At 56.8% G+C, this 43,312-nt stretch carries 43 protein-coding genes, 1 tRNA gene and 2 pseudogenes (1 of these 46 cut by a window edge); 22 read left to right on the top strand and 24 right to left on the bottom strand.

What is annotated here, in order from left to right; translation table 11 throughout:
- The 3 genes and pseudogenes from queE to ACTG2W_RS21945 form a co-directional block, all read right to left on the bottom strand.
- On the bottom strand, positions 1-604 hold a 604-nt coding region (gene queE, locus ACTG2W_RS21955), incomplete at its 3' end, for a 7-carboxy-7-deazaguanine synthase QueE (protein ID WP_440016533.1).
- A gap of 61 nt (positions 605-665) precedes the next feature.
- Positions 666-1,306 (bottom strand): annotated as a pseudogene (gene queC, locus ACTG2W_RS21950) (7-cyano-7-deazaguanine synthase QueC).
- 20 nt (positions 1,307-1,326) lie between these two features.
- Entirely contained in the window at positions 1,327-1,950 is a 624-nt protein-coding gene (locus ACTG2W_RS21945; protein WP_106844488.1) for a tRNA-uridine aminocarboxypropyltransferase, read from the bottom strand.
- Here ACTG2W_RS21945 and rrtA point away from each other — a divergent pair.
- Positions 1,949-2,542: a rhombosortase gene (gene rrtA, locus ACTG2W_RS21940; RefSeq protein WP_440015963.1), complete on the top strand. Its 594-nt coding sequence runs from the start codon at positions 1,949-1,951 to the stop codon at positions 2,540-2,542. The genes ACTG2W_RS21945 and rrtA overlap by 2 nt on opposite strands.
- On the opposite strand, the gene pyrF is transcribed toward rrtA, so the two are convergent.
- The 6 genes from pyrF to cmk form a co-directional block, all read right to left on the bottom strand.
- Positions 2,517-3,218: an orotidine-5'-phosphate decarboxylase gene (pyrF, locus tag ACTG2W_RS21935; protein WP_040069331.1), complete on the bottom strand. Its 702-nt coding sequence runs from the start codon at positions 3,216-3,218 to the stop codon at positions 2,517-2,519. The two genes, rrtA and pyrF, sit on opposite strands and share 26 nt — an antisense overlap.
- A gap of 18 nt (positions 3,219-3,236) precedes the next feature.
- Positions 3,237-4,403: a lipopolysaccharide assembly protein LapB gene (gene lapB / locus ACTG2W_RS21930; protein ID WP_005351163.1), complete on the bottom strand. Its 1,167-nt coding sequence runs from the start codon at positions 4,401-4,403 to the stop codon at positions 3,237-3,239.
- A 9-nt stretch (positions 4,404-4,412) separates the two neighbouring features.
- On the bottom strand, positions 4,413-4,697 hold the full coding sequence (locus tag ACTG2W_RS21925; RefSeq protein ID WP_005337143.1) for a LapA family protein: 285 nt from the start codon (positions 4,695-4,697) through the stop codon (positions 4,413-4,415).
- A 158-nt stretch (positions 4,698-4,855) separates the two neighbouring features.
- Positions 4,856-5,140, bottom strand: coding sequence for an integration host factor subunit beta (gene ihfB, locus ACTG2W_RS21920; RefSeq protein ID WP_005299934.1), 285 nt, complete (start codon positions 5,138-5,140; stop codon positions 4,856-4,858).
- A 92-nt stretch (positions 5,141-5,232) separates the two neighbouring features.
- Complete coding sequence (gene rpsA / locus ACTG2W_RS21915) at positions 5,233-6,903, bottom strand: 30S ribosomal protein S1 (RefSeq protein ID WP_005337148.1); 1,671 nt, start codon at positions 6,901-6,903, stop codon at positions 5,233-5,235.
- A gap of 94 nt (positions 6,904-6,997) precedes the next feature.
- Positions 6,998-7,690, bottom strand: a complete 693-nt coding sequence (gene cmk, locus ACTG2W_RS21910; RefSeq protein WP_019444698.1) for a (d)CMP kinase — start codon at positions 7,688-7,690, stop codon at positions 6,998-7,000.
- A 248-nt stretch (positions 7,691-7,938) separates the two neighbouring features.
- On the opposite strand from cmk, the gene ribA reads away from it, so the two are divergent.
- The gene (gene ribA / locus ACTG2W_RS21905; RefSeq protein WP_106844489.1) at positions 7,939-8,532 is read left to right on the top strand and encodes a GTP cyclohydrolase II; all 594 of its coding nucleotides are present in this window, start codon (positions 7,939-7,941) and stop codon (positions 8,530-8,532) included.
- 81 nt (positions 8,533-8,613) lie between these two features.
- Here ribA and ACTG2W_RS21900 read toward each other — a convergent pair whose 3' ends face one another.
- Both ACTG2W_RS21900 and ACTG2W_RS21895 read right to left on the bottom strand, forming a co-directional pair.
- A complete protein-coding gene (locus ACTG2W_RS21900; RefSeq protein WP_106844490.1) occupies positions 8,614-9,570 on the bottom strand; it encodes a LysR substrate-binding domain-containing protein in 957 nt (318 codons plus the stop codon).
- A gap of 63 nt (positions 9,571-9,633) precedes the next feature.
- Positions 9,634-10,508, bottom strand: a pseudogene (locus tag ACTG2W_RS21895) (LysR family transcriptional regulator).
- A gap of 95 nt (positions 10,509-10,603) precedes the next feature.
- On the opposite strand from ACTG2W_RS21895, the gene ACTG2W_RS21890 reads away from it, so the two are divergent.
- A complete protein-coding gene (locus ACTG2W_RS21890) occupies positions 10,604-11,827 on the top strand; it encodes an MFS transporter (protein WP_106844491.1) in 1,224 nt (407 codons plus the stop codon).
- A gap of 145 nt (positions 11,828-11,972) precedes the next feature.
- Here ACTG2W_RS21890 and ACTG2W_RS21885 read toward each other — a convergent pair whose 3' ends face one another.
- The 5 genes from ACTG2W_RS21885 to ACTG2W_RS21865 all read right to left on the bottom strand — a co-directional run bounded on the left by ACTG2W_RS21885 (position 11,973) and on the right by ACTG2W_RS21865 (position 17,851).
- Entirely contained in the window at positions 11,973-12,527 is a 555-nt protein-coding gene (locus ACTG2W_RS21885; protein ID WP_181281704.1) for a VOC family protein, read from the bottom strand.
- On the bottom strand, positions 12,521-13,285 hold the full coding sequence (locus tag ACTG2W_RS21880; protein ID WP_005337161.1) for a hypothetical protein: 765 nt from the start codon (positions 13,283-13,285) through the stop codon (positions 12,521-12,523). Before ACTG2W_RS21880 ends, ACTG2W_RS21885 begins: the two co-directional genes overlap by 7 nt.
- A 191-nt stretch (positions 13,286-13,476) precedes the next feature.
- Positions 13,477-14,118, bottom strand: coding sequence for an oxygen-insensitive NADPH nitroreductase (nfsA, locus tag ACTG2W_RS21875; RefSeq protein ID WP_429195653.1), 642 nt, complete (start codon positions 14,116-14,118; stop codon positions 13,477-13,479).
- Between the two features lie 71 nt (positions 14,119-14,189).
- Complete coding sequence (locus ACTG2W_RS21870; RefSeq protein ID WP_106844494.1) at positions 14,190-15,755, bottom strand: AbgT family transporter; 1,566 nt, start codon at positions 15,753-15,755, stop codon at positions 14,190-14,192.
- A gap of 143 nt (positions 15,756-15,898) precedes the next feature.
- A complete protein-coding gene (locus tag ACTG2W_RS21865; protein WP_013723827.1) occupies positions 15,899-17,851 on the bottom strand; it encodes a putative bifunctional diguanylate cyclase/phosphodiesterase in 1,953 nt (650 codons plus the stop codon).
- Between the two features lie 861 nt (positions 17,852-18,712).
- Between ACTG2W_RS21865 and ACTG2W_RS21860 the strand changes: the two genes are divergently transcribed.
- The 3 genes from ACTG2W_RS21860 to ACTG2W_RS21850 are packed head-to-tail and all read left to right on the top strand — an operon-like array spanning position 18,713 to position 21,168.
- A complete protein-coding gene (locus ACTG2W_RS21860; protein WP_047438361.1) occupies positions 18,713-19,651 on the top strand; it encodes a LysR family transcriptional regulator in 939 nt (312 codons plus the stop codon).
- A 54-nt stretch (positions 19,652-19,705) separates the two neighbouring features.
- Positions 19,706-20,728 (top strand): response regulator, encoded by a 1,023-nt coding sequence (locus ACTG2W_RS21855; protein ID WP_106844495.1) that lies wholly within the window; start codon positions 19,706-19,708, stop codon positions 20,726-20,728.
- Between the two features lie 8 nt (positions 20,729-20,736).
- On the top strand, positions 20,737-21,168 hold the full coding sequence (locus tag ACTG2W_RS21850; protein WP_005337175.1) for a PAS domain-containing protein: 432 nt from the start codon (positions 20,737-20,739) through the stop codon (positions 21,166-21,168).
- An 89-nt stretch (positions 21,169-21,257) separates the two neighbouring features.
- Here ACTG2W_RS21850 and ltaE read toward each other — a convergent pair whose 3' ends face one another.
- The 3 genes from ltaE to ACTG2W_RS21835 form a co-directional block, all read right to left on the bottom strand.
- A complete protein-coding gene (ltaE, locus tag ACTG2W_RS21845) occupies positions 21,258-22,277 on the bottom strand; it encodes a low-specificity L-threonine aldolase (RefSeq protein ID WP_106844496.1) in 1,020 nt (339 codons plus the stop codon).
- Positions 22,278-22,389: 112 nt separating this feature from the next.
- The gene (locus ACTG2W_RS21840) at positions 22,390-23,091 is read right to left on the bottom strand and encodes a short-chain dehydrogenase (protein ID WP_106844497.1); all 702 of its coding nucleotides are present in this window, start codon (positions 23,089-23,091) and stop codon (positions 22,390-22,392) included.
- 87 nt (positions 23,092-23,178) lie between these two features.
- Positions 23,179-23,586 (bottom strand): helix-turn-helix domain-containing protein, encoded by a 408-nt coding sequence (locus ACTG2W_RS21835; protein ID WP_005351138.1) that lies wholly within the window; start codon positions 23,584-23,586, stop codon positions 23,179-23,181.
- A 147-nt stretch (positions 23,587-23,733) separates the two neighbouring features.
- Between ACTG2W_RS21835 and ACTG2W_RS21830 the strand changes: the two genes are divergently transcribed.
- Positions 23,734-24,633 carry an aldo/keto reductase gene (locus ACTG2W_RS21830; protein ID WP_106844540.1) on the top strand — a complete coding sequence of 300 codons (900 nt, stop codon included), beginning with the start codon at positions 23,734-23,736 and terminating at the stop codon, positions 24,631-24,633.
- Between the two features lie 71 nt (positions 24,634-24,704).
- Here the strand turns inward: ACTG2W_RS21830 and ACTG2W_RS21825 are convergent, their stop codons facing one another.
- Both ACTG2W_RS21825 and ACTG2W_RS21820 read right to left on the bottom strand, forming a co-directional pair.
- Entirely contained in the window at positions 24,705-24,986 is a 282-nt protein-coding gene (locus ACTG2W_RS21825) for an RNA recognition motif domain-containing protein (RefSeq protein ID WP_005337180.1), read from the bottom strand.
- A gap of 216 nt (positions 24,987-25,202) precedes the next feature.
- Positions 25,203-25,745, bottom strand: coding sequence for a hypothetical protein (locus ACTG2W_RS21820; protein ID WP_106844498.1), 543 nt, complete (start codon positions 25,743-25,745; stop codon positions 25,203-25,205).
- 106 nt (positions 25,746-25,851) lie between these two features.
- On the opposite strand from ACTG2W_RS21820, the gene ACTG2W_RS21815 reads away from it, so the two are divergent.
- The 15 genes from ACTG2W_RS21815 (at position 25,852) to ACTG2W_RS21745 (ending at position 38,565) form a co-directional block, all read left to right on the top strand.
- Positions 25,852-26,622: an amino acid ABC transporter ATP-binding protein gene (locus ACTG2W_RS21815; RefSeq protein WP_075115892.1), complete on the top strand. Its 771-nt coding sequence runs from the start codon at positions 25,852-25,854 to the stop codon at positions 26,620-26,622.
- Positions 26,615-27,412, top strand: coding sequence for an amino acid ABC transporter permease (locus ACTG2W_RS21810; RefSeq protein WP_106844499.1), 798 nt, complete (start codon positions 26,615-26,617; stop codon positions 27,410-27,412). Before ACTG2W_RS21815 ends, ACTG2W_RS21810 begins: the two co-directional genes overlap by 8 nt.
- A 2-nt stretch (positions 27,413-27,414) precedes the next feature.
- Positions 27,415-28,236, top strand: a complete 822-nt coding sequence (locus tag ACTG2W_RS21805; protein WP_106844500.1) for a transporter substrate-binding domain-containing protein — start codon at positions 27,415-27,417, stop codon at positions 28,234-28,236.
- Entirely contained in the window at positions 28,236-28,952 is a 717-nt protein-coding gene (locus tag ACTG2W_RS21800) for an ABC transporter permease subunit (protein ID WP_440016532.1), read from the top strand. The genes ACTG2W_RS21805 and ACTG2W_RS21800 overlap by 1 nt, the downstream gene beginning before the upstream one ends.
- On the top strand, positions 28,949-29,140 hold the full coding sequence (locus ACTG2W_RS21795) for a hypothetical protein (RefSeq protein ID WP_440016531.1): 192 nt from the start codon (positions 28,949-28,951) through the stop codon (positions 29,138-29,140). The genes ACTG2W_RS21800 and ACTG2W_RS21795 overlap by 4 nt, the downstream gene beginning before the upstream one ends.
- Positions 29,134-29,871: a penicillin-insensitive murein endopeptidase gene (gene mepA / locus ACTG2W_RS21790; RefSeq protein ID WP_106844502.1), complete on the top strand. Its 738-nt coding sequence runs from the start codon at positions 29,134-29,136 to the stop codon at positions 29,869-29,871. Before ACTG2W_RS21795 ends, mepA begins: the two co-directional genes overlap by 7 nt.
- A gap of 85 nt (positions 29,872-29,956) precedes the next feature.
- A complete protein-coding gene (locus tag ACTG2W_RS21785; protein WP_005346564.1) occupies positions 29,957-30,547 on the top strand; it encodes a LemA family protein in 591 nt (196 codons plus the stop codon).
- Positions 30,544-31,269, top strand: a complete 726-nt coding sequence (locus ACTG2W_RS21780; RefSeq protein ID WP_005351128.1) for a TPM domain-containing protein — start codon at positions 30,544-30,546, stop codon at positions 31,267-31,269. The genes ACTG2W_RS21785 and ACTG2W_RS21780 overlap by 4 nt, the downstream gene beginning before the upstream one ends.
- A gap of 20 nt (positions 31,270-31,289) precedes the next feature.
- Positions 31,290-31,907, top strand: coding sequence for a TPM domain-containing protein (locus tag ACTG2W_RS21775; protein ID WP_005337196.1), 618 nt, complete (start codon positions 31,290-31,292; stop codon positions 31,905-31,907).
- Positions 31,908-32,052: 145 nt separating this feature from the next.
- Positions 32,053-32,140, top strand: a tRNA-Ser gene (locus tag ACTG2W_RS21770).
- Positions 32,141-32,223: 83 nt separating this feature from the next.
- Positions 32,224-33,531, top strand: a complete 1,308-nt coding sequence (locus tag ACTG2W_RS21765) for a tyrosine-type recombinase/integrase (RefSeq protein WP_223920732.1) — start codon at positions 32,224-32,226, stop codon at positions 33,529-33,531.
- A 711-nt stretch (positions 33,532-34,242) separates the two neighbouring features.
- Positions 34,243-35,439: a tyrosine-type recombinase/integrase gene (locus tag ACTG2W_RS21760; RefSeq protein ID WP_064340047.1), complete on the top strand. Its 1,197-nt coding sequence runs from the start codon at positions 34,243-34,245 to the stop codon at positions 35,437-35,439.
- A 137-nt stretch (positions 35,440-35,576) separates the two neighbouring features.
- Positions 35,577-36,539, top strand: coding sequence for a site-specific integrase (locus ACTG2W_RS21755; protein WP_106844505.1), 963 nt, complete (start codon positions 35,577-35,579; stop codon positions 36,537-36,539).
- Positions 36,540-37,076: 537 nt separating this feature from the next.
- Complete coding sequence (locus ACTG2W_RS21750) at positions 37,077-37,334, top strand: hypothetical protein (protein WP_016351021.1); 258 nt, start codon at positions 37,077-37,079, stop codon at positions 37,332-37,334.
- A 220-nt stretch (positions 37,335-37,554) separates the two neighbouring features.
- A complete protein-coding gene (locus ACTG2W_RS21745) occupies positions 37,555-38,565 on the top strand; it encodes an AAA family ATPase (protein ID WP_438375012.1) in 1,011 nt (336 codons plus the stop codon).
- Between the two features lie 641 nt (positions 38,566-39,206).
- Here the strand turns inward: ACTG2W_RS21745 and ACTG2W_RS21740 are convergent.
- The 3 genes in view from ACTG2W_RS21740 to ACTG2W_RS21730 are tightly spaced (at most 4 nt apart) and all read right to left on the bottom strand, a layout consistent with a single transcriptional unit that may run on beyond the window.
- Positions 39,207-39,998 carry a M48 family metallopeptidase gene (locus ACTG2W_RS21740; protein WP_042650479.1) on the bottom strand — a complete coding sequence of 264 codons (792 nt, stop codon included), beginning with the start codon at positions 39,996-39,998 and terminating at the stop codon, positions 39,207-39,209.
- A gap of 4 nt (positions 39,999-40,002) precedes the next feature.
- Entirely contained in the window at positions 40,003-43,281 is a 3,279-nt protein-coding gene (locus ACTG2W_RS21735) for a type I restriction endonuclease subunit R (RefSeq protein WP_440016530.1), read from the bottom strand.
- On the bottom strand, positions 43,278-43,312 hold the 3' portion of the coding sequence (locus ACTG2W_RS21730) for a VWA domain-containing protein (protein WP_440016529.1). 1,459 nt of this gene lie beyond the right edge of the window; the window shows 35 of its 1,494 coding nt (coding positions 1,460-1,494); its start codon lies beyond the right edge, outside the window — the gene reads right to left on this strand; the stop codon is at positions 43,278-43,280. The genes ACTG2W_RS21735 and ACTG2W_RS21730 overlap by 4 nt, the downstream gene beginning before the upstream one ends.

Here is a 43,312-nt window from a genome sequence, read left to right as displayed (position 1 = left end):
TCGCCAATTGGGTGGCCCTTGGCTTCTGGCTGATCGGCTGCAAGGCAATGACCACATCAGGGCGTAGAGTAGCAGTAGCGAGCAGCGTATCCAGCTCTTCAATATGGTGCTCGGTGGCCACCGGATGCTTGATCTCGTTGGCCCGCTCCAGCGCCGAGACCAGCACAGGCAGCCCCCCTTTCATGCCAATTTTGGGGGAGACGGTCACCCAGGTCTGCTCATGGGTCTTGATCTCGCTGGTGCCACTGGTTTCAATCTGCACCTGATAACCCGCCGCCAGCAGGGCAGACGAGAGTTCGTGCAGATCGTAGAGGCAGGGCTCGCCACCGGTGATCACCACATGGCTCGCCTGATAACCCAGGTCGGTAAAGCTCTTGATAATCTGCGCGGTGCTAAGTTGGCTCCAACAATCGGATTCGTTGGAGCGATCCAGCACCGCCGCCTTGCCCACTTCACGAGCCGGATCAACAACCCAAGTATGACGGGTATCGCACCAGGGGCAGCCCACCGGGCAACCCTGCAGGCGAACAAAGATGGCCGGCAGGCCGGTAAAGATGCCCTCCCCCTGGATGGTCTGGAAAATCTCGTTGATTGGGTAGTGCATCTCGATCACGGCTTGTTGCAAAAGTCGCGGATTATACCCCAAGCCACGACAAGACGCAGGCTCACTCTGCGCTTTTCTCGCCCAGCCCGGTTTTCTCAAACAGTCTGGCCATAATGCCCGCCTTGTCGGCTAGATAGTTGTTCAGGCCGGGGTCTGCTGGCGCACCGTGTCGAGGTGACCATAGTGATCCGCCAGTGCCCAGGTCTCGGCCTTGTCGAGCCACATCAAGGGAGTTTCAAAACGGATGCCGCGATCCAACCCCAGCGACACCGCCTGATTGAGGGCCTTGACGAACTCGTCACGGCAATCGGGATAGCCGGAGAAGTCGGTCTCGCAGACACCGGTGATCACAGCTTCGGCGCCCACCTGATAGGCATAGATGGAAGCCAGGGTCAGGAACAGGATATTGCGACCCGGCACGAAGGTGTTGGGCAGCCCGTTATCCTGCAGCTCGCAGCTGACCGGGATGTCGTCACGGGTCAGGGCAGAGACCGCCAGCTCATTGAGCAGCGTCACATCCATCACCTTGTGGGCGGCGATCCCCAGAGCACTGCCCAGACGACGCGCGGTGTCGATCTCTTCCCGATGGCGCTGGCCATAGTCGAAGGTGATGGCGTGCACTTCATCATACCGGGCCAATGCCTGTACCAGACAGGTGGTGCTGTCCTGACCGCCACTGAAAACCACGACTGCTTTTTTCATCTTGATAACTCCTTCAAATGTCACGCGCGGCGGCCTTCGGCAAAGTCCTGCCACTGGGTATTCAACCGGTTAAACAGGGTCAGCAAGGGCGTATAGTGCTCCGGCCTCCCCTCCCACAGGGACAAGAGGTGATAGCCCGCCTCTATGGTAGAGAGGGCATCGGGAAAGGGTTTCTTACGAATGGCATATTGACCGGCAATGGCACCAATGCCGATGCGGGGCAAGCGGGCCAGTGCCGGGTTGCTCTGCAACATGCGATAGGCTTTGCGCCAGGTGCCGTCAAGCAAGATAAAGGCGACGGATGCGGAGCCAGAGGATTCACTCTCCCACTGTTGGCGAAGATCGGTCAGCGAAATAGCATCCTCATCCGGCCAGAGTAGATAGCAGCGACGGGAAAGATCTGCAAGCAACCCATTGAGCCACTCATCGCGGGAAAAGTCCTCCCCCACATGGATCTCGCACTGTTGCAAAGAGGCCGCCAGCAGTGCCGCGGTCCCCTTGGGATGTGCCACCTCGTTGGGGTGCTGCAAGATGTAGAGGGGCGTGTGATTGTCAACCGGCACAATATAATCGCACAGGCAGGCTTTGAGGGCTCGGGTGCAACGTGTACAGTATCGACTGTTCTTGTCGTTGGACTGTTTCATGTTGTCAGACAAATCTGGATTGCTCTGGGTTATCACGCTCTCTCTCACCAGCTTGCTACTCTTCTTTACCGTTCCCAATCTTCAGCTCTCCTTCGATCGGCCCTTGATCGCCGGGGGCGAAGGGTGGCGGATCATAACAGGCAATCTGGCTCATACCAATCTGTGGCACCTGCTGCTCAATCTGGGCGGCCTCGCCATCCTCTATAGCCTGTTTCGCGACTATCTGGGTGGGGCTCGCCTGCCGCTGCTGATGTTGCTGCTCTGGCTGGCAGTGGGCTTGGGGATCTGGTGGTGGTGCCCGCAGACCCAGTGGTACATGGGACTATCCGGCTCGCTGCATGGTCTGTTTGTCTGGGGGGCAATGCAGGATATCCGCCACGGACGCCGCACGTCGGGCTGGCTACTGTTGGCAGGGATGGGGCTCAAGCTGGCGATGGACTTCTACAACGCAGGAGAGAGCCCGATATCCACCCTGATCAATGCCAAGGTACACATCGGCTCTCATCTTATCGGGGCAGGTGCAGGCCTGTTGCTCGACCTGCACCGTGTATCACTGAGTGAGCCTGTTACGCACCAACCAGCTCGGCATTGATGCTGGCCAGCATGGCGGCCGGATCGGCAGCCTGCGTAATGGGGCGACCGATAACCAGATAATCGGACCCCGCCTCGACCGCCGCTTTCGGTGTCATCACCCGGCGCTGATCCCCAGCCGCTGAACCGGTCGGGCGAATACCCGGGGTCACCAGCTTGAAATCTTCGCCCAGCAAGGCTTTCAACTCATGGGCCTCGTTGGCAGAGCAGACAACCCCATCCAAGCCGGATGCCTTGGTCAAGGTAGCCAGCCGGATCACCTGCTCGGCAGGGCTCACATCCAACCCGAGGGGGATCATGTCGGACTGCTCCATGCTGGTCAGCACGGTCACGCCGATAAGCAGGGGGGCCTTGTCGCCATAAGGCAGTAGCGCCTCTTTGGCGGCACGCATCATCCGCTCACCACCACTGGCATGCACGTTGACCATCCAGACACCGAGCTCGGCACTGGCTGCCACCGCTTTGGCAACGGTATTGGGAATATCGTGAAACTTCAGATCCAGAAAGACATCGAATCCCTTGGCCACCAGCTGGCGTACAAACTGCGGGCCAAACAGGGTAAACATCTCCTTGCCTACCTTGAGACGGCACTGGGCCGGAGAGATACGTTCAACGAACGCTAAGGCATCTGCCTCGTGCTGATAATCCAGCGCTACCAGTACTTTGGGATCTTGCATCTCACATCCTATTGCTTGTTATTCACCGTCCAGACCGCGGATCGGCTTGATGGAACCCCACTGGCGACAAGACGGGCACTGCCAGAACAACGAGTGAGTGGCAAAGCCGCACTGCCGACACTTGTGGGTTGACTTGATTTTTATCTGCTCGCCGACCAGCTGTTGCAGCAGTTCGAGGCTCTCCTTGGCAGGCCCCTCCTCCGCACTGGCCAGTTGAAAACCCACCAACTGGTAAAAACCTTTCATCGAGGGATGACGACGCAGCTGACGCAGCACCAGTGAACGGGCCTGGCTCAGGCCATCACGCTCTTCAACCAGCTTGGCAAGGGCCAGGGTCACGCTGACACCGGCGTGATCTTCCACTGCCTTCTCAAGCAGCGGGATCAACGCAGGCGTGCGCCCCAACTGCTGATAGCACTCGAGCAATTTGGGCATCGCCTCGGAGGCAAAGTCGATATCCTGCTCGAACACACGCAGCAGCTCCTTGCTGGCCTGCTCATACTCCCCTTCCGCCATGGCAAGCTCAGCGAGGCGCAAACTGGCCCGGGCACATGCCGGATTGATACTGAGCGCCCGTTTGAGCTTGGCCAGCCCCTCCCCTTTATTGCCCTCACGCAGCGCGATCTCGGCTTGTTCGCAATAGAAATGGGAGATGGGGTCGGCCAGCTTCTTGCCCTGGAATTTTTGCAGACGCACCGCCACATCGATGGCTTTATCCCAATCCCGCAACTGCTGATGGATGATCAACAGCTGTGCCAGCGCCGTCTCTTCAAAATCGCTGTCGTCACACAGCTCATTCCAAAGCGCTTCCGCCCGGTCCAGCAGACCAGCAGCCAAAAAGTCGCGCGCAAGCTCCTGCAGGGCAAGCTGGCGCTGCTCCCGGGTCAATTGGCGGGTTACCAGGTTCTGGTGGATCTTGATGGCACGATCGACCTCCCCACGCTGGCGAAACAGGTTGCCGAGGGAGAGGTGTGTTTCGATGGTTTCACTGTCCACCTCAAGCAGTTGGATAAAGAGATCCACCGCCTTGTCGGATTCATCGGACAGCAAATAGTTGAGGCCCGCCACATACTGGCGGGAAAACTGGTTACTCTGTTTTTGGGTGTCCTGGCGAACACTCCTGCGGCCCATGTACCAACCATAACCGGCGGCGATGGGCAACAGCAGGAAAAGCAGTTCAAGCATTGAGGAACATTATTCCTTACCCGGTGACCGGGCCAGCTCCAACTCGCGGGATTGACGACGCATGGTGCGGTTGAGGGTGCGGTTTTGCATTTTCAGGCGCAGGAACAGCAGGCCGAATACCAGCCAGCCCAGCAAAAAACCGCCAGCGAAGAAGAAGCCCAACAGCATGGCAAGTGAAAACTCACCCTGAGCGATCAGGTAATTGAACTGAACCAGCTGGCCATTTTGTGAGCCCAGCGCCAGGGTCAGAACAAACACCAGCACCAGCGGAATGAGGGCCAAAATACGCTTCATAAGAGCTCCCTGTCAGTATCTAATGAGAGGCTGATTATCCTTAAAATCGCAGGCAGACTCTAGAGTGAATGGGAAAAGAGTTTAAGAAACAAGACGATTGGCACAGGAATCGGTGCCAAAAAGAAAAAAGGCATACCCGAGGTATGCCCATTTCTGCATTATTCAATGATGTTGACGCGCTCGCGCAACTCTTTACCAGGTTTGAAGTGCGGGACATATTTCCCGGTCAGTTCAACCTTGTCCCCAGTCTTGGGGTTGCGGCCCACACGGGGCGCACGATAGTGCAGTGAAAAACTGCCAAATCCGCGGATTTCAATCCGGTCGCCGTTTTGCAAGGTCGACGCCATCTGCTCAAGGATCTCCTTGATGGCGGCTTCGACATCCTTGGCCGGCATATGCATGCGGCTGGCTGCCAGTTGTTCGATGAGATCTGATTTGGTCATAACGTTAAATCTCCTTCCCCGATCACATGCAATATTCATTTTGCCAGGATAAAAAAGGGCGGCGCAATGCCGCCCTTTTCTTGCATCAAGGATTACTCACCCTTGGCGGCTTTGAACGCTTCCATCATAGCATTGCTGAACACAACTTCTTCTTGCTGGTTCAGGTTATCGATAGCAACACGCTCATCAGCCTCGTCCTTAGCACGGACAGACAGGCTTACGGTGCGGTTCTTACGATCAACGCCCATGAATTTAGCTTCAACTTCGTCACCAACAGACAGCACCAGAGTGGCGTCTTCTACACGGTCACGAGCAGCGTCGGAGGCACGCAGGTAGCCTTCTACGCCATCAGCCAGTTCGATAACGGCACCTTTGGCATCAACCTCGGTAACCTTACCCTTCACGATAGCACCTTTCTTGTTGTCAGCCAGGTACTTGTTGAACGGGTCTTCTTCGATCTGCTTGACACCCAGGGAGATGCGCTCACGCTCCGGATCCACTTGCAGAACAACGGCTTCGATCTCGTCGCCTTTCTTGAATTCACGCACGGCTTCTTCGCCCTGGTTGTTCCAGGAGATGTCAGACAGGTGAACCAGGCCGTCGATGCCGCCATCCAGACCGATGAAGATACCGAAGTCAGTGATGGACTTGATCTTGCCGGAAACACGGTCGCCTTTGGCGTGAGTTTCGGCAAACAGCTGCCACGGGTTGGATTTGCACTGCTTCAGACCCAGGGAGATACGACGACGCTCTTCGTCGATGTCCAGAACCATCACGTCAACCACGTCGCCAACGTTAACAACTTTGGACGGGTGGATGTTCTTGTTGGTCCAATCCATCTCGGATACGTGTACCAGGCCTTCAACGCCTTCTTCGATTTCAACGAAGCAGCCGTAGTCGGTCAGGTTGGTCACGCGGCCAGACAGACGGGTGGTCTCCGGGTAACGCTTGGCGATAGCAACCCAGGGATCTTCGCCCAGCTGCTTCAGACCCAGGGATACACGGGTACGCTCGCGGTCGAACTTCAGAACCTTGACAGCGATCTCGTCGCCAACGTTGACGATTTCGGAAGGATGCTTAACGCGCTTCCACGCCATGTCGGTGATGTGCAGCAGGCCGTCAACACCGCCCAGATCTACGAATGCACCGTAGTCGGTCAGGTTCTTGACGATACCCTTAACTTCTTGACCTTCTTGCAGGTTAGCCAGCAGGCTTTCGCGCTCGGAGGTGTTCTCGGTCTCGATCACGGCACGACGAGAAACAACAACGTTGTTGCGCTTCTGGTCCAGCTTGATGACTTTGAACTCGAGTTCTTTGTTTTCCAGGTGAGCGGTGTCACGGATCGGACGCACGTCAACCAGAGAACCCGGCAGGAAGGCACGGATGCCGTTCAGTTCAACGGTGAAACCACCCTTGACCTTGCCGTTGATGATACCGATAACGGTAGCTTGCTCTTCGTAAGCCTTCTCAAGCTGCAGCCAGGCTTCGTGGCGCTTGGCTTTTTCGCGGGACAGCTTGGTTTCGCCGAAACCATCTTCGATAGAGTCCAGAGCCACGTCAACGGTGTCGCCGACGTTGATTTCCAGCTCGCCCATGGCGTTCTTGAATTCTTCAGCCGGGATAGCGGACTCGGATTTCAGACCGGCGTCAACCAGTACGAAACCGTTCTCGATAGCAACGACAGTACCCTTGACGATGGAACCTTGACGGGTTTCAACGGCGTTCAGGGACTCTTCAAAGAGTTGAGCAAAAGATTCGATCATTGTTTATGTCACAAATGAAACATCCACTTGCAATCCGGCACAAGCGGGGCTGTTTTAAATAATCTGCGCCTTCCTTGGTGCAGACGACCGGATGTCAGCTTGCGCTGGCATCACCAAGTTGTTGCTCTGCATAGGCGAGCACTGTTGCCAGCACTTCATCTATGGTCATGGCGGTAGAGTCTACCACCAGAGCATCTTCTGCCGGTTTCAGGGGGGCAGTAGCGCGATTTCTGTCGCGATCGTCACGTTCCCGAATCTCGGTTAAAAGACGCTCAAAGTTAACATCAAAGCCCTTATCTTGCAACTGCTTATAGCGACGCTGGGCCCGTTCTTCGGCACTGGCGTCGAGGAAAATCTTCACCTCGGCCTCGGGAAAAACCACGGTACCCATGTCACGACCATCGGCAATCAGACCCGGGGCCTGACGAAATGCCCGCTGACGGCGCAGCAAGGCTTCGCGCACCCGGGGGAAGGCGGCGATTTTACTGGCAGCATTACCCACTTCTTCGGTGCGGATGGTGCGGGAGACATCTTCCCCTTCCAGGATCACCTTGACCAGATCGCCCTCAACCTGAAATTGCACATCCAGATTGGCAGCCAGTGGCACCAGTGAGGCTTCACTGTCCAGCTCTACATCGTGATGCAGGGCGGCCAGGGACAACACCCGATAGATGGCGCCCGAGTCCAGCAAGTGCCAACCCAGCTTCTCAGCAAGCAGCTGACACAAGGTGCCTTTACCTGCACCACTGGGGCCATCAATTGTCATTACGGGGGCCATCTGAGGCATAACTTCTCTCCTGCACTGTGTTGCTCCCATCCCGAAGGGGTGGGTTAATGGGCGCCGATTATACCCGAATGTGGTGAGCCTGGCAGTCATCAATCCGCACAAAGGGCCAAAACCCCGCCGGACAGCTGTGCTTGTATCTCATTTGGAGATTTCATTAAGCAATGCAGGGACTTGTTCTTATGGTCGTTCCTGACAAGGCGCGCTAAACTGGCCCCCTTTTTTGAGCCGTTAGTAGTAAGGAGCAACCTATGAGCAGCGTTACCCTCGTGGCCAAATCCAACTTGCCAACCCCCTGGGGCACCTTCACGCTGGTAGGTTTTCAGGAAACCGGCACAGGCAAAGATCACGCCGCACTGGTGATGGGCGACATTACCGGTGAAGAGCCTGTGCTGGGCCGGATCCACTCAGAGTGCCTGACCGGCGACGCCCTGTTCAGCCTGCGTTGTGACTGCGGTTTCCAGTTGCAGGCGGCCATGGAAAATATCGCCAAAGCCGGTCGTGGCGTGTTGCTGTATGTGCGTCAAGAGGGCCGTGGCATCGGCTTGCTCAACAAGATCCGCGCCTATCACCTGCAGGATCAGGGGGCCGATACCGTGGAGGCCAACGTAGCCCTTGGTTTCGCCGCCGATATGCGCGACTACACCATCTGCGCCGATATGCTCAAGCAGCTTGAGGTCAAGTCTCTCAAACTGATGACCAACAACCCGCGCAAGATGAAAGCCATGGAATCCTTCGGTATTCCGGTGGCCGAACGGGTACCGTTGCAGGAAGGGCGCAATCCCCACAACGAGTTCTATCTGTCGACCAAGGCCAACAAGCTGGATCACATGCTCAAAAAATGAGCCTGCATTGACGAATGCCAGATAGTCAAACGCCTCCCAATCGGAGGCGTTTTTCTTGGAACGACCACACATCAACCCTGGCTATAGCTGTGGTACGGTCAGATTGGCCAGCAGAGCTTCAAGCTCTTCGCCAGTGCGGGCAGCACAGTATTGTTCGACCCGCTCGCGGGTCAATTGCGGCGCGAGACGTTCAATCAGATCGTAGAGATAGCCGCATAAAAATGCCCCTCTGCGCAACCCGATAGCGGCCACACAGCCTGGTAGCCAGGGCGCCGTTTTGAGCACCAGATCGCCATCGCGCTGGGGCTCCCAGGCAAAAGTTGCCATCACCCCGATGCCCATCCCTTGTCTGACATAGGTCTTGAGCACATCGCTGTCGCTCGCACAGCAGGCGATCCGGCTCTCGGCATGAGCGCAATCAGTGCCATGAGCTGTGGAGAGCGCCCTTCCATCGGTCACCAATGCAAACTCCACCAGCTCGGCCGAGGTCAGCGATGTTGCTTTGGCCAACGGATGATCCTTGGGTAGCACCAAGCCCCGTTGCCACTGAAAAGAGGGGAGCATGAGCAGATCGCTCCCCTCCTCCGGTTCATCCGCCAGCAGCAGATCGGCCGCGCCATCATGCACGGCTGCGCGGCACTGCGCCGCACTCCCTTGCATCACAGTTACGGCAACTTTGGGAAAGCGGGCCATGAAACCCTTGAGGATGGCGGGCAGAATATAACGGGCTTGCAGATGAGTGGCGGCAATGGTGAGGGTTCCCTGCTCCGGATGCACATGCTGCCTGGCCATGACCTTGATGGTGGCGACCTTGTCCAGCACCTCCGCGGCCACTTTGATCACATCACGACCTATGGGGGTGATTTGGGTCAAGTGTTTGCCGCTGCGCTCGAAGATCTGGATCCCCAGCTCATCCTCCAGCATCCGCACCTGTTTGCTGATCCCGGGCTGGGAGGTAAAGAGGCTCTCGGCGGTGGCCGACAGATTCAGCCTGTGGTTGGCCACCTCGACGATATAGCGCAATTGCTGCAATTTCATGGTGTAGCCCTCAAGCGAACCCACCGTTAATAGTAACAAACTTTCAGCAATGGCCCGCCGCCATCAGGCCGGGCGATCCTTAAGTAGAAAATCGCGCAAGGCACGGTTGGCCATGGAGAGCGGATCGCCACGCCGCCACGCCACGCAGAGATCGAGATAGATGGGCGGGTCGAAGGGCACGCCACTCAGATCTGGCTCCTCTTCCAACACCATCCGCAAGAAGGTGGTCACCGCAAAGCCTTGCCGCACCACCGCCTTGAGCAGAGGGATAAGATTGCTCTCGAAGGCGATATCGGGTTCAACGCCCAGGCTCTGGGCCAGCGCCTCCATATGCTCCCGGTGATAAAAGCCACGGCGAAACAGCGCCAGCTCCTGAGCGAAAAACTGCGAGAGGGTGACGGCCGATGCGCCACGCAAGGGGTGATCGTCCCCCACCACCATCAACATCTCTTCGCTCAGCAGATGTGCCCCCTCAATGGCGGGGGGAGATCACTGGTGATGAGAATGGCCAGATCGAGGGAGCCATCCACCATCCGGCTGAGCAGCTCACGGGTGCCGGCCTCTTCGACCCGGATCTTGAGGCCGGGATAGCGATGCTTGAAGGCCATCAGACGAGGGGGGAAATAGTAGGAGCCCATCATGTAGGGGATCCCGATCCGCACTTCCCCCCGCTCCAGCCCCTTGAGCTCGGCCATCTCGGCCTCGGCCTGATGCATCTGCAACAACAAGCGCTCGGCATGGCGACAGAGCACCTCTCCCTCCGGGGTGAGCCGTACCGCCCGATCCTGTCGATCAAACAGGCGCAATTCGAGCTGCTGCTCCAGCTTGGCGATGGCCATGCTGATGGCCGGTTGTGCCACATGCAGACTGTTAGCTGCCTTGGTAAATGAGCCGGCATCCCTGACCGCCAGCAGATAGGTGAGCTGTTTCAGATCCATGTATCAATTTATCTTATGAGATAGATAACTTAAATATATTATATTTATAACCGCAAGGGCTCTACCCTGACCAAAAGTAGTCAGGACAATACGCAATGATTGAAGTTGGAAGTCGCGAGTGGATACGTGCAACCCAGGCCCTCAGCCTGGGCTCTTTTCTGGTGTTTCTGAATCTCTACCAGACCCATCCCCTGTTACCCCTGATCGCCGAGGTCTTCTCGGTCAACTCCCTCTCGGCCAGCTGGACCCTGGCAGGATGCACTGCTGGCCTCGCCGCCTCCCTGCTGATCTGCGCCAGACTGGCGGATCGCCATGGCCGTCGGCAAGTCATGCTGGGTACCCTCACCCTGGCGATCCTGCTCTCACTGTTAATCCCGCTGGTTGAGCAGTTTGGCACCCTGCTGCTGCTACGCATCCTGCAGGGCGCGCTGCTGGCAGGACTGCCCGCGACCGCGATTGCCTATATGGGGGAAGAGTTCAGCAAACGGGCGCTGCTCTCGGCGGTGGGTGTCTATATTGCCGCCAACTCCCTCGGTGGCATTGCCGGTCGGGTGGTCGGCGGTCTGTTGGCGGGCTGGTTTGGCGACTGGCAGCATACCTTTCTGGGGATCGGTGTAATCAGCCTGTTACTGCTGCCGCTGGTCTTCTGGCTGCTGCCCCATCAGACCCGCTTTGTGGCGAGCGCCCCCGTTCGCGGCCAATTTGCTCGCGCCTTGCAACAACACCTGACCAATCCCTTGCTGGTAGGGGCCTATCTGATTGGCGGCCTCAACTTTATGGTGTTTCTGAACCAGTTCAGCTACCTCACCTTCTTGCTGGCCAAGCCCCCCTTCTCCCTGCCCACCCAATGGCTCGGCATGCTGTTTCTCACCTATCTCTCGGGGACTGTAGCCTCCTCACTGAGCGGCCGCTTTGCCAACCACTGGGGGGCACAACGCATGCTGCTAGTGGGGATCGCGCTGATGGCTATCGGCAGTCTGTGGCTGCTGCAAGCTAGCCTGCTCGGTATCCTGAGTGGCTTGCTGATCTCCAGCTTCGGCTTTTTCCTGGCACACGCCTGCGCCAGCGCCTGGGTCGGTCATCATGTCGAACACAACCGCGCCCTCGCCTCCTCCCTCTATCTGGTGGCCTACTATCTGGGAGCCAGTCTGGGTGGGCTTTACCTGCACCCGTTCTGGGAGCAAGGCGAGCTGGTCGGTCTGGTCATGGGAATTGAACTGGTCCTCATCCTGACGGCGGGCTTGAGCCTCTGGCTCGGCCGTCTCAAGCAGCGAAGCCAGTCGCCACTGCCCGCCCAGCAACCCCACCGACACGGGTAATTGGTTCAGCGCAAACAGGGTCACTCACGAGCAGATGGCGATCTCGCAACCCTGCACCGCCAGATAACAAAAGGGGTCACACCGGTGACCCCTTTTGCTGTGTTATTCAAGAGCCTGTCAGGCTCGCACCGCATTTAGAGCAGGATCACTCCTGATCGAAATAATCCGCAGGCACCGCGACCACTGCACCGGTCTCCACCTCTTCGGCGATCACCTCAGCCAGCGAGCGCAGATGAAACTTGATCTGTCCGGAGGGCAACATCAGGCCAATATCGGGGTTGCGGGTATCCTGCATGTTGCCGGTTTTGAATGGCAGCTCGGGATAGCACGCTACCAGATCTTGCAGTGAAGTGACCACCAGCTCGATATGTTCCAGCCCCGCCTGATGGGCGCGACCCGGTTTCGGCGCTGCCAGCTCGATACAGGGTACCTGTACCTCACCAGCCAACAGCGGCTGATGCAACTGATAAGTGGCGATGGGACGTCCGCCAATCATACCCTCCACCAGCAAGGTACCTGCCTCAGCCAGCACAGCACATAGCGCGCGGTACTCCTGCAGGGTAGCCGCCCGATAACAGAGGTGATCGACCGTTGGCTGTGAAATTGTGACGCCAGTGGCGGCCAGTTCGGCCAACAGCTGAGAAACAAATGGGGCCATTGGCCCCAGTGTGGAATCGAGTGGATGGGACATGCTTACCATTTCTTCTTGGGTTGAAACAAGACATCGAGCTCGTCGGCTTCCTTGTCCTTGATGTTTTGCAGATCCTGCGCGCTATTTTGCTGCTGCAGCTCTTCAAGCTCCTTGAGCCCCTGACGCATATCTTCTTCACGGGCCAGCAGATAGGGATCCTTGTCGCCCACGCTCGCCATGGCCGACAGACCCTTGGTATAGAGCTGGCGGCATGTACCATATTGGCCCTGAATGCGGGCATCCATCGCCCGCTTGACCAGATTGGAGATGTTGATCTTGAGCTGCATCAGCTCGAGGCGGCGCTCTTCCTGAGCAAATCCCTGAGGGTCAATCTTGCCCTTGTTGTGCTCGACCCGCAGCACGGCCCGCATCTTCTTGACCAGCTGCAGCATCTGGATCGCCTGACGATCGGACTCCGGGGTCTTGAACTGCCCCTCATCCTGCACGCTGTAGTTCTCCTGCACATTCTTGATCTGGGTCTGTACATCAACGATGCGCTGCTTGATCTGATTGTTCGGCATCACCTGGGCGATAGCGCGATAGGCATCGAGGATCCGGTGCTGCAACAGCAACACCATGTTCTTGGAGAAAGGCACCAGATTGACGTTCAGCAACACCTCTTCGGTCTCGTCAGCCACCGTCTTGTGTCTGGCAACGGCGTGACGCTTGTCCGCCTCTGCCTTCTGCTTATATTGCTGCACCACGTTATAGGCGATAACCAAAAACAGGAGTGCGCCAATAGACAGCAATACCAAAGTTAAAATCATAGGATGTCCAAACCCCTGTTCCTATCCAATTGCGTGATCCTACAACAGCTTACCCACTTAAGGTAGCCTGCAGATCCCCCCTTGCCCACGATTTGTCACCAAGCTGTGCCCCCGGTCTCAGGGAGAGATTGCAGGATCAGGGGATGATGACCATGACGGTCACCTCCCCATAGTATCGCCCATCAGCGCCATTACTTGAGGTTAAAGCCCCGCGATTGCAGGAATCCCAGCATGAAAGGGCGGGACTCCTTGCCCAGAATGGCGCGGATCTGGCCGCTCCAGGTCTGCTGCTTGTTGTTGCTGCTGCGGGCCTGATAGTAGTCCGCGATCTGCTGATCGTACCGGGCCAGCAGGTCGCGATCCAGCTCGTGCTGGTAGCGCTCCTGATGCACCACCAATCCCCTGGGCAGACGGGGTTTCTGCTCCGGCTGCTGGGCAGGATGACCAAGGCAGAGGCCAAACAGCGGGATCACCTGATGGGGCAAGCCGAGCAGTTCGCTCACCTCGGCCGGATGGTTGCGAATGCCGCCGATATAGACCCCGCCCAGCCCCAGCGACTGCGCCGCCAGCAAGGCGTTTTGCGCCATCAGGGCGCCGTCGATGGCACCGATCAGCAACTGCTCCGCATAGGGTTGATTGCCCGCCAGCATGGCCAACTGCTGACGCGCCTCGGGCTCGCAGACTCGCACAATACTGGTCACCTGCAAAAAGCTCGAGGTCGAGGCTGACTGGGCGGCGGCGAGTATGGCATCCAACTGCTGCGGTGCGATCGGCTCGGCAGTGAACTGACGAATGGAGCGATGGGAAAGGAGAAGATCGATGGTCTGATTCATGGCACCTCCAAAATGAGGTAACACCATAGCGAAAAAAACGAGGGAGCCCAAGGCTCCCTCGCACACCCAGCTTAAGGGGCCGGATAGACGTAAGGGGCTTGCAACCCGAGCGGGAAGCCGAGCGCCCAGTAGAGCAGCAGGAAAATCGTCCAGCTCACCAGGAAGGCCAGCGAGTAGGGCAGCATCATGGAGACCAGGGTACCGATCCCGGTGCTCTTCACATACTGCTGGCAATAGACCACCACCAGCGGGAAGAAGACCATCAGCGGGGTGATGATATTGGAAGCAGAATCCCCGACCCGATAGGCCGCCTGGGTCAGCTCGGGGGAGATCCCCACCGCCATCAACATGGGTACCAGGATCGGGCTGATCAGCGCCCACTTGGCGGAGGCCGAGCCGACTACCAAATTGACGGTGGCGGTGAGCAGGATCATCCCGACGATAGTCACCTCACCGGGCAGCGCCAGCGCATGGAGCACTTCGGCACCGGAGAGGGCCAGCAGGGTGCCCAGATTGGAGTCACCAAACGCCTTGATAAAGAGCGCGCAGAAGAAGGCCATCACCATGTAGGAGCCCATCTTGTTCATGGTGGCCGCCATGGCATCGATCACATCCTTGCCACTCTTGAAGCTGCCTGCGACAAAGCCGTAGACAATCCCGGGCAGGATAAAGAGCAGGAAGATGAGCGGCACTATGGACTTCATCACGGGTGCAGCGAAGGTGGTAAGAGAGCCATCAGCAGCACGCAGCGGTGAGTCGCTCGGGGAGAGCGCCAGCGCCAGCAGCACGATAGCCGCCAGCATGGCAAAACCGGCCCAGTTGAAGGCTCGGCTCTCTTGCGCGCTGTAGCGCCCCATCTCGTCGGCACTCTCCAGATCCTCGTTGAGCGCCACATGCTTGAGGCGCGGCTCCACCACCTTTTCGGTGATGAACCAGCCGACACAGATGATCAGCAGCGAAGAGGCACCGGTAAAGATGATGTTGCACAGGGTGTTGACCATGTAGTCAGGATCGAGCAACTGAGCGGCGGACTGGGTAAAGCCCTGCAGCAGCGCATCCCCGCCGGAGGGCAGGAAGTTGGCGGCAAAACCGCCGGAGACACCGGCAAAGGCAGCGGCGATCCCCGCCAGCGGATGGCGTCCGGCAGCGTGGAAGATGATGCCACCGATGGGGATCACCAGCACATAACCCGCATCTGCGGCGGTGTGGCTGACGATCGCTACCAGGATCAGCATGGGAGTGAGAAAACGGGCAGGCGTCACTTTCAGCAACTTTTTCAGACCGGTATTGATAAAACCGGACTGCTCGGCCACCCCGACCCCGAGCATGGCCACCAGCACGATCCCGAGCGGGGCAAAGCCGGTAAAGGTGGTCACCATGGTGGAGAGAAACTCGGCCAGACCGGCACCGGTCAGCAGGTTGTTGACCACTACCGCCTCCCCGGTACGGGGATTGACCAGATCAAACTGGAATTGTGACAACACCCAGGAGCCGACCCAGACGATCAGCAAGGCGTAGAGGAACAGCATGGCGGGGTCGGGTAATTTGTTCCCGGCTTTCTCGACGCCATTGAGGAAACGGTTCAGCCAACCTTTGGGAGGGCTGGCCGGACGGTCATTGACAGCAGCATGACTCATTATTGCGATACTCCTTTCCCTAGAAACGAGGTCGCATGCTAGCAATTCCAGCCAATCCGTCTCATGACCGATCGCAAAAGAATGATTAATTTTGATTAAATATTGCGGAATAAAATCCCAAGTTGTGGCCTAACGCACACTTGTTACTCTGCCATCACGGCATCTAGCAGTGGATAACGCCCGACCTGGCACTCCACCACAAAACCGCTCGCCTCGACTTGCGCCACCGTCAGCGGCTTGCTGAACAGATATCCCTGGAACACATGGCACCCCTGGGTCTGCAGGGCGGCCAGCTCGTGAGGCTCCTCCACCCCTTCCGCCATGATCCCCAACCCCAGATTGGTGGCCATGGCCGCAGTCGCCCGGATCACCGGCAAGTTGAGACCGACCACGAAGGAGCGATCCAGCTTGATGTTGTTGATCGGCAACCGGTTGAGATAGGCCAGCGAGGAGTAGCCGGTACCGAAATCATCGATGGCAATCTTGATCCCCTGCTCGCTCAAATCATCGAGAATGCCGAGGCACCCCTTCATATCGAGCATCAGCACGGTTTCGGTCAGCTCCAGCGTCAACAGGGAGGCATCCACCCCGTGCAGCTCCAGCTGCTGGCGAACTTGCCCGGGCAAGGCCGACGAGAGCTGGAAACCGGAGAGGTTGACGGAGACCGGCACCCGCTGATGGAAGCGCTTCTGCCAGCTGGCGACCTGTGCCAGCGCGGTGGAGAGCACCCAGCTGCCGATCTCGCGGATCAGCCCCATCTCTTCGGCCAGCGGGATAAACTCCACCGGCGACACATGGCCGAGCACCGGGTTGTACCAGCGCAGCAGCGCCTCGTAACCGATCAGACGCCGTTTGGCGGCATCGACCTGCGGCTGGTAACAGAGGCTCAGCTCCTGGCGGCCGATGGCCTTGGCCAGAAACTGTTTGAGATTGAGCTTGCGCTGCAGGGTCTGCTGCATGCTGGGGGTGAAACGCTGCCAGCGCAGCCGCCCCATCTGCTTGGCCTGATACATGGCCATATCGGCACGGGTGATGAGGTTGTCCCCGTCATCCGCATCATCGGGATAGATGGCGATACCGATACTGCCGCCGATGGTCACCTCCGGCAGCCCGCTCAGTTGCAGCGGCTTGGTCATCTGGGAGAGCATCTGATCGGCCACCTCTTGCGCCCGATCCCCCTGATTGCCCAGCGGCACCAGTGCTGTGAATTCATCGCCACCGAGGCGAGCCAGCTCCACATCCCGCGGGCAAATCTGTTTGAGGCGACCGGCGACCCGCTCCAGCAGGCGATCTCCCGCCTTGTGGCCGTAGTTGTCGTTGACCAGCTTGAAGTTGTCCAGATCCATGAACACCAGCGCGAAACGCTCCCCCAGCCCGCAATAGGCCTCAAGGGATTTCATCAAGCCATACCGATTGAGCAGGCCGGTCAGGGAGTCGTGCCAGGCGAGGTGGCGATGCTCCAGCTCCTCGAGCTTGCGATCGGTAATATCCCGCATGGTGAGCAGAATGCGGGCCCCCTGCTGGATATAGCGGAACTGATACTGGAACCAGCGCATCCCCTTGAGGGTACGGCACTCCCCCTCGGTCACCACTTCATCGAGACGGGAGAGCTTCTGGTAGAAGCTGTCATCATTGCCGGAGAAAACCTGGGAGAGCTTGGCGATCTGGTGGCCGAAACACATTTCGAAGTGATAGTTGCCACTCTCGAACACACCATGGCTATCGAACAGGCAGGCAAGGGTATCGCCGGTTGCCAGCGACGACTCCTGATAGAGGGTATCGGAGTCGAGCACCGCTTCGGTCATCATCATCAGCCTGCCAGCCAGTTGAATACCAGATAGGCGCAGATAGATCTGCTTCTTGACCCCCTTTGGGGAGAGGGTCCACCACTCGTTGTAACTGCGCCCCTGCTGAAAATCACCCAGATAGCGCTGCAGCAGCAGATCGATGGCGGTTGCCATATCGGCAGAGAAGTCGCGGGAGCAGAGTTCGTCTAGAGACGTCGCCTCCCACACGGAGAGCGCGGCGCTGTTTGCCCAGAAAATATGGTGATGCTCGATGTCATAAACCCAGATCGGGGTATGCAGAACATCCATCGTCTTCAGTAACCGTTCGTCAAGCGTATTCATCTGGTCAAGGTCATTCATGCTGGATGGTCACTGGTTAACCGGAAAACAGATCTGGCAAACCGCTAGCTGCAGAATGCAAGGTGCAAATACCTCTCGGCCATTATCCCTTTTCACATAGCCAAGAGCGGACAAAACTATTTCAGATATCAACAACAGGGCAGCCCGTACGGCAATACTACAAAGGACTCAGCCAAGGACCCTGTTAATCCAAGCAAATCATATAGTCGATTTTTAACTTTTTTCCCCAGTAAAAACAAGCACTAAGAGCTATCCACTCGAGACCTTGAAAGAGCAATTGCATATTTGCTGCGACAAATTTTTTATTAACATTTAAATCAATGGTGGAAATAGTCATCACTCTCTGTCACAAAGCTTCCATTAATTAACCAAGCGGATGGATAAACAGCCAAAAAAACGCCAAAACGGACAAAAATAGTTCACTAAGGCGGAATTGATATACCCCAAATTCATTTTTCAACAGGCAATGAGCAAAACCCGAATATATGATCTGCATCACATTGGCAGTGGATGGCAAACCACCCCGGCTGAGTACGCAGAGCAACCCGGTGCCCTTCCATCAGGTTGCAATATCGGCCTTCGCCTGCGGTTATAGCGGAACAAATCAGGGAATATGGCAAACATCACTGCCGCAGTACCATTTGGCATCGTGCCGGAATAATCACCAGCTCGGGGAAACTGAGATGACGGGCGGGTGGAGAACTGGTATCAACAGAAATCGAATCCAGATCAATTAAACGCTGAATTACCCTTGCCAACCCGGAACGCTCTTTTTATGGTTGCCCCCTTGTTACACCCAGAACAGCGTTTATGAAGCACATCGAAGAGTTCTACCTGTTCGTCAAGGTGGTGCAAGAGGGAGGATTCTCCCACGCTGCAGCCGCACTGGGCATGCCAACAGGCACCATCAGTCGACGCATTTCCCAGCTGGAAGAGCAACTGGGTTGCTCCCTGCTACATCGCTCTACCCGCAAGCTCCGCCTTACCGATGATGGCCTCAGATACTACGAACGTCTCTGCACGCCACTCGCACAAATCGAGCAGGCCACCAGCGAGATCCAGGGTCAAGAGGCCGACATCACCGGGCTTATCCGGGTAGCGGCGCCCATCGCGCTCTCCAACACCATCCTCATCGATATGCTGGCCGAATTCGGGCTGCACTATCCCGAGGTACAGTTCGATATCACCCAGACCAATGATCACCAGCACCTGTTCGACAATGATCGGGACCTGGTGTTCTTCAACGGTGAGCTGCCCCAGTCGCTGCCCAATGCGATCTGTCTCGGCCATATCGAGTACGGCCTGTTTGCCTCACCACTCTATTTGACCAAGAAGGGCACCCCCTCCCATCCCAACCAGCTGGAAGAGCATGATCTCATCTACTGCTGGCCTCACCAGCACTGGCAGCTGACCGACAAGGATGGCCAGAGCGTCTGCATCAAACGCAGCGCCAAACTGACCGTCAACCAGACCCAGGCCGCGGTACGCGCAGCCCGGCGTCATCTGGGGATCGTCAACGCCCCGCTGCACTATCTGAGCAGCTTCCTCCATGACGAGCAGCTGGTGCCGGTACTGACCGACTGGCAAACCGGCAATCGCCCCTTCTACATGTTGTGTTGCCAGCACCAGTTCGCTCCGTTGCGTGTTAAGATGTTCGTTGAATTTGTTGAAAAATACTCAGCACGCTATCGCAATCGGCAGTGGGACAACCAATTTTCACAAGGTGATAGCCTCACCCATTGCATCTGACCGTTAGCGGGCCACACTTATAGCATCCCTTGCCAACAGAGCCTGCCTAACGCCATGAATGTATTGATATGTGATGACTCCGGGTTCGCCCGCAAACAGCTGGCGCGGGCGCTCCCGGCCGACTGGAAAGTCGATTTGCACTACGCAGCCAATGGTCTCGAAGGGATCGAACAGGTGCTGATGGGTCATGGCGATCTCATCTTCCTCGATCTGACCATGCCGGAAATGGACGGTTACGGCGTGCTGGAGACCCTCCAACGGGAGGGTCTACGCAACAAGGTGATCGTGGTCTCCGGGGATATCCAGCCAGAGGCCTATCAACGGGTCATGGGGCTGGGGGCGCTCGATTTCATCAAGAAACCCGCCGCCCCAGAAACCCTGCTCGCCCTGCTCAAAAAGCATGATTTCTGGAGTGCCGCCCCAAGCGGTCAAGCAAGCGCCCCCGAGCTGCAGCCAAACGGCGTTGTAGCCGATGCAGGCGTCAAGATCACCCCCGAAATCCGCGATGTCTATCAGGAGCTGGCCAACGTCTCCATGGGTCAGGCCGCCGACTTGCTGGCTCGTCTGCTCAACGCCTTCGTGGTGCTGCCCATCCCCAACGTCAACGTGCTGGAAGTATCAGAGTTGCATATGGCCCTCTCGGCCGCTGCGGATTCAGATACCCTCTCCGCCGTCTGTCAGGGGTTTATCGGAGCGGGGATCGCCGGTGAAGCGCTGATCCTGTTCCATGACTCCAGCTTCAAAGATTTGGCCAAGCTGATGAACCATCAGGGGACGCTGGATCGCACCGCCGAACTGGAGCTGCTGATGGATACCTCCAACGTGCTGATCGGCGCCTTCCTGCGTGGCTACGCCAACCAGCTCGACACCCCCTTCAGTCAGGGACACCCGGTGGTGCTCGGCCAGCACAGACCCATCAACGAGCTGATCAACACCAACAAGAGTCGCTGGCGCCGCACGCTCGCCATCGAGATCAACTACCGGATCCAGGATTACGCGGTGCAGTGTGATCTGCTGCTGCTGTTTACCGAAGATTCCATCGCCACCATGAACAACAAAATCATGCACATGCTCTAGGAGTGACTATGGAAATCCGTGAATTTCATTGGCTGATGAACATAGTCCAGAACCTGGACGTAGGCTTGGTTGTGCTCGACAAGGAGTACAAGGTACAGGTGTGGAACGGCTTTATGGAGAGCCACAGCGGCCGACTGGCCAGTGACGTGCGCGATGGCGTACTGTTCGAGCTCTTCCCCGATGTGGACAGAGCCTGGTTCGAACGCAAGGCCAACATGGTCTTCAAACTCAACAACCGCGCCTTCAGCACCTGGGAGCAGAAGCCCTATCTGCTGCGTTTCTCCAACTACCGCCCCATTACCGGCTCGGCCCCCCACATGTTCCAGAACCTGACCCTGGTGCCACTGGCCGATTTCGGCGGTCAGGTGACCCACATCGCGGTGATGATCTACGATGCCACTGATGAGGCCATGCTGATGAGCGGCCAGCGGCAGGCTTGAGCTTGCAGCAAATAACAGAGGGCGCCGCGGCGCCCTCTGTTATTTCGGTATGAACAGGTCTTGGTATAACCTCTACCTCACCAGCCGTCTCAACGCGCCCCGAGATACTCGGTGAAGGCGTCGATCACCTCTTCAATATCGTCATCGTTGATTTGCAGATGGGTCACCAGCCGCAGCTCGCCGTAACCGGAGAAGAGGATCCCCCGCTCCTTCATAAAAGCGAGCAGAGGGGCCGATTCCCCCTCCCGCAGCCGCAGGAACACCATGTTGCTCTGCACCAGCGAGAGGTCGAGCTCGATGCCCGGGAGTGCAGCCAACCCTTCGGCCAGCCGTTTGGCACGGCGGTGATCATCGGCCAGACGGGTCACATGCTGCTCGAGGGCAAACAGACCGGCTTGCGCCAGAATCCCCGCCTGACGCATGCCACCCCCCAGCATCTTGCGTAGGCGGCGCGCACGGGCGATGAAATCGTGGCTGCCCACCAGCAGCGAGCCCACCGGTGCGCCCAACCCCTTGGAGAGACAAATCGAGATGCTGTCAAACGGTGCAGCGATCACCCCGACCGGGGTCTCGCTGGCCACGGCGGCGTTAAAGAGCCGGGCGCCATCGAGATGAAGCTTCAAGCCGCGATCGGCAACGAATGCCCCCATCTCCTGCAGATAGGAGAGCGGCAGCACCTTGCCGTTGTGGGTGTTCTCAAGGCAGATCAGGCGAGTCTGGACGAAGTGGGCATCATCAGGGGCCAGCGCAGCCTTGATATCATCGAATGCCAGCGTGCCATCGCGCTGCATCGGCAAGGGTTGCAGGGCTACGGAGCCCAGCACGGCACTCCCCTGCGCTTCATAGCGATAGATGTGAGCGGCGTTGCCGAGGATAGCCCCCTCACCGCGCTGACAGTGGCTCATCACCGCCAACAGATTGGACATGGTGCCGGACGGCACAAACAGCGCCGCCTGTTTGCCCAGCAATCTTGCCCCAAAGGCCTCCAGCGCGTTGACGCCCGGATCTTCACCATAGACATCGTCACCGACTGCGGCGTGGAGCATGGCTTGACGCATGGCGTCAGTAGGCTGGGTGACGGTGTCACTTCGTAAATCGATATAGCGCATGAGATCCCTCCTGAAACAGGAGAGTGACGTTAGCCATGCGCCCCTCGCTTGGCAAGGGGCGCATGAGCAGAATGTGAAGCCAATAGACGTCCATAGAACCCGCAGGCGGGATTTACCAAGGCAGCGGCTGACCTTTGAGATCCAGCAGCTGACCCGATTGGGTCAACGATAACCCCTCGATGAGATTGAGCAGCTTCACCGCCACCTCGGCAGGCTCCTGCAATTGCTCCGCAGGCAACTCGCTCAGAAAGGGGGTATTCATCGGGGAGTCCATCAAGCCGGGCGCAACGGCCACCACCCCTGCTTGCGGGAAACGCTGCGTCCACTCAAGGGCCAGGGTTTTCACCCCCATGTCGAGGGCCGCCTTGCTCATCCGGTAGCTGTAACGTCCCCCCTCCAGATTGGCGGTGATGGAGCCCGCCAGATCAGAGATGGCACAGAGCCACAGCGGATGGTCATTGCCCATCAACCGACTGAAACGGGCAGCCAGCGCCAGCGTTGGCCAGGCATTGGCCAGCAGGCTGTCGCACAGCCACTTGGGGTGCACCTCTTCGACCCGCCGCTCTGGCATAAAGCTGACATCGTGCAACAGGCCGATGGTGTTGATCACCACAGTGGGAAGCGGATCGGTGTCGTAGAGGGTAAACAGGGCGTCGAACGAGATGGCGTCCACCTCTTGCAGCGGGAAGAAAGCCCCCATCTCGATCCCTTTTGGATAGGTGCGCCCGGCAAGAAGGAAGGACTCCCCCCTTGCCATCAGCTCTCTTGCCAGCGCCGAGCCCAGCGCACCACTTCCGAGGATCAAGTAGCTCATCGCCCATTCCATGGAGACTTATCTTGCTTAGAGCGTATCAGAATAATCAACCGGCCGTGACACGACCAAAGGGTAATATGCCCCTCATCACGCTTCCCCCAGATGGCGACCAAACTCCCGCGCCAGCGCCAAGTCGAGAAAACCGTCCGCTTTCTTGTGGGTGCGCAAAAACTGGTAATAGGCGAGCAGGGTGACCAGTGCCTCCTCATCGGGCAGCCCCACCCCGGGTTGCTGCTCGCCCAGCAGTAGCTGCGCCGCTGCCAGCGCCTCCCTGTCTACCACTTCCGCCTGACGGTAAAGATAACCGCAGCCGGTTGCCAGCCACTCCAGCGAGCAGTTGGCCCCCATGGCGATCTGGTTGGCCCGCGCCAGGCCAGGCTCGGCTCCCTTCAAATATTTGCGGATCAGCGCTTCACTGAGCCCAACCTTGCGGGCAAACGCGCTCACGCTCATCTCCCCGATCAGGCTCTGCAAGCGCTCGGCAAATCCTTCCATCCAACTCTCTCTCCTACTCTGCGATCAGAACCAAAGTTCGAATCATGCCATTGCCCATTATTGCTTTGCCAGCCACATGAGGCCAAGATGCCCGCAGTCATCTATGTTGCACATCGTTTTGGCATCGTGTTTTTCAAGGAGTCAACCATGTCTGTATCCCGTGTCGCCCTGCATCCGCAAGGCCCCACCTTCTCTCGCCTCATCATGGGTTACTGGCGCCTGATGGAGTGGCAGCTCTCTCCGGCCGCTCTGCTCGATCTGATGAAATATCATCTGGATCTGGGGGTCACCACCATCGATCACGCCGATATCTATGGTGGCTACCAGTGCGAAGAGGCCTTTGGTCACGCCCTGCGCCTCGAGCCTTCCCTGCGCAGCCGGATAGAGATCGTCACCAAGTGCGGTATCGCCCTCACCGCCAAGCCGGAGCATGCTCTCAACCACTACAACACCGGCAAGGACCATATCATCGCCAGCGCCGAAGCCTCGCTGCGTAAGCTCGGCACCGACCATCTGGACCTGCTGCTGATCCACCGCCCAGATCCCCTGATGAACGCAGATGAAGTGGCCGACGCCTTTATCACCCTGAAACAGGCGGGCAAGATCAAGCACGCCGGGGTATCCAACTTCACCGCCCGGCAGTTCGAGCTGCTGCAATCGCGCCTCCCCTTCCCGCTGGTCACCAACCAGCTGGAGATCTCGCCGCTTCATCAGGAAGGGACCCTCGATGGTACCCTGGATCAGTGCCAGCAGCTTGGCATCAAGCCGATGGCCTGGTCATGTCTCGGCGGCGGCCGACTGTTCAGCGATGACGCCTATGCCCCGCTGCGTGCCGAACTGGAGCAGGTCCGTCAGGAAGTGGGCGCCCAGACTATCGAGCAGGTGGTCTACGCCTGGGTAATGATGCTGCCAAGCCAGCCGCTGCCATTGATTGGCTCCGGCAAACGAGAGCGGATTGCTGCCGCCGTGGCCACCGAATCCATCGTCCTCAATCGCCAGCAGTGGTTCCGCATCCGCAAGGCGGCGCTCGGTTACGACGTCCCCTGATCACAGCAAAACGTCCAGAAACAAAAACGGCATGGGGGAAACCCATGCCGTTTTTTTATTGCCGAGGTACCTTAGCGGTGGCGCTGTTGCGGGCGACCACGGGGAGCATCTGTCTTCGGTTTGGCCTGGTTGACGGTGATGGTACGGCCACCGACTTCTGTGCCATGCAGACCAGCGATGGCCTTTTCGGCATCACCATTGACCGGCATTTCAATAAAACCAAACCCCTTTGACTGGCCGGTATCGCGGTCGATGATGATATCAACCTTGTCGACCTGTCCAAACTGGCTGAACAGGGTTTTCAGTTCGTCGGCCGTCATCCGGTACGACAGATTTCCTACGTAAATCTTCATGCCATCCACTCTCGATTCAAGGTGCCTTCTCTATGCAATTCCCAGCATAACGGTAAGGGCACAACCCCTATGCCGGACCTGCCATGGCTTCATGCCGTGGCCTTCTCCACACTGTCGTCAAGTGATTGATCTCTTGGGTTAACAGTGCAGACAAGATCAATTCGAGTCACTGGCAGTATCTGAGCTTTGCCGGGAATTGTCGAGAAAATAGTCGACTCAGGCCGATTGCAGATCTGACAACCGTTGCGTCAGCATCCGGCGACCGTGCCAGGCCCGTTTAAAGCCGAAGCGATAGACAGACGGGCTCACCAGATGCAGCTCCCCCGCCTTGAGATCCAGCAAGGCCATGGCCGCCGCCAGCTCCTCTTCACTCAGTTGCAGATCGAGGCTGAAGTCGAGCCACTGGCCGTCGTGACCCACTCGCCTCTCTCGTTCGAGCGCCACCAACTGACTGCGGGGCAGTGCCAGCGCTTCATCCTTGTTGCCATTGAGCAAATAGATATGCTGTTCATCCCACCCCAGCTCCGCCAGGCGCCAGGGCTGCCAGCTGCGGGGAAGCGACACCATGATCCCGGTGATGCCACCAAAGACCACGCCCACCCAGTTGAGCAGCGCCATGGCGCCCCAACCATCCCACAAGGAGGCCGCCACCACGCCCCAACTCACCAGCAACAGCAGAAAAATGACGCAGCGATAGCGAACCGCTGGCGGCATCAACAGCTGCACCTGGGAACCAGCAAGCAAGGATGTAATACGCATGAAAAGCTCCTGTCATCACGAAATGGCGCCATTGTGAATAGCCATCAGGGTGCTGACAAGGGGGTTTTCTTTGTCATCCCCCTATAAAATCAATACCATGGCGTAAATGATTCTCAGTGGAACCCGCTTCTTGACCAGCTCGCAACCCTGTGTGCGCTTTTGTGGCGTTGACAAATTCTATGGCGATTTTCAGGCTCTTCATCACATCGATCTCACCATTGAACGTGGAGAGAAGTGGGTTATCTGTGGCCCGTCAGGCTCGGGAAAATCGACCCTGATCCGCACCATCAACGGGCTGGAGGGGATCGACGACGGCCAGCTGTTCCTGTTTGGCGAGCCGGTGACCCCTTCCTACCTGCGCCGCCTGCAAGGTCGGGTTGGCATGGTGTTTCAGCAGTTCAACCTCTTCCCCCATATGACGGTGCTGGAAAACCTGATGGTGGCGCCGGTGCATACCCTGGGGTTGCGCCCCCAGGAGGCCAAAGCCCGGGCGCTCGGGCTGCTCGAGCGGGTGCGCATTCAGGCACAGGCCGACAAGTACCCACACCAGCTCTCCGGCGGCCAGCAGCAGCGGGTCGCCATCGCCCGCTCCCTCTGCATGCAACCCGAACTGATGCTGTTTGACGAGCCCACCTCCGCCCTCGACCCCGAGATGATCCGCGAAGTGCTCGATGTGATCCGCGAGCTGGCTGACGAGGGGATGACCCTGATCTGCGTTACCCACGAGATGGGCTTTGCCCGTCAGGTGGCGGATCGGGTGCTCTTTATGGATGAAGGGAAGATTATCGAGTCTGCCCCGCCCGCCCAGCTGTTCAACGCCCCCCGGCACCCGCGCACCCGGGCCTTCCTCGAACAGGTGCTCAGCTATCATGGCTAGGCTCAATCGCCCCCGCCTGCTTGGCTGGTTGTCAGGCACTGTGATGCTCTCTGCGCTACTGGGCTGGGCGCTCTATAGCGGCGCTCGCCAGATGGGCTATGAGTGGCAGTGGCCGCGGGTGTTGCCCTTTCTCGGCGAGTGGGATGAGGGGAACTTTTATGCTGGCCCCCTGCTAAACGGCCTGCTGGTCACTTTGCAGGTGGCACTGCTCAGTCTGCTGGGCACTCTGGCGGTCGGGGTGTGCGTGGTTAGCCTGCGGCTGCTCCCCTCCCGGCTCGGCCCCTGGCTCGCCATCGCCTATCTGGCGCTGGTGCGCACCACGCCCCAGTTAGTGCAGCTCTATATTCTCTATTTCTTGCTGGGCCCCATGCTGGGATTGGCCCCCCTTGCCTGCGCCGTGTTGAGCCTCTCCCTCTATCAGGGCGCCTTCACCGCCGAGGTGTTGCGTGCAGGTGTACAGGCCATTCCCAAAGGACAGTGGGAGGCAGCCCAGTCGCTTGGCTTGTCACGGGCCATCACCCTGCGCAAGGTGATCCTGCCCCAGCTGGTGCGCATCACCTTGCCGCCGCTCACCAACGAGCTGGTCTCCCTTATCAAACATTCGGCGCTGGTGAGTGTGATCGCCATCTTCGATCTAACCAACGAAGGGCGTACTCTGGTTGCCGATACGTTTCTGACCTTTGAGGTGTGGTTTACCGTAGCTGCCCTCTATTTGCTGTTAACCCTGACGCTGTCAGCCTGTTCGCGGGCGCTGGCCCGTCACCTGAATCCGGATCAACAAGGACGCTAACCATGAATTTATCGTTCAAAACCGCCCTGTCGGGCGCTGCCCTGCTACTGACAAGCCTGCTCACTCCCGCATTGGCACAAACTGCCCCTTCCGACACCCAGGCGCAGATCGAGCAGAGCGGTACCCTGCGGGTCGGCATGTCCACCTTCGCCCCCTGGGCGATGCGCGACAAGCAGGGGGCCCTGATCGGTTTCGAGATTGACGTGGCCCGTCGCCTCGCCACAGATAACGGCTGGCAGGTAGAGTTCGTGCCTACCGCCTGGGATGGCATCATCCCCTCCCTGCTGGCGAAAAAGTATGACGTCATCATCGGCGGCCTCACCATCACCCCCGAGCGGGAAAAGAGCGTGCGTTTCACCCAGGCCTACTCCCATTCGGGGGTGCAGCTGGCCGCCTCCAGCACCCTGGCCAAAGAAAAGAAAACCGTGGCGGACTTCAACCAGCGCGGGGTGATCCTGGCGGTACGTCGTGGCGCCTCACCGGTACAGGTGGCAAAAGAACACTTCCCCAAGGCCACCCTGCGCCAGTTTGATGACGAGTCACAGGTATTTCAGGAGGTGCTGAACGGCCGCGCCCACGGCGCCCTCTCCTCTTCCCCGAAACCCGAGCAAGAGGCGCTGCGCCACCCCGATGCCCTCTTTATGCCGTTTGCCGAGCCGTTGGCACAAGGCGATGAAGGCTTTGCCCTGCGCAAGGGGGATGATGCCCTGGCTGAACAGTTCAACGAGTGGATCGCCGCCCGTCAGGCCGATGGCTGGCTCAAGGCGCGCCATGACTACTGGTTCAAGTCGCTGGCGTGGGAAGCGCAGGTCGCCAACCCCTGATGCTGATTGCTCTAAAAGAGACCATCCGGCGCATCGTCCGTGGGCCATGTCGGAACATCAACTGGCTGGATGGGGCGATCGCCCTGATCCTGCTGCTGGCTGGCCTCTGGCTGGCCAGCCGCTTGCACATCGGGGTAGCCTATCAGTGGCGCTGGCATGAGGCCTTCGATCTGCTGTTCACCCCTGGCCCTTACGGCGAGTTGCCCTACTTTTTCAGCGGTCTGCTCACCACCTTGCGCATCGCCCTGCTCGGCATGGTGCTGGCGCTGCTGCTCGGCACTGCGCTGGGGGTAGCCGCCTTCAGCCGCCGCCCCTGGCTGGTGATGCCCGCGACCCTGTTTATCCAGCTGATCCGCAATCTGCCGCCGCTGGTCTTTATCTTCATCTTCTACTTCTTTATCGCCAACCAGCTGCTGCCTGCGAGCGGCCTCTCACGCTGGCTCGGCACAGTATCACTCTCCCCGTGGCAAGAGGCGCTGTTTGGCCCATCTGCCCGCTGGGAGAACCTCATCTCAGGCACCCTCTGCGTTGGCATGATCAGCGCAGCCTTCGTCGCCGAGATCGTCCGCGCCGGGCTGGCCGCCATCCCCCGTGGCCAGTGGGAGGCGGCGCAGAGCCTCGGGCTCTCTCCCTGGGTGCGGCTGCGCCATGTGATCCTGCCGCAGGCCATGCTGCTGATGCTCCCCCCCTCACCGGCCAGCTCATTGCGCTGGTGAAAGATACCGCCATCGTTTCCCTTATCTCGGTGCAGGAGCTCACCTTCGTCGGCACCGAGATGGCCAACTCCAGCGGACTGGTCTACGAGATCTGGCTGCTGGTGGCCGCAGCCTATTTATCTATATGTTTGAGTCTGTTCGTATTGCTGAGCCGACTCGAAGCAAGACAAGGAGCACGCACATGCTGACGTCCCTGTTGCTGGCGACCGTATTGCAGGCAGAAGCCATCGGCGGTTATGCCGCCGGTTGCCTGAAAAACGGCGTATCCCTGCCCCTTGAAGGGCCGGGTTATCAGGTGATCCGCACCAAGCGGCTGCGCTACTACGGCCACCCCGACCTTATCCACTACCTGCAGACGCTGGCCAACCAGACCCGCATGGCCGGGCTGCCGGATCTCTACATCGCCGATCTGGCGATGGCCCGGGGCGGCCCCTTTACCTCCGGCCATCGCAGCCACCAGACCGGACTCGACGCCGATATCTGGTTTCGCATGGCCAACCGTCCCATCAGCAAGTGGGAGCAGGATGCCCCCAAGGAGTGGGCGCTGATCGACGAACCCAGCTACAAGATGTTGCCGGGTCGCTTTGGCCCCCAGCAGCTCACCCTGCTGCGGCTTGCGGCCAGCAAACCCGAAGTGGCCCGCATCTTCGTCAATCCGGTGATCAAATCCGCGGTCTGCCAACAGGCTGGTAACGAACCCTGGGTCGCCAAGCTGCGCCCCTGGGTGGGCCACTTCAGCCACTTCCACGTGCGGCTGCGCTGCCCGGTCGGCAGCCCAGATTGTGAACCCCAGGCTCCCATTCCGCCCGGCAATGGCTGCGGGGAAGAGCTGGCATCCTGGCTAAAAGACAAGCCCCAGCTGCCCAAGCTCTCCGGCATCAACAAGCGACCTGAGCTACCTGCGCGTTGTGGCAACTGACCCCAAGCTGGTATGGTGGTGCACTCTTGGTCGTACACCATCCATGGCGCACTATCGACTCGAAATACCAAAGGAGAACAACAAGATGGCCACATCACTCTGGCGCAGAACCACGCAGAGCCTGTTGACCCTGACCCTGCTGCTCGGCCTGACCGGCTGCGGCATGAACAATATTCCGACCCTGGACGAGCAGGTCAAGGCGAGCTGGGGGCAGGTTGAGAACCAGTATCAGCGCCGTGCCGATCTCATTCCCAATCTGGTCGCCACCGTCAAGGGGTACGCCAGCCATGAGCAGGAGACCCTAAAGGCGGTCACCGATGCCCGTGCCCGGGTCGGCAGCGTGCAGGTGAGCGATCCTGCCCAGCTCAAGGAGTTTGAAGCGGCGCAGAACCAGCTCTCCAGCGCCCTCTCTCGCCTGATGGTGGTGGTAGAGCGCTACCCCGAGCTGAAAGCGGATCAGCAGTTCCTTGCCCTGCAGGCCCAACTGGAAGGAACCGAGAACCGCATCTCGGTGGCTCGCCGCGACTATATCGAGGCGGTGCGCCAGTTCAATACCGAGATCCGCACTTTCCCCGGCGTTATCTGGTCCAAGCTGCTCTACTCGGATCTGGAGGCCAAACCCAGTTTCAGTGCCAAACCCGGTGCCGATGAGGCGCCCAAGGTCAGCTTCCAATGAAGATGATGCTGCGCTGGTTTCTTCCCTGTCTACTGCTCTGGGCCAGTGCCCTGCAAGCGGCGCCGGACTTCCCGACGCTGAGCGGACGGGTGGTGGATGAAGCCAGTCTGATGTCCCGCAAACAGGCCCATCAACTGACCCAACAGCTAGCCGCCTTTGAAAAGCGCAGCGGTATCCAGCTGGTGGTGGTCTCTGTCGACAGCCTCGATGGGGAGACCATCGAGGAGTACGGCTACCAGCTCGGTCGCCACTGGGGGATCGGCCAGAAAGGCAAGAACAATGGCGTGTTGTTGCTGATCGCCCAGGATGAGCGCAAGGTGCGGATCGAGGTGGGATATGGGCTGGAAGGCGCCCTGCCCGACGCCATCGCCGCCAACATCATCCATGGCCGCATCCTGCCCGCCTTCAAGCGCGGCGATATGGTGGCCGGGATCATGGCGGGCAGCCAGAGCATCATGAAGGCACTCGCCGGGGAATATCAGCCGGTCGAGCAGCCAAAGAGTGACAACGGTGGCGGCCCCTGGCTGTTTATTCTGGTGGTGATTGCGATGATCGTGCTCCACAACCTGCGCGGGGGTGGCGGCGGTGGGCCGGGAGGACGACGTCGGTCGACCTACATGGCTGGTGGATTGGGTGCCGGCTCCTTTGGTGGTCGCTCTGGCGGCGGATTCAGCGGTGGCGGCGGCAGTTTTGGCGGCGGCGGAGCCTCCGGTGGCTGGTAACAGGAGTAAAGAGACAAATCATGATTTCTAAACAGTTCTTCCACACGCTTCAGGCCAAGGTGCGCGAAGCGGAGCTAGAGACTGATGCTGAACTGGTCACCGTGCTGGCCCCGGCCAGCGATGGCTATCGCTACATTCCCACCCTCTGGGCGGCGCTGCTGGCGATGCTCACCCCGCTGCTGGTGTTCCAGCTCGGCTTCTGGCTAGGCTGGTATGAAATCCTGCTGGTGCAGTGGTCAGTCTGGCTGCTGCTGAGCCTGCTGTTCCACTGGACCCCCATCAAGATGCGGCTAATCCCGAAGAAGGTTCGCCAGCACCGGGCGGCCCTGATGGCCCGCCTGCAATTTGTCGAGCAGGGGCTGCACCGCACCCGCGACCGGCTCGGGGTGCTGATCTTCGTCTCGGCCGCCGAGCACTATGTAGAAATACTGGTGGATGACGGCATCGCCCAGCATATCGACAACGGCCAGTGGCAGGAGATCATCGACGACTTCGTGGCGCGAGTGCGCAACAAGGAGATCGAACAAGGTTTTCTGGAGTGCGTTGAGCGCGTTAGCGCCATTCTGACCGATGCCTTCCCGGCCACCCGGGATCAAAACGAGCTGCCGGACAGCCTGATCATCCTCGACAAGCCCTGATCCGGTTTAAAAAACAGGCATTCTGCGCAAGCGTTAGGCATTCGGAAAAGATTATGAAAAATAAGGGGAAAAGAGGTTGACCCACACAGCCCTTTCCCCTAAATTACGCCCCGTTCCAGCGCAACAGCGCAGCGAACGAAAATTTGGTGAGGTGTCCGAGTGGCTGAAGGAGCACGCCTGGAAAGTGTGTATACGGCAACGTATCGAGGGTTCGAATCCCTCCCTCACCGCCAAATATAACCCGTTGAATTTCAACGGGTTTTTTCATTTCTAGACTTACGTGATTTTTTTCCTGGATCAACTGGGTGGAACAATCATGTATCTGAGTAAAAATGCCTCCGGCACCTACTACACTCGTCTCCCGCTGCCTAAGTCATTACGTGACCGTGGCTTGCCCTTCGCTATCCGTACTTCCCTTTGCACCAAAGATAGGCAGCTCGCCGTAGACCGCAACCTAGCAGTGGCAGCTCGTACTCGTGCACTAATCGCGGCTACCCCTGCCGATACTACACCCCGCAGTTTCTATCGCTGGATCCGCGCCGATCTAGACGCTTTCAAAGCTGCGGGATTTGCTGCATCTCTTACGCCCTCCCAATCCATTGCTTCCCCCATCGAGTCCTCGACTTGCCCCGCCAAGGGGATTGCCCTTACCCAGGCGTTGACACAGTTTCTCGACGCCAAATCGAGTGAGGGGATCCAACATAAATCCGTGGGCCAGCTCCAACTTCGGATCAACGCCTTCGTCACCTGGGCCAAAGGGGTCAAAGCCGATCAGGTGACCCCAACCTTGGCGCAGGAGTACCGCAACATCTTGCTGCGCAAGAGCGACATCAGTTTCAAAACTAAGACCGATTATCTGGCAGCCCTGAAACAGTTCTTCCGTTGGTGCGTGGCACTGGACTATTGCAGTCGTAACCCTTTCGATGGGCTGACGGCAGGTAAAAGACCGAGCAAACGGGCGGATGAAGAGCGAGTGCGCTGGCATCGCCCTCAACTGGCCCAACTGTTTGCCAGCCTGCGCAGCAAACAATCCCAGAAAGGCAGAAAGTTGAAAATTCAGGACTGGTGGGTGCCCCTGCTGTGCCTATACGCAGGGTTGCGGCCTTCCGAGGCCTGCCAGCTCAAAACTCAGAACATCAAACAGGTTGAGGGGATTTGGTGTTTGATGGTCGATGCGGGAGAGGCGGATCAGCAGCTCAAAACCGTCAATGCGTACCGTACCGTGCCACTGCACAGTGCGTTGATCGGACATCAATTCCTGGACTATGTGGAGAGTCGTCGCAGTCAAGGGAAGGTATTTTTGTTCGATGACCAACCATCAGGCAAAGACGACGACTGGGCGCATAACATCACCTGTCGCTTCCAACGCCACCTCAATGAGGCTGGCATCGTAGGTCAGGGCCGTCCCACGCTTTACGGGCTGCGGCATACCTTCATCGATGAGTTACAGCAGGCGGATGTCGCTGAGCATGTTGTAGCCGAACTTGCGGGACACAGTAAAAACGGCCTGACGTTTGGCCGCTATGGCAAACGTGTGAACATTAGGCTGCTGAATGAGAAAATCCAATCCCTTCCTACCGACCTGATACCCCACCACCTGCTGTCAGGGGGAAAATCACCGTAAAGATGACGCATATTTTTTGGGTAACAGGGCTGTCTCCCCCCCATGAAAAAACCAATATGAGGCATTTCTCGGCGGTTTAATGGGGCGGGCATGGCCCTATCTTCATGATTTATAATGATTTTAAGCACATTGGAAAATATTTAAAAAACCTAATAAAAATATGTTGACATTTCTTTTTCTTTGTGGGTTATTTTCATTGACGAGTGGTCCTCAATCGTTGTAGTATGCTGATAAAGCTGCTAACAAGGACATAACAACGACAGTAAACACGAAGGATCGAAACGAAATGAATATGGCGTAGAACACACCGACACGTTTATCTCGTTCAAACAAGGGTTATCACCCCTTCAGATTTAAAAAATACCACCAATATCACAGCTATCTTCGATACGCTGAACGGGTTTTTATTACCCAAATTCGGGTGAAGTGAATAACACATGGTATTTGCTTGATGCAATGTTGAGTAAAAATCTGACGGGAACATTTGATTATATCGATTAAATGACATCAGCTATCGCTAATGTATACTTGGCATTTGACAAATTAACAGGATTTTGAGGTGAAACTTATCTGTTTATAGCGTCACAGAGTAATTTATATCGCTGTTTTTAGGTGCACTATTACCCTCTCGGTATCGATGCGTGAGCATCACGTTTTGCTATTGCTGTTTTTGTAATTGAAGGAGTATTTATAACTGTAATGAGGGTAATTATGAACAAACAAACCAATAAAAGGACCGTTCAAAAACAAAAAACTAAACACAACACTGTGCGTTCAGTCATTGTTGATGAGCATTCACTGGCGGCAGCCATTCGTCAGCACCTGGAAATCAAAAAATACCAGTATGCGCAGACAACCTATGACATTTCGAAGCGTAAAGCAGAACAGTTGATAAAATGGATTGGTGATAAACCGCTGACGTCATATCGTGCGAGTGACATTGAACTACTCGTAGTGAAATTTTGCAACAAAAAATATAAAGGAAATACCATTAACCAATATTTGGATATATTGAGACAAGTCTTTGCACGAGCTGTCAGCGATGGTGTTATTCATACCAGTCCAATGGATGGCATTAAAAAATGTAAATTTGAGGTGGACGAACCTGATCCATTTTATCAATACGAAATTAAGGCATTTCTCGCCCTGAAAAGCACCCATTTGCTGGAGGTGTCACTCATCCAACTCGGTATCTCTACGGGTCTGCGCATCAGTGAGTTAATGGCGGTCAGTGCGGAGGCGGTCAATCTCGACAAGCAGACCTTATTGGTTGACCTTGCGTTGGTTGATGGGCAGTACAAAACGCCCAAAACCAGGGGATCTATTCGCACGATAGAGCTGTCAGAACAGGCTGTTGGATCTCTCAAGACCCTGATGAGGCTAGCGGAGCATCGTAAGGCTAAGAAGATTACGGTCACGAGGTCGGACAATCGCACTCAGATGAGTGAACAACGCACCCTGCTGGCTTACTACAGCGCCAAAAGGCGCAGTTATGCCTCGGTTGATGAGTTCCGTGAGCGGTTTTTCAGGCCGTTCTGTCAGGCTGCTGGGGTGCGTTATCGGGGGCCATCTCAATTTCGGCACACCTATGCAAGCCAACTGCTCTCGGCGGGGATCAGCATCGAGTGGATAGCCCGTCAGATGGGGCACACCGGTACAGAAATGGTGGTACGCCATTATGGCAAGTGGTTGATGGAGGACGCCCCTGATTATAGGGGTAGGGCTGACACGGTATTTAATGCCTGTATGGCTGGTCAGCAGGCTCAAGTTACTGTGCCGAGCTGTAATCAAAAAACTGAAGATAAAAACACAGAAAGCGAATTCGATGTCGACGCATTACTGGCAACTCCTGCTGTCATGCAGAGATTGATGAGTGTTTTAATGCAGCGAATTTCTGTGGCGCAGTAAATCACTGTCTACATCACGCATTCAGCATTAATTTAAAACTAAATCGCACCTTTAATAAAGGGATCCACGTCGTGGGTGGGGAAATCCTGCCCACTATCTAAAGAAGGCGTTATTCAAGCGCTCTGGGAGATGACCGAATGGCTACACAGGCAACGGAAAAGGAATATGAAAGACTGGCAAAAAATCATTATGAAATCCTAAAGGAAAAGGGCCTTAATATCACAGCAAAAAACATTGCGGATGAATTGTTGGCTCGCGCTTCAAAATGCAGTCCTGGCTATTGGCGAAAACTGCGCTGTGCACTGGTATATCATCAACAATTGTTGAATTTTCCCGACGCGGCCGAGCGAATTCAGGCCCTGAGTAGGCCAGATATACCGGTTAAGGCAAAACAAAAAAGAGTTAAAAAGGTCGATAATGATGATCTCGTTGCACTGATTCAGTATTTTAAGGCGCGTAATGACAGCGCTATGTTGGCGGCCATATTGTTGTTTATGCGCGCGGGGATAAGACCTGCTGAACTAGCCACCATAACTGCGCAGGGTAATCGGCTCACCGTTATCGGAGCCAAAAAAAGTCATGATGGCAAACGTGGTGCAGATAGGGTCTTACAGTTTGACACGCTGTCGCCAGAGAAATTGCAACTCATGGTGACCGAGGCAAAGAAAGCAAAAATTGGCTCATTGCAGGACAGGCTGCGTGCGGCGGGCAAAAACCTCTGGCCGGCGCGAAAATCGCTGCCGACCTTTTACAGCTGGCGCCATCAGATGGGCTCTGAGCTCAAAGCGTCTGGGCTCGACCGGCAGCGCATTGCCTACATCATGGGTCATCAGGCAACGTCTTCTGTGGACAAATACGGCAATCGTAAATCCGCTAATGGTAACGTGTTACCCACTTGCCCAGCGGATGCTGACCTGAGCCATATCAGGACAACGCACGCCGAGCTTTCTGTGGATAACAAAACTCATCGCCAGGTAGCTACACCCACAACAGTGGCTGAGCCTTCGCCGAGCGCAGATTCAACTGCCCCAACAACGCCGAGAGGCATGGCGGCATTCATCAATCGGCATCGCGATGCCGATGACGACTTATCCCGATAAGGGAGCGGCTACAGGGGGACAGCCTTGCTGCTATCACAGCATGGCAAATCCCCCCTGGGGCGCAACCGTAAGAACGCCTTCGTCGCAACCATAAGAACGCAGAGCCAACACAGCGTAAGAACGCGGGGTAAAACATTCTTACGAACGTAAGAATGTGGGTGTGTCGAGGTTACGAGACCGGAACCCCCGTAGGTTGCGCAGCGACCGGAGTGGGGTGGAGAACCCATTTTTATGGAGGGTATGAAGCGATTAATATGGCATGACAAAGGAGCCGAATATAGGGGTCAAGGTGGAGTCTGACGAGGCACGAGGAGGAACTACCTTGATGCCTATATATCGGTGACGGTCATCCATATTGATGGCGAAATACCAGACATAAAAAATGTTTAGATGATTATTTGTTATTACACAAAACGCAGCCATAACATCGCTTGGTGCTGATCAATCGAGGGCGTTTACATCACAACCAGTATCTAACCAGCAGAATTTATGACAGCCGAAAAGGCACCATATTGTTTAACAACATAGAGGAAATAGATGAAAATTCTAAACGAAATTTTGGCAATCATTTCAGAACACCCGCGCACCGGATCTAGCAGGGTGCTGGCTGCTGCGTTGGCATCGGCATGTAACACTCAATACACAGTGTCATTGCTCGATGTGTCTGTGAGGCTCGATGAAAGTGGCAGGCGGCTGGTTGAGCGCCTTGCTCGGATCACTCTGGAAGCCGATTATTCGAACGATGCACAGGATCGGGCGCTCCAACGCCTTCGGGCGCTCGGGCTCATTTGCTGATCGAGGACAGACGACCAATGCCACCATTGTTGGTGGCATTTTTATACCTGATTATCCATGCCCTTCATACTGATAGCGCAATATCAGACATAAAAACACTGTATCTGCAACAACACGGGGTAGTTAATTATACATATACGCATGATTAGCTTATGCATATATGTAAACGATGAGACATATCAACATAGTACTAAGTCACCACAATAATATAGGTATGTTTATGAATAATGAAAAACATTATAATTTCAGTCCTGCTGCTGGATTAATTTCCAGCCAGCAACGCCCTAATTGGGTGGTGGATAATCTGATTGAAAAAGGCGAACAGTGGATTATTAATGGCTCGCCCAAAACGGGTAAATCGATGCTTGCAACGCAGTTGGGCTTGGCTGTAGCCAGCGGTAGTGTATTTTTAAATTGGGAAATTAAAAGGCCAGCGCTCGTATTGTATATGGATTTTGAGGTCAATGACAGATTGTTTTGGCAGCGGTACTACACCATGTCGGAACAGACCAACTTGGGAGATGCAAAAAACATTAAAACATTCTTGCGGTGCGGCGATTATAAATCGACTGATGTATTAGATCCTATGGCATCACAGGCAATAATAGATATTGTCAACGACATTCAACCGGATTTGATCATCTGGGATGTCCTCGCTCGGATGCATAATGCAGAGGAAAACAACAATGGCGAAATGGGTCAGGTGATGCGAGCCATTCGAAAAATCAGCGGCGCCGCTGCACACATCATCGTTCATCACGCCAGAAAGGCTTCGCCTAATGCAGGTGGGGTTAACGCTGGCGTAATGAGCATGCGAGGAGCTTCTTCGATTCATGGTGAGGCCGATGGCGTCATCTCACTGGGGACGCGAGAGGGGCAAGGGGCTCGCTACAGCCTGACGTTCAGTGCGAGGGCGGTTGAAACACCTGACGAAATACTCCTTAATCGTATTGGGCTGACATTAGTCAGTGCCATCGGGGAGGAGCGCGACAAGCTGATGGATGGGCTGCTGGAGGCGCTGGGAGGCCAAGCGGTGATTTCTGCCACCACATTGACCGAGAGGTTTTGCCAGTATTTCTCTGTAAAAGAACGGCAGGCAAAAAATTACATAAAAAAATGTGTCGATAATGGTTGGGTGACAAGGGGGGCGACATCTGAACGGACTGAATATGTATTAACAGATGGCATTGCTATCGCACATTTAGCAGATTCATCCACATCCGCCAATTAATTGGATGCAATGGTGCAATGAACTACATATATATAAGTATTGCATGTGATATATTGCACCCCCTTAACAATCCCCCGGCTCGATGAGGATAAATCTGCTCTTATCCTCATCGGTTGACATCTCGAAAATAAGTAGGTATGAAAGCATTAAACATTCATTTTAAAAAGTCTAGCCCCCCCGTTTGTTTTCAAATCCAAAAGGAATTTTTTCATGAAAACAAAAAATGGTTTTTTTATGTTACTAGCTGAAATTGAACTTCATGCTGCCTCTTTTTCTGTGCGTTATCCTCCTTATCGCCATTTGTAAAAAGGCGTCTCATCGGAAAGCCGTCTTTACTTTCATAAATTCCACATAGAACTGCGTTCTATGTGAATATACGATCCAGAGTTTAGCAATGCAGGCCGGTCAATAGGAACTCATCTCAGTGTATTAACAGTCAACTCTGTACTCGTTAGGAGAGACCCGTCGGCCAAGTTACTGGCGCGGGTGCGTTCAAGATACGAGAAAATTGTACTTATAAGCACCCCAGTTTTTCGGGGGGATTACCGCTCCATGCGAAGAGCAATCAATGCATCCACACCAAAAAATTCAGCCCGGCAAGGGTGGCCTGCCGGGCTGTGGGTGACTGACGAGCTGATAACTCACGTCAACAAGCGATTAGCCATCCCATCCAGCCTCGCTTTGGTCTTTTCCCAACCGGGCATCACCTGACCCATCAGCCGGTAAAAGTGCTCGCTGTGGTTGTGCTCGGCGATATGGCAGAGCTCGTGCAGGATCACGTAATCGATACACTCGCGGGGTGCTTTGACCAAATGTGGGTTGAGCGTGATCCGGCCATGGGGGGAACAACTGCCCCACTGTGTCTGCATAGTCAGGATGCGTAGTGCTGGTATGCCCGTGACCCAGATGGCTTGATCCAGCATGGCGTTGAGGCGTCTGGCAAACACCTCCCTGGCACGGGCCTTGTACCAGTCAGCAAGCAGTGCCTGGACTTTCTCGGCTCTCTTTGCGCTATCAGTGACTGGACTCCTGACCGACACCTCCAACTTGCCACGCAGCATTTTGACCCCCTGCACCGAATCAGGGGCTTCGATCACCTTGAGCAGGTACTGCTTGCCGAGGTAATAGTGACTTTCCCCACTGATGTACTGGCGTGGGGTGACGTGCTCCAACTGCTGGCGAAAGTCGCGTAACTGTTCGTAGATCCAGCGTCCGCGCTGCTTGACCGCTGCGAGAACCGCATCATCAGCCGCCTCACGCGGGGCCGAGACCACGACGCGGCAATCGGGATGCACCTTGATAAGCACCTTGCCGCTAGCCTGTCTCCGTTGCACCCGCTCGAAGGCGATCCGCTCATCGCCATAGCGAAAGCTAAAGGATGGAGCTGGAGCCTGGGCCTGAGCATCGCCCTTGGCCCGAATAGGCACATTCATCTGATCAGACTCCGCTCAAGCCGACTCGGGTGATCTGCACCACCATCTCGACGATCTTTTTGGCCTGCTCCATACCACTGCCGATGTTTTTGCACTCCTGGAACATGCGTGGCAACAGTTGCTTACGAATACCCGCCTCGATGTTCTGCGGGTTGATGGAGTGCTCGGCCACCGACGCATCCACGACCGTATCGATCTCGAAGGCCAACTTTATCCACTTCTCCTGTACCTGGCTGTCGGTAATGGCAAACACCTCAGGCAGCACCTTCTTGAACACGCCAAAGTAGGCCTGCGCGTGACGATGACCCGCAAAGGCATCGGGCATATCGCTGAGACGCCGCTCCTGCACCTGCTCTTCGAACTCCCGAAACAGCATGTACTGCTTGAGCGGGTGTTCGAACAGCTTCTCGGCCTCCTCGATGGCCTGACGCAACAACTTGGAAAAGGCTTCCTGGGCGTAAGGGTCATCTCGTAGCTCCTGCTCAATCATGCGGGTGACCCGCGTTTTGATGATGTCGGTCTCGTTACGGGTCTTGTTCTCGTTCCACTCTTCTGGCTGCTGCTGACCCATCTTGCCGACTTCATAGACGCCACCCGGCTCTTTGACCTCTACACCAACCACATGCTTATCCAGCAGCTTCTTCACCTGCTCGGCATATTCGTCGTAGTCCACCTTCTCACCAGCATCCTGCTGCACCAGCTGGCGCAGGCTGGAGAGCTGTTTCACCGTCTCCTTGTAGTGACGGCGATCCTCCTCGCTAAAGGCGCTGTCCTCGAAGAAAGAGGCCGACTGCAACGCCACTTTCAGGCAACTGGCAAATGCCGTGAGCGCCTCGTAGAAGTCTTCTCGCACCTTGAGGTTCACATCCACCAGTTCGCCGTCCAGTTCCTCCATCTTGGGCACCAGCACTTGACGCAGTTGCTCGATATCCTGTTTGTTCTTTACCCCGGCGAAGATGCCCCACAGGGCCTGATAGAGCTGTGGCAGCCGCTTGTACTCGGTGCCCATCTGGTTGTAGAGGCCTTTGAGGTCGTCAACGTCATAGCCACCCTGAGTACGGGAAGCGAGATCCTGATACTTACCGATGGTGGTATCCAGCTCGGATAAGATGCCGCGATAGTCAATAAGCAGACCAAATTTCTTCTTCGGGTGCAGCCGGTTGACCCGCGCAATCGCCTGGATCAGGTTGTGCTCTTTGAGTGGCTTGTCGATATAGAGCACTGTGTTCTTTGGTTCATCGAAGCCGGTCAGCAACTTGTCCACCACGACCAGCAACTTGAGGGGGTCATTCTCATCAGCAAAGCGTTCGATAAGCGCTTTGGAATACACCTGCTCATCCTGAGTGCCGACATTCTCCTTCCACCACTGAGTGACCAGCGGTGTGGTCGATTCATCGACCTCGGTGTTGCCTTCCCGGCTGTCGGGCGGGCTCATCACCACCGCCGACTCGAACAGCCCCGCCTCGTCGAGGTACTTTTTATAGAGCACCGCCGATGCCTTGCTGTCACAGGCCAGCTGTCCCTTGAGCCCTTCATCGATATTGGTAGAAAAGTGACTGGCGATATCGAACGCAATCAGCTTGATGCGGTCCTCTGCGCTGTAGATTTCGCCCTTGCGGGCAAATTTGCGTTTCAGATCGGCCTGCTGCTGCTCGTTTAACCCCTGGGTGATACGCTCAAACCAGCTGTCGATAGCCCTCTCGTTGACCTCCAGATCGGGGATGCGCTCCTCATAGAGCAGCGGCGTCACCGTTTTGTCCTCGACCGCCCGCTGCATGGTGTAGGCATGGACGATGGGGCCAAACTTGTTGGTGGTCTTGTCATCCTTGAGCAGCGGTGTGCCGGTAAAGGCGACAAAGGCGGCATTGGGCAGCGCCTGCTTCATGCGGATATGGTTCTCGCCTCCCTGGCTGCGGTGGCCCTCATCGATCAACACGATGAGATCCGGGCTCTTATTGATGCACTCCGGCAACTTGGTCGCTGAGTTGAACTTCTGAATAAGCGAGAAGATGATCCGCTCGCTGCCCTTTCCGATCTGCTCGGCCAGCCGCTTGCCCGAGGTAGCCATGGCCGCCTCTTTATCCTTCTTGCCCGCGAGTTCACCGCTAGAAGCAAAGGTCTTGCTGAGCTGGCTTTCCAGATCCACCCGGTCGGTCACCACCAGCAGGCGACACTGTTTCAAACTGTCGTGCAGGATCAGCGCCTTGCTGAGGAACACCATGGTGAACGACTTGCCCGAACCGGTGGTGTGCCAGATCACCCCACCTTCTCTCCCGCCATCGGGGCGTTTCTGGTTGATACGCTCGATCAACCGCTTGATGCCAAACACCTGCTGGTAACGGGCGACTATCTTGCCCGCCTTCTTGTCAAACAGGGTGAACAGGCGGGTCATCTCCAGCAGCCGGTCTGGGGAGAGCAGGCTGATGAGCAACCGATCCTGATCACTGACAGCCAGCTCGCCAGCCGCAACCAGCGACTGATACCAGTCCAGATCGGCGGCGGGTCGGTGGCTAAACAGGGCAGAGCGTTGTTCGGATGAGAGCGGCTGATTCTTGATGGCTGTCATCGCACCATCGCCGATGTCCTCCTCACGCCAGGCGGCCCAGAACTTCTCCGGCGTACCGCAGGTGCCATATCGCCCCTCGATGCCATTGATAGAGAGCAGTAACTGGCTGTAGGCAAACAGCAGCGGGATCTCGTCGGGGCGCTGGTTGCGCAGGCTTTGGGAGATCCCCTCCTTGATGGTCGGCCCTTTTTTGGCGTTGCCATCCGGGCGCTTGGCCTCGATCACCACCAGGGGCAAGCCATTGACGAAGCAGACGATATCCGGGCGACGCGACTCGATGCCGCCTGCGCGGGTGACCCGAAACTCTTCGGTAAAGGTGAAGCGGTTGTTGTGCGGGTTGTGCCAGTCAATCAGGGGGATGGTGGGGCTCACCTTCTTGCCATCGACAAATTCGGTGACCGACATGCCATAGAGCAGGTGGTTATAGAGCCGCTCGTTGGCCGCTTGCAACCCTTCATTCAGGGCCGGGCTGCACAGCTCGCTCACCAGATTGTCCACTGACTTAGGGGAAAGCGGATAGGTCTTGCCCGCAAACACAAAGGTGCGCTCGGCCAGTACGCTGCGTAGCTGTTGACGCAGCACCACCTGATCGGCCTTGCCATCCCGCGCCACCAGCGCCTGTTCGGGGGAGATAAACGTCCAGCCCAGCTGGGTCAACAGGGTCAGGGCCGGGATCTTGGCGCTGTACTCTTCTTGAAATTTCGGCAAGGCCTTCATAGCGGGGATGCCTCAAACTGGTTGTCAATTT

The organism is Aeromonas sp. 96A (genome assembly GCF_051919165.1).
In the GTDB taxonomy this organism is placed as follows: Bacteria; Pseudomonadota; Gammaproteobacteria; order Enterobacterales; family Aeromonadaceae; genus Aeromonas; species Aeromonas veronii.
The sequence above is the reverse complement of the archived record's forward strand: the minus strand, read 5'-3'. Positions and strand labels throughout refer to the sequence as shown.

Excerpts from the sequence above, each read along its gene's own strand:
- lapB (WP_005351163.1), bottom strand. The coding sequence starts at position 4,403 with ATGCTTGAACTGCTTTTCCTGCTGTTGCCCATCGCCGCCGGTTATGGT.
- ACTG2W_RS21835 (WP_005351138.1), bottom strand. The coding sequence starts at position 23,586 with ATGGAAGGATTTGCCGAGCGCTTGCAGAGCCTGATCGGGGAGATGAGC.
- ACTG2W_RS21805 (WP_106844500.1), top strand. The coding sequence starts at position 27,415 with ATGAATTTATCGTTCAAAACCGCCCTGTCGGGCGCTGCCCTGCTACTG.
- ACTG2W_RS21780 (WP_005351128.1), top strand. The coding sequence starts at position 30,544 with ATGAAGATGATGCTGCGCTGGTTTCTTCCCTGTCTACTGCTCTGGGCC.
- ACTG2W_RS21740 (WP_042650479.1), bottom strand. The coding sequence starts at position 39,998 with ATGAATGTGCCTATTCGGGCCAAGGGCGATGCTCAGGCCCAGGCTCCA.
- ACTG2W_RS21925 (WP_005337143.1), bottom strand. The coding sequence starts at position 4,697 with ATGAAGCGTATTTTGGCCCTCATTCCGCTGGTGCTGGTGTTTGTTCTG.
- ACTG2W_RS21870 (WP_106844494.1), bottom strand. The coding sequence starts at position 15,755 with ATGAGTCATGCTGCTGTCAATGACCGTCCGGCCAGCCCTCCCAAAGGT.
- ACTG2W_RS21830 (WP_106844540.1), top strand. The coding sequence starts at position 23,734 with ATGTCTGTATCCCGTGTCGCCCTGCATCCGCAAGGCCCCACCTTCTCT.
- ACTG2W_RS21760 (WP_064340047.1), top strand. The coding sequence starts at position 34,243 with ATGAACAAACAAACCAATAAAAGGACCGTTCAAAAACAAAAAACTAAA.
- rrtA (WP_440015963.1), top strand. The coding sequence starts at position 1,949 with ATGTTGTCAGACAAATCTGGATTGCTCTGGGTTATCACGCTCTCTCTC.
- ACTG2W_RS21855 (WP_106844495.1), top strand. The coding sequence starts at position 19,706 with ATGAATGTATTGATATGTGATGACTCCGGGTTCGCCCGCAAACAGCTG.
- ACTG2W_RS21880 (WP_005337161.1), bottom strand. The coding sequence starts at position 13,285 with ATGATTTTAACTTTGGTATTGCTGTCTATTGGCGCACTCCTGTTTTTG.
- ACTG2W_RS21825 (WP_005337180.1), bottom strand. The coding sequence starts at position 24,986 with ATGAAGATTTACGTAGGAAATCTGTCGTACCGGATGACGGCCGACGAA.
- ACTG2W_RS21850 (WP_005337175.1), top strand. The coding sequence starts at position 20,737 with ATGGAAATCCGTGAATTTCATTGGCTGATGAACATAGTCCAGAACCTG.
- ACTG2W_RS21750 (WP_016351021.1), top strand. The coding sequence starts at position 37,077 with ATGAAAATTCTAAACGAAATTTTGGCAATCATTTCAGAACACCCGCGC.
- ACTG2W_RS21820 (WP_106844498.1), bottom strand. The coding sequence starts at position 25,745 with ATGCGTATTACATCCTTGCTTGCTGGTTCCCAGGTGCAGCTGTTGATG.
- ltaE (WP_106844496.1), bottom strand. The coding sequence starts at position 22,277 with ATGCGCTATATCGATTTACGAAGTGACACCGTCACCCAGCCTACTGAC.
- ACTG2W_RS21860 (WP_047438361.1), top strand. The coding sequence starts at position 18,713 with ATGAAGCACATCGAAGAGTTCTACCTGTTCGTCAAGGTGGTGCAAGAG.
- nfsA (WP_429195653.1), bottom strand. The coding sequence starts at position 14,118 with ATGAATCAGACCATCGATCTTCTCCTTTCCCATCGCTCCATTCGTCAG.
- ACTG2W_RS21945 (WP_106844488.1), bottom strand. The coding sequence starts at position 1,950 with ATGAAACAGTCCAACGACAAGAACAGTCGATACTGTACACGTTGCACC.
- ribA (WP_106844489.1), top strand. The coding sequence starts at position 7,939 with ATGAGCAGCGTTACCCTCGTGGCCAAATCCAACTTGCCAACCCCCTGG.
- ACTG2W_RS21900 (WP_106844490.1), bottom strand. The coding sequence starts at position 9,570 with ATGAAATTGCAGCAATTGCGCTATATCGTCGAGGTGGCCAACCACAGG.
- ACTG2W_RS21890 (WP_106844491.1), top strand. The coding sequence starts at position 10,604 with ATGATTGAAGTTGGAAGTCGCGAGTGGATACGTGCAACCCAGGCCCTC.
- pyrF (WP_040069331.1), bottom strand. The coding sequence starts at position 3,218 with ATGCAAGATCCCAAAGTACTGGTAGCGCTGGATTATCAGCACGAGGCA.
- rpsA (WP_005337148.1), bottom strand. The coding sequence starts at position 6,903 with ATGATCGAATCTTTTGCTCAACTCTTTGAAGAGTCCCTGAACGCCGTT.
- ACTG2W_RS21775 (WP_005337196.1), top strand. The coding sequence starts at position 31,290 with ATGATTTCTAAACAGTTCTTCCACACGCTTCAGGCCAAGGTGCGCGAA.
- ACTG2W_RS21815 (WP_075115892.1), top strand. The coding sequence starts at position 25,852 with ATGATTCTCAGTGGAACCCGCTTCTTGACCAGCTCGCAACCCTGTGTG.
- ACTG2W_RS21755 (WP_106844505.1), top strand. The coding sequence starts at position 35,577 with ATGGCTACACAGGCAACGGAAAAGGAATATGAAAGACTGGCAAAAAAT.
- cmk (WP_019444698.1), bottom strand. The coding sequence starts at position 7,690 with ATGCCTCAGATGGCCCCCGTAATGACAATTGATGGCCCCAGTGGTGCA.
- ACTG2W_RS21800 (WP_440016532.1), top strand. The coding sequence starts at position 28,236 with ATGCTGATTGCTCTAAAAGAGACCATCCGGCGCATCGTCCGTGGGCCA.
- ACTG2W_RS21810 (WP_106844499.1), top strand. The coding sequence starts at position 26,615 with ATGGCTAGGCTCAATCGCCCCCGCCTGCTTGGCTGGTTGTCAGGCACT.
- ACTG2W_RS21785 (WP_005346564.1), top strand. The coding sequence starts at position 29,957 with ATGGCCACATCACTCTGGCGCAGAACCACGCAGAGCCTGTTGACCCTG.
- ACTG2W_RS21865 (WP_013723827.1), bottom strand. The coding sequence starts at position 17,851 with ATGGATGTTCTGCATACCCCGATCTGGGTTTATGACATCGAGCATCAC.
- ihfB (WP_005299934.1), bottom strand. The coding sequence starts at position 5,140 with ATGACCAAATCAGATCTCATCGAACAACTGGCAGCCAGCCGCATGCAT.
- mepA (WP_106844502.1), top strand. The coding sequence starts at position 29,134 with ATGCTGACGTCCCTGTTGCTGGCGACCGTATTGCAGGCAGAAGCCATC.
- ACTG2W_RS21840 (WP_106844497.1), bottom strand. The coding sequence starts at position 23,091 with ATGAGCTACTTGATCCTCGGAAGTGGTGCGCTGGGCTCGGCGCTGGCA.
- ACTG2W_RS21885 (WP_181281704.1), bottom strand. The coding sequence starts at position 12,527 with ATGGTAAGCATGTCCCATCCACTCGATTCCACACTGGGGCCAATGGCC.
- ACTG2W_RS21765 (WP_223920732.1), top strand. The coding sequence starts at position 32,224 with ATGTATCTGAGTAAAAATGCCTCCGGCACCTACTACACTCGTCTCCCG.
- ACTG2W_RS21735 (WP_440016530.1), bottom strand. The coding sequence starts at position 43,281 with ATGAAGGCCTTGCCGAAATTTCAAGAAGAGTACAGCGCCAAGATCCCG.
- ACTG2W_RS21745 (WP_438375012.1), top strand. The coding sequence starts at position 37,555 with ATGAATAATGAAAAACATTATAATTTCAGTCCTGCTGCTGGATTAATT.